Source organism: Bacillus sp. BB51/4, assembly GCF_008368845.1.
Classification (GTDB): domain Bacteria; phylum Bacillota; class Bacilli; order Bacillales; family Bacillaceae_G; genus Bacillus_A; species Bacillus_A wiedmannii.
In genome coordinates this window covers 230,687-287,688 of sequence record NZ_QOSC01000017.1, presented here as the reverse complement: position 1 = coordinate 287,688, position 57,002 = coordinate 230,687, and the positions used below count along the sequence as shown (strand labels likewise).

The following is a 57,002-nucleotide window of genomic DNA, read 5'->3' as shown; positions in this document are numbered from 1 at the left end:
AAGAAACCTGCAGATTATTTATAAAAAAACGTAACCAAAGTAATTGACATCGTAATTAGAATAGTTGTAAACTAAAAAACGTGATCAAGATTGTATTAATATGTTTCTGAAAAAACATTAGTACAGATTGTTAGGTACACAAAATTATTCTCAACCGACAGATAAATTTGTTGGTTTACATTGTTGCGTTTTCAGTCTAGCTAATAGATAGTGAAAGCGTTTCAGAATATGGTTCAAGAGAGGAAGAGGTGAACGGAATGGGTACTAAAACAAAAAAGACCCTATTTAATGTTGATGAGCAAATGAAAGCTATCGCAGCTCAATTTGAGACATTACAAATTTTAAATGAAAAAGGCGAAGTTGTGAATGAAGCAGCTATGCCTGAATTATCTGATGATCAATTAAAAGAATTAATGCGCCGTATGGTGTATACTCGCGTACTAGATCAACGTTCTATTTCTTTAAACCGTCAAGGACGTTTAGGTTTCTACGCACCAACAGCTGGACAAGAGGCTTCTCAATTAGCAAGTCATTTCGCACTTGAAGCAGAAGATTTCATCTTACCAGGATATCGTGATGTGCCACAATTAGTATGGCACGGTTTACCATTATACCAAGCATTCTTATTCTCTCGTGGACATTTCATGGGTAACCAAATGCCTGAGAATGTAAATGCACTTGCTCCACAAATCATTATCGGTGCGCAAATCATCCAAACTGCTGGTGTTGCGTTAGGTATGAAACTACGTGGTAAAAAATCTGTTGCAATTACTTACACTGGTGACGGTGGTGCTTCACAAGGTGACTTCTACGAAGGTATGAACTTTGCGGGTGCATTCAAAGCTCCAGCAATCTTCGTTGTACAAAACAACCGTTATGCAATCTCTACTCCAGTAGAAAAGCAATCTGCAGCTAAAACTGTAGCACAAAAAGCAGTAGCAGCAGGTATTTACGGAATTCAAGTAGACGGTATGGATCCATTAGCTGTATACGCAGCAACTGCTTTCGCTCGTGAGCGTGCAGTAAACGGCGAAGGCCCTACTTTAATCGAGACTTTAACATTCCGTTACGGTCCACATACAATGGCTGGTGATGACCCAACTCGTTACCGTACAAAAGATATCGAGAACGAATGGGAACAAAAAGATCCAATCGTACGCTTCCGTGCATTCTTAGAAAACAAAGGCCTATGGTCTCAAGAAGTTGAAGAGAAAGTAATCGAAGAAGCAAAAGAAGATATCAAACAAGCAATTGCTAAGGCTGACCAAGCTCCAAAACAAAAAGTTACTGATTTAATGGAAATCATGTACGAAAAAATGCCTTACAACTTAGCTGAACAATATGAAATTTACAAAGAAAAGGAGTCGAAGTAAGCCATGGCTCAAATGACAATGATTCAAGCAATCACTGATGCTTTACGCGTTGAAATGAAAAATGACCCTAACGTACTTGTGTTTGGTGAAGACGTTGGTGTAAACGGCGGTGTATTCCGTGCTACTGAAGGTTTACAAGCTGAATTCGGTGAAGATCGTGTAATGGATACTCCACTTGCAGAGTCTGGTATTGGTGGACTTGCAGTTGGACTTGCATTAGAAGGCTTCCGTCCAGTTCCAGAAATCCAATTCTTCGGTTTCATTTATGAAGTAATGGATTCAGTTTCTGGTCAATTAGCTCGTATGCGTTACCGTTCTGGTGGACGTTGGACTGCTCCAGTAACAATTCGTTCTCCATTCGGTGGCGGTGTTCATACTCCTGAACTACATGCTGATAGCTTAGAAGGATTAGTGGCTCAACAACCTGGTCTAAAAGTTGTTATTCCATCTACTCCATACGATGCAAAAGGTCTTTTAATCTCTGCGATTCGTGACAACGATCCAGTTATCTACTTAGAGCATATGAAATTGTACCGTTCATTCCGTCAAGATGTACCAGAAGGCGATTACACAATTGATTTAGGTAAAGCTGATATTAAACGTGAAGGTACAGATGTATCTGTTATCGCTTACGGTGCTATGGTTCATGCTGCATTAAAAGCTGCTGAAGAACTTGAAAAAGAAGGTATCTCTTTAGAGGTAGTTGACTTACGTACAGTTCAACCATTAGATATCGAAACAATCATCGCTTCTGTTGAAAAAACAGGCCGCGTAGTTGTAGTTCAAGAAGCACAAAAACAAGCTGGTATTGCAGCTAACGTTGTAGCGGAAATTAACGACCGTGCAATCTTAAACTTAGAAGCTCCAGTTGTACGTGTTGCAGCTGCTGATACAGTATTCCCATTCTCTCAAGCTGAGAGCGTATGGTTACCAAACCATAAAGATATTGTTGAAGCTGTTAACAAAGTAATGAACTTCTAATTTTTAGCTTTTCATGTGCAAAAGAAATCAGCACATGCTGGTTTCTTTTGTACATATTCCATAATAATGAAATGAATCAGGGGGCTGAATTCCGTGGCATTTGAATTTAAACTACCAGATATCGGTGAAGGTATCCACGAAGGTGAAATCGTAAAATGGTTTATTAAACCAGGCGATGAAGTAAACGAAGACGATGTACTTCTTGAAGTACAAAATGATAAAGCAGTAGTAGAAATCCCTTCTCCTGTTAAAGGTAAAGTACTTGAAGTACTTGTAGAAGAAGGAACAGTTGCAATTGTAGGAGATACATTAATTAAATTTGATGCTCCTGGATACGAAAACCTTAAATTTAAAGGTGACGATCATGATGCAGCTCCAAAAGCTGAAGAAGCAGCAGTAGAAGCTCCAGCAGCGGAAGCTACTCCAGCAGCAACTGCAGAAGTAGTAAATGAGCGCGTAATCGCTATGCCATCTGTTCGTAAATATGCTCGTGAAAACGGCGTAGACATTCATAAAGTAGCTGGTTCTGGTAAGAACGGCCGTATCGTAAAAGCTGACATCGATGCATTTGCAAATGGTGGACAAGCAGTAGCAGCAACTGAGGCTCCAGCAGCAGTAGAAGCTACTCCAGCAGCAGCGAAAGAAGAAGCACCAAAAGCACAACCAATCCCAGCTGGTGAATATCCAGAAACTCGTGAGAAAATGAGTGGTATCCGTAAAGCGATTGCTAAAGCAATGGTTAACTCTAAGCATACAGCTCCTCACGTAACATTAATGGATGAAGTAGATGTAACAGAACTTGTTGCTCACCGTAAGAAGTTCAAAGCTGTTGCAGCTGACAAAGGTATTAAATTAACTTACCTTCCATACGTTGTTAAAGCTTTAACATCTGCATTACGTGAATACCCAATGTTAAACACTTCTTTAGATGATGCTTCTCAAGAAGTAGTTCATAAACATTACTTCAACATCGGTATCGCAGCTGATACAGACAAAGGTCTATTAGTACCAGTTGTTAAAGATACAGATCGCAAGTCTATCTTCACTATTTCTAACGAGATCAATGATCTTGCTGGTAAAGCACGTGACGGTCGTTTAGCTCCGGCTGAAATGAAAGGTGCTTCTTGCACAATTACAAACATTGGTTCTGCAGGTGGACAATGGTTCACTCCAGTTATCAATCACCCAGAAGTAGCAATCCTTGGTATCGGCCGTATCGCTGAGAAGCCAGTTGTGAAAAACGGTGAAATCGTTGCAGCTCCAGTATTAGCATTATCTCTAAGCTTTGACCATCGTTTAATTGACGGCGCAACTGCTCAAAAAGCATTAAACCAAATTAAACGTCTATTGAATGACCCACAATTATTAGTAATGGAGGCGTAATAACAATGGTAGTAGGAGATTTCCCAATTGAATTAGATACAGTCGTTGTTGGTGCAGGTCCTGGTGGATACGTTGCGGCAATTCGTGCAGCACAATTAGGTCAAAAGGTAGCAATTATCGAAAAAGCTAACCTTGGTGGCGTATGCTTAAACGTTGGATGTATTCCTTCAAAAGCGTTAATCAATGCAGGTCATCGTTATGAGAATGCAATGCATTCTGATGACATGGGTATCACTGCAGAGAACGTAAAAGTTGACTTTACAAAAGTTCAAGAATGGAAAAACGGCGTAGTTAAGAAATTAACTGGCGGTGTTGAAGGCCTTCTTAAAGGTAACAAAGTTGAAATCATTCGCGGTGAAGCTTACTTCGTAGATGCTAATACATTACGCGTAATGACTGAAGATGCAGCACAAACGTATACGTTTAAAAATGCTGTTCTTGCAACTGGTTCTACACCAATCGAAATTCCAGGATTCAAATACTCTAAACGTGTTATCAACTCTACAGGTGCTTTAAGCTTACCTGAAATTCCTAAAAAACTTGTTGTAATCGGCGGCGGTTACATCGGTATGGAATTAGGAACTGCATATGCTAACTTCGGTACAGAAGTTACTGTAGTAGAAGCTGGCGACGAAATCTTAGCTGGTTTCGAAAAAGCTATGAGCTCTGTTGTTAAACGTGCTCTTCAAAAGAAAGGTAACGTAAATATCCATACAAAAGCTATGGCTAAAGGCGTTGAAGAAACAGAAACTGGCGTAAAAGTTAGCTTTGAAGTTAAAGGTGAAATCCAAACTGTAGAAGCAGATTACGTATTAGTAACTGTAGGTCGTCGTCCAAACACTCAAGAAATTGGTCTTGAGCAAGTTGGAGTTAAAATGACTGACCGCGGCATCATCGAAATCGATGAGCAATGTCGTACAAACGTATCAAACATCTATGCAATCGGTGATATCGTTCCTGGACCACCATTAGCTCACAAAGCTTCTTACGAAGGTAAAGTAGCTGTTGAAGCAATTAGTGGCCATGCATCAGCAATCGATTACATCGGAATTCCTGCAGTATGCTTCACTGATCCTGAATTAGCATCTGTTGGTTACACTAAGAAACAAGCTGAAGAAGCAGGAATGACAGTAGCTGTATCTAAGTTCCCATTCGCTGCTAACGGTCGTGCATTATCATTAAACAGCACTGACGGTTTCCTACAACTTGTAACACGTAAAGAAGATGGTCTTCTTGTAGGTGCTCAAGTTGCAGGTGCAGGCGCTTCTGATATTATCTCTGAGATTGGTTTAGCTATCGAAGCTGGAATGACAGCAGAAGATATCGCTCAAACAATCCACGCTCACCCAACATTAGGTGAGATCACAATGGAAGCAGCTGAAGTTGCTCTTGGAATGCCAATTCACATTGTAAAATAATTTAAGTAATGAAAATAACCCCTCTCTTATTTAAAGAGAGGGGTTATTTTTATTTTAATAAAATGGCTTGCAAGGTCTTTATGTGTACTTGTCGAATGAATATATAATACTTTAAATGAATCGTTAGAACATATGTTAATTCAAAAGTAGTATATATGCTTTCGTATAATATGTAATTGATTCAAACTTAATCCCATATATTAATAAAATAGAGCATGTCAAAGGAGAAGGTTCCATGAGAATATTACATGTTATATTTTATCATTTTTTATTATGGAGTGGTTTTTCCGTAGTATTATCATTGTCAAATGGTGATAAGTTGCATTACAAAGTAATGCTATTCTTTGTATTTCTTTATTTAGCATATGTGATCGCATATTTTGTATTGCACATCAGAAAGCAGGCATTATTCCTTACGTGTTCAAATTGCATACTTTTTTTAATTGTATATTCTATTTTTTAAATTAACGTTTATAGAAATACATTGTTCTTCCATTAAATAATTGTAATTCTCCTTCTAATTTCTTCGCTAGAAAACGGCAAAATTCATTTGCTTTTCCTTTATCACCAAATGTTGCATTAGGTGGTAAAGAAATCTGAATAAAAGATTGTTCCTTTTCTATACCAACACCAACATATATGGAGTCATATCGATCGTGAGTAGCTTGTAGTTTTAATGTTGTTGCTGATGTATCTAAAATTTCATAAGGAAAAGCGGTATTTGTATAAGCGTAATTAATTTGAACACCAGTTTTGGAAGTAACTGTTTTATAGCACTGAAAAAGTTGTTTTATATCATCTGTTGAAACAGTTTGTTGATTGGATTTAGGTACAAGCGTAATAAAGGCATGTTGCATATAAGTTCCTCCTAACTTAGTAGAATACTATCATTCTACATCCTACTGAATTTTTTGACAATTAAAAGGAGTATTCCTTTTTTTGTTTAATATACTAATGAAAGGTGATGTAGAAAGGTGGAAACCGATGTTTGAAAAATTGTATGATGAGCATGAAAGTGTGAAGGTACGATTTTTGGGGTTTATGACACATGATACTCGTTATGATTTTGGTGTTATTTATACAAATATGTTTTTTGGAAAGCCGCTCATTGTTTGTATGCAAACAGGAAGGTCTACTTTACTTGGAAGAGATGATGTAGAGAATGTGCAACATATACAGGAAGTTTTTAAATTAGGGTCAGAAGAGGAAGCAGCAGAGTTAGCTCAGTTTTTTAAATTTTTAGTCCCATCTACTTCTTTGCATGCGGAATATGAAGAATAATTAATGTAAAACAGTCGTACGTATAAATATGGCTGTTTTTTTGTTTGAATATCGCATACTAATTTAAATTAAAAATATTTAATGTGTTATACTAAAAACCTATTGACGTAAAAAGTATAACATATTAAAATAAAGACAGAAAGTTAAGCGGTTACAAAAGTTTTTGGGATTATAAACTTAGGAGGAAATGAAAAATGGGAACGATCGTATGTCAAGATTGTGAAGGTACAATTGCACACTTCGAGGATGAGAAAGTAACGGTACTTTACGGGAAATGTGGATCTTGCGGATGTGATCACACAGAGCATACAAAAGCCCAATAATTGATAGGAAATGGACAGCTAAAAGTTTTTAGGACCATAAACTTAGGGGGAAATGAAAAATGGGAACAATCGTATGCCAAGTATGTGAAGGAACAATCGGACATTTTGAAGATGAAAAAACGACAGTGCTTTACGGAAAATGTGGTACAAATTGTGACTGTGCTAATAGAGACAAGGCGAAAGCTTAATTATAAATAAGTAGATTATTATTAAAACTCAGGGGGAAATGAAAAATGGGAACAATCGTATGCCAAGTATGTGAAGGAACAATCGGACATTTTGAAGATGAAAAATCAACAGTACTATACGGAAAATGTGGATCTCATTGCGAATGTGACCATAAAGAACATACAAAAGCTTAAATAAGAAGAAGCGCCTACATATATATGTAGGCGCTTTTTTAATAAATTGTAGTTGTATGGCCAACTGTTGCAACGATTGCATCATCTCTAATCGGAATAAATCCTATCGATGTCTGTGGAGTGCTAGGAGAGGCGTAGTGGCTCATGAGACGGCTATCAATACGGGTAATAGTATCGGTCAAGAAAGCTGAAATAAAAGCGTAAGGGACTCGTCGTTCATTTAATGAGTATATAATTTCCTCTTTTGTTTTTACACCTACGCCATGTCCGTAAAAAAAGAAATTTCCTAGATAGATTGTATTTTCTCCTTGCCACTCGATCGTAGCTGGATTCACTTGTGGATTTTTAAAATAAACGAGATCACCTGGAACAAGATCGCCACCCGTTTTTGTTATGAGCTTTAAATCTTGATCGTAGTCCCACGTATAAAGTAAAAGGTTTGCAAAGAGACGGTTGAAAGTTTCTTCCTCATATAATGATAGTAAAGCTTTGTAAAAAATAATGATCATAGCGGTGGCGCATTCAGTTCCATATAGTTTTCCGTTTTTGAAAATATCTTGTATGGCAATGGAAGGGGGTATGTTTGGTAGTAGCTCGAACCCTCCAAGTGGTGTTCTTTTCCAATACTGGGGGTTGCAAAAGGATTGTTGAAATGTGCGAAACTGAAATCCACTTTGAAAAAGTTCTAATGCAGAAGTAATAATATTCACTCGCAAATTTAGATCAAAGCTGAGTTCATCAGATGTTCGGAAGGAATAAATTTCTTGATTTCCTGCCATTATCGATAAAATTTGTTGTTTCTCAGCTGCAAATGGCTCATATTCATTTGTGATATAAGGATGTACAATAGAACGGCCTATTACAATCATAATAGTATCCCCACCTATACGTTACATTACTTAATATCGTATGGGAAAAGAGAAAAAGGGTGAAAGAAAAGCCTATCAACTGATAGGCTTGTACTCTTTAATCACACGTAATGTTTGTAATGTCATATCTTCAGGACCTTGTACAGGTAAACCTGCTTCTAAGTTTTTACGAATATACTCTAAGTTATCTTGTGTAATAATTTCCCCCGGAGTAAAGATTGGAATCCCTGGCGGATAAACCATAACGAAATCAGCTATAATACGACCTGCTGCATTTTCAAACGGAATGACTTCTGTTTCCGAATAAAAAGCATCTCGAGGAGAAAGTGCTAGCACTGGAATTTCTGGAATTTCTACTTGTATTTGAACACCTTTATCGGCTTTATTTCTAAATGTTGCTGCTAAATCTTGTAATGCTGCAATAAGTGTATTTGTCTCACTTTCTGTATCCCCAAAAGTGACAAGACATAGTATGTTGTATAAATCTGAGAGTTCTACTTCAATGTTATATTGCTCTCTAAGCCATACTTCAGCCTGATGGCCTGTAATACCTAAATCTTTTACAGATACAATTATCTTTGTAGGATCGTAGTTAAAAGTAGCATCCGTACCTAGCATTTCTTTCCCAGGACAGTAAAGATCCTCAATAGCATTAATAGCATCACGAACTTGTTCCGCTAATTGTATTGTTTGTTCTATGAGTGCTGTTCCTTCTGTAGCAAGACGTTTTCTAGCAACATCTAGGGATGCTAACAAGATGTAAGAAGTTGATGTCGTCGTAAGCATGCTAATAATAGATTGAACATGTTTAACGTTCACAAGGCCTTCCTTCACGTTAAGAATAGAACTTTGCGTTAAAGATCCTCCTAATTTGTGAACACTTGTTGCTGCCATATCTGCACCGGCTTGCATCGCTGACATCGGCAATTCATCGTGAAAATGAATATGAACTCCATGAGCCTCATCAACTAGTACAGGGATATCATAAGAATGCGCTAATTGGACGATCTGTTCTAAGTCCGCAGCAAAGCCAAAGTATGTTGGATTAATAACAAGTAAGCCTTTCGCATCTGAATGCTCTTCAAGTGCCTTTTTGACAGATTGAATTGTGATTCCGTGTGAAATACCAAGTGTTGGATCGATTTCAGGATGCATGAAAATCGGTTTTGCACCTGAGAAAATAATAGCTGACATTACTGATTTATGCACGTTTCGTGGCACTAGGATTTTGTCACCAGGACCGCACACGCTCATCACCATTGTCATTATTGCACCACTTGTACCTTGAATAGAAAAGAAAGTATGATCTGCACCAAATGCAGCGGCTGCTAAATCTTGTGCTTCTTTAATCATACCTTTCGGATGATGTAAATCATCGAGCGGCGCAATATTAATTAAATCAATTGCTAATGCATTATGCCCAATAAATTCGCGAAATGTAGGATCCATGCCCTGTCCTTTTTTGTGACCAGGAATATGGAATTGAATTGGATTTCGCTTACTGTGCTCAACTAAAGCGGTAAACAATGGTGTTTCGTATTGGGACAATCTATACACCCCTTCTTTTTCATAATATTTATTAGAGTTTGTTTTATATAATCTTGTTCTAAAAAAGTTAAGTGCTTTTTAGAATGAGACTTGTTTTTCTGCCAATCACAAAAGCATTTTTGAGATGGTAGGTTCACTTTATTTTCTATAAAACAAAAGCATTATATCACCAATAATTATAGATGTATAGAAAAAAATATTTTTACAGTGAGTATGTTAAATAGTTATTTCCAATTAACTTATAGAGGAAGACAATTCCATCACAATGAATAAATAGTGTATAATGCAAAGTGGCTATAGTGAAGAAGAAAAAATCCCTTTAAGATAGCATATCGAAATAAGAAGAAATGATAAATGAGGTGCGAAATGGAATATCAATATCCGTTAGATTATGATTGGTCAAATGAGGAAATGGTTGTAATTGTGAAGTTTTATGAAGCAATTGAGAAAGCATACGAAAAAGGAATTATAAGAGAAGAATTAATGGGATTATATCGTCGTTTTAAAGAGATTGTTCCATCTAAAGCAGAAGAGAAGAAAATTGATAAAGAGTTTCAAGAAGTAAGTGGATATTCTATATACCGTGCGATTCAAAGGGCGAAAGAAACGGAAGAACAAAAGCTCGTTAAAATGTAAAAATATTTTGAAAAATGAAAACTGAAGTGATATAATGTGATAACAACTAAAAACGGACAATATAAATTGTCCGTTTTCTACTATCGATTACAAAGTGCATATAAAGGAAGGAGTGATTGCATCGTAGATTCAATCTTAGCAAGGAATTGTTCGTTGGTCATTGCTGAAAACTCCTCTGGTGATATATGAATACCAACTAATAATTCTGCTTTTTTCACAGTAGCTAGACGTTCAATCATCTTTTGTAAGTCTTCTGTTTCAAGTGTTTTATGTAATTTTACACTTGGTTTAGTATGGTCAATGGACCAAACGAAGTCATTTGGAATATTTGTTTTTAAATCATTTAAATGTTCTAAGAAGGCGTGAGCCGTCTCCACTTTTTGTGGACACTCATAGATTAAACCAAAGTATATGAAGGCATGAGTACCCCATAATCCAATTTGGAAATGTGGTAGCATTTTATATCCGCGTTTATTTGTTGAAAAAGCAACCCAAGTATCGTTTGGTGGATTGACTTTGCGACGTGCATGTTTTGCTACATGATAAAAAAAGTTCTCATCAGTTTGTTTGGATAAATACGTTGCAAACTGTTCCCCTAAAGCTTCCAGCTTAGGATGAATGTTCGTTTTAATTGCACTCATTCGTTCTTCGAGACCATCAACTGTAAAGACCTCAAAATCAGTTGACTTGAATGTTTGTAGTGTCATGATTGTTCCTCCAACTCCTATTTTGCTTTTATTTTAGCATAGCTTGTACTATTCATAAAAAAAACAGCACAAAAAAAATTTAAATAAAAAAATATAATTTTGTTGCATAGATGATTTATCCAACATAGTATAGTATAAAACAAAAAATCAGAAAATTGAATCAATTCTAGTCCGAGGGCAGACGAATATTGGGAGGAGGCAAATAATATGAGACAGGTGATTAATGCGTTAAAGAGAACAGATGCTGAAAAGAGAATACCGGTGCTACGTTTGGAGCTAGATTATGAATTAGCAACTTTATATGATGCGATGATGGAAAATGATAAACTGAAAAAAGAAGAGTGTGTACAAAAGTTAGAAGTGTTAAGACTTGAAATGATTCGTTTAGAAGCGTAATAATAGTATATGTATAAAAAATTAGTTGGTGCGAACCTTATAAAGGGTTCGTTTTTTCTGTGAACAGTATAGATCGGAGTGTTTAAACATGCAAGAAGTATGGAAAGACATCGATGCACACGCCAAACAGTGGATTCGAGATGCAGGAGAGTTTTTAATGGCATCAATGGAAAAAGCACTTATTATAGAAACGAAATCCAATGCAGCTGATTTAGTAACAAATATGGACCGAGAAATAGAACAGTTTTTAATTGGGAAAATTAAAGAAACATTCCCGAACCATAATATTTTAGGAGAAGAAGGTTATGGAGATGAGGTAACTTCTTCTGAAGGGGTTGTTTGGTTAATTGATCCAATTGATGGCACGATGAACTTTGTTCATCAAAAAAGAAATTTCGCAATTTCAATTGGAATTTATGAGAACGGTATCGGAAAGGTTGGACTCATTTATGATCCAGTTCATGATGAATTATACCATGCGGTAAAGGGAGCTGGAGCATTTTGTAATGAAGTACCAATACCTTTATTGGAAAAAGGAACTGTAGAGCAAGGTATTGTAGCTGTAAATGCGATATGGCTTACCGACAATCCAATGCTTAATAAGGAAAGTATGATGGCACTGGTTAAGAAAGCAAGAGGCACGAGATCATATGGCTGTGCAGCGTTAGAGATGGTATACGTTGCAACAGGAAGAATAGATGCATATGTAACGCCGAGATTATCACCATGGGATTTTGGTGGGGGACAGATAATTGTAGAGGAAGTTGGAGGCAAGGTGACAACTTTTTCTGGATCCCCGCTTTCTATCGTAGAGAAGAGCAGCGTATTAGTTGCAAAACCAGGAGTGTATGAAGAGTTGTTACGATTTATAGCGGAGTAACAAAAAAAGTAAGAGGCTGTATAAGCGCTTCTTACTTTTTGACGTTATTTCGATTTACGCATTTTTCTTTTTGTTACAAAACCGTATCCAACTGTAACAAATGTGCCGATAATGCAAATAATAATACCGATGGGACTATTTTCAGCAACCATAATGCCGATACCAATTAAGAAAATAACACCGATAATTGCAGTTAATAAAAAGCGATATTGAATGTGTTCCATTTCTTCACCCTCCAATCTCATTTTACTTTCACAAAAGTAAGAATACAACTATATTTTCATTCTTGATTTTATTTTGATTGCCATTGTATCCCCTTCGCTCTTATAATAGAGAAGGATTAAAAAGACATTAGGAGTTGGACATGTTGAAAAAACGACAAGATTTACGAAATATAGCAATTATTGCCCACGTTGACCATGGTAAAACAACACTTGTTGACCAGTTATTACGTCAAGCGGGGACGTTCCGTGCGAATGAACATATTGAAGAACGCGCAATGGACTCAAACGATCTAGAAAGAGAACGTGGTATTACAATTTTAGCGAAGAATACTGCGATTCACTATGAAGATAAAAGAATTAACATTTTAGATACACCTGGTCACGCTGACTTCGGTGGAGAAGTAGAGCGTATCATGAAAATGGTTGATGGTGTTCTACTTGTTGTTGATGCATATGAAGGTTGTATGCCACAAACACGATTTGTTTTAAAGAAAGCTCTTGAGCAAAACTTAACTCCAATCGTTGTTGTAAACAAAATTGACCGTGACTTCGCTCGCCCTGATGAAGTAGTTGATGAAGTAGTTGACTTATTCATCGAACTTGGTGCAAACGAAGATCAATTAGAGTTCCCAGTTGTATTTGCATCAGCAATGAACGGAACAGCAAGCTTAGATTCAAATCCAGCAAATCAAGAAGAGAATATGAAATCATTGTTTGACACAATTATTGAACATATTCCAGCACCAGTTGATAACAGCGAAGAGCCACTTCAATTCCAAGTAGCACTTCTTGATTACAATGACTATGTTGGTCGTATCGGAGTTGGACGCGTATTCCGTGGTACAATGAAAGTAGGACAACAAGTTGCATTAATGAAAGTTGATGGAACTGTAAAACAATTCCGTGTAACGAAATTATTTGGTTACATTGGATTAAAACGTCAAGAAATTGAAGAAGCAAAAGCTGGAGATTTAGTAGCTGTTTCAGGTATGGAAGACATTAACGTAGGTGAAACGGTATGTCCGGTTGAGCATGAAGAGGCTTTACCATTATTACGTATTGATGAGCCAACACTACAAATGACATTCCTTGTAAATAACAGCCCATTTGCAGGTCGTGAAGGTAAATTCATTACATCTCGTAAAATTGAAGAGCGTCTTCGTTCACAATTAGAAACAGATGTAAGTTTACGTGTAGATAATACAGATTCTCCTGATGCGTGGATCGTATCTGGACGCGGGGAATTACATTTATCTATCCTAATTGAAAACATGCGTCGTGAAGGTTATGAACTACAAGTATCTAAGCCTGAAGTAATTATTAAAGAAGTTGATGGCGTAAGATGTGAGCCTGTAGAGCGCGTGCAAATCGATGTACCTGAAGAATACACTGGTTCTATTATGGAATCTATGGGTGCACGTAAAGGTGAAATGTTAGATATGGTGAATAACGGAAACGGTCAAGTTCGCCTTACTTTCATGGTTCCAGCACGTGGTTTAATTGGTTACACAACAGAATTCTTAACATTAACTCGTGGTTACGGTATTTTAAACCATACATTCGATTGCTACCAACCAGTACACGCTGGACAAGTTGGTGGACGTCGCCAAGGTGTTCTAGTTTCACTTGAAACAGGAAAAGCATCACAATACGGTATTATGCAAGTTGAAGACCGTGGTGTAATCTTCGTTGAACCAGGTACAGAAGTATATGCTGGTATGATTGTTGGAGAACACACTCGTGAGAATGACTTAACAGTTAACGTTGTAAAAATGAAACAACAAACTAATATTCGTTCTGCGACGAAAGATCAAACTTCAACAATGAAAAAACCACGCTTAATGACTTTAGAAGAGTCATTAGAGTATTTAAACGATGACGAGTTCTGTGAAGTAACTCCAGAATCAATTCGTCTACGTAAAAAGATTCTTGATAAGAGCGAGCGCGAAAGAGCTGCTAAGAAAAAGAAATCTGTAGAAGCGTAAAATAATAGAACAGCTACCTTTGAGGGGTAGCTGTTTTTTTATTGTATTTATTTTTGGAATATTTACTCTTTTTTGTGGACAGTATTTTTTTTGCGGGTTACTCTTGTATTAAGTACATAAATAAAATTTGTTTCTTGTGAGAAAGGGGGATGAATGATGTTAGAAAGAATGTCGTTTTTTGCGAAATTATGTAAAGTTGATGAAAATCCAGAACTAGGGATGTGGTTGCTATATGGCATCATTATTATATTAAGTGCACTTGTGTATAATTTAGGTTTTGCAAGAAAACTATCAATAATAAAAAATATAGTGATATATATATCGTTAGCGATTGGGTGTACAGTTTTAACTTTCTTTGCAGTTTTTTTACCTGTTGGAGAGGGCCTTGTTGTAGCGGCAATTGTACTTGGGATTTATAGGTTGCGTTTACGTCAAGCGAGACAACAAAAAGCAGGATGAGGGGGGGAGTTTTATGCGTTCAGTACAAGATGCATTATATAATTGGTTAACAATTAAAACAGTTGCCGAAGCACGTCCAGATGATCGTGCTGCAAAAGAAACGTATTTGTTATTTCAAAATATGATATATGAGGAACATAAATTAAAGAATGTGGAAGTTAAAAAGAATGAAGAAATGTATTTGATTACATATGAAATGAATGGAGAAAGAAAATCTGCGAGGTTTCCGTTAGAAGCTATTGATTGCTTTTTGGATCAAATGAATCGTGAACCTGAAAAATATAAATAAGTCCTTATCTATATGATTAAGGACTTATTTACATTTTACCAATCGTCTTCGACTTTTTTATCACGATATAATCGGAAATTACCACTTGCATGACGTTCCATCGTACGTTCTGCAATTCGTTCCGAACATTCCATGCACATATATGTATGAATAGGGCGGTTACGTAGTTTTTTTGCCATAGGATTTTCATCATCTAACATATCTTTTTTATCACAAATCATACATTTGACTCTCATTTCGTCACCTCAATACGAATTCTATCAGTATAAGTATATCATGGAAGTGTAATATTTTTGAATAATAGCGGGAAAAAATAATATTTTCGCAATTTGAAAAATAAGTTATGATAAGGATATACTAATTATATTTGGAGGTGGAAATATGGCGAATGTAGTAGATCCTACATTAACAGATGATTTAGTACAAACGTTACGTAAAGAATGTATTGTTATGGTAGCAACAACAGACTTCGAAAAACAAGTTCCTAACGTAAGTGCTATTTCTTGGGTGTATGCAGTGAGTAAAACTAGTATTCGATTTGCAGTAGATCAACGTTCACGTATTGTGGAAAATATACGGCATAGTACTGGGCTAGTATTGACTATAATGGCGAATGAATCCGTATTTTCCATAAGTGGTGCAGGTGAAATTTTGACTGATAGAATGGAAGGCATTCCTCTAAAATTAACTGTAATAGAAGTAAATGTACAAGAAGTACGTGATGTTATGTTTTATGGAGCGAAGCTTGCAACTGAGCCAACCTATGAAAAAACATATGATATTCGCGCAGCGAAAAAGCTGGATAACCAAGTGTTAGTAGGAATAAAAGAATTATAAATGTGATAAATAAGAAAATAAGTTATTAACTTTTGTAATCAGTTATTGTGATTTTATGTTAATAATTATAATTAAAAGTAATATATTGAATAGAAATGAATAAAAAATAAATAAAAGGTTTCATGGCTATGAATTTCGATTCTACCTCGTTTATACGGTACATATAATTATAACAATGGTTCGTCCATATTTTATGGATGAAACCCTTGTTCTACAAATTTAAAAGTGGAGTCAGGGGGTAACAGGTTGGATAAAATTTATGTGTTAGATACGAATGTACTTTTGCAGGATCCTTTATCTATTTTTTCATTTGAAACAAATGAAGTAGTGATTCCAGCAGTTGTATTAGAAGAGGTTGATTCGAAAAAACGTTATATGGATGAAGTAGGACGAAACGCTCGTTATGTATCTAAGCTAATAGACAAATTTCGTGAAATAGGAAAGCTGCATGAAAGTATTCCGTTAGAAAACGGCGGTACATTTCGTATTGAATTAAATCATCGTTCATTTGTTCAACTACAAGATATTTTTGTAGAAAAAACGAATGATAATCGAATTTTAGCTGTAGCAAAAAATCTATCTTTAGAAGAACAAGAAAAAGAGGACGGGAAGTCTGTTATTTTAGTAAGTAAAGACGTGCTCGTAAGGGTAAAAGCTGATGCAATTGGTTTGAAGGCGGAAGATTATTTAAGTGATCGTGTAATTGAAGTAGATAATATATATTCAGGATTTTTAGAAGGGTATATATCAAAAGAGCAATTAGATTATTTTTATGAAAAAGGTGAATTGCCTTTATCCGAAATTGCAAATCACCCTTTTTATCCAAATCAGTTTGTAGTAATGAAAGATGCATTAGGGGGATCTAGTTCAGCACTTGGCATTGTGGATCATTTAGGTAAGAAGGTAAAGAAACTTATTTTTCACAATGAACAAGTATGGGGGATACGACCACGAAATGTGCAACAAATTATGGGATTAGAATTGTTGCTTCGTGAAGATATTCCGCTAGTAACGTTAACGGGGAAAGCTGGTACAGGAAAAACATTACTCGCGTTGGCTTCAGGACTCATGCAAACGGAAGATTTAGGACTATATAAAAAACTACTCGTTGCAAGGCCAATTGTTCCGGTCGGAAAAGATATCGGTTATTTACCAGGAGAAAAAGAAGAAAAGTTAAGACCATGGATGCAACCGATTTTTGATAATCTAGAGTATTTATTTAATACGAAAAAGCCAGGAGAGTTAGATGCTATTTTAGCTGGAATGGGTTCGATTGAAGTAGAGGCCCTTACCTATATACGTGGGAGAAGTATTCCAGATCAGTTCATTATAATTGATGAAGCACAAAATTTAACGAAGCATGAAGTGAAAACGATATTAACAAGGGTAGGAGAAAAAAGTAAAATTGTATTAATGGGAGATCCTCAGCAAATTGATCACCCGTATTTGGATGAATATAATAATGGTTTAACATATGTTGTAGAGAAGTTTAAAGAGCAACGTATTAGTGGTCATGTAAAGTTTGTTAAAGGGGAGCGGTCTAATTTAGCTCAACTTGCAGCAGATTTATTATAAAAGGAGTGAGCTGAGGCTCACTCCTTTTTCTTCCAAGTATACACTTTAAATAATTGTAAATTTACGGATGTTACGGATTGGATTTTGTCTATTAGATCCATCATTGTAATATAGATGAACAGGTCCATCCTCTTTTAATGGCTTTCCTTCTTTTGAAAAACCAAGAATAGCATTTGCTACAGTTTCTAATGGAAGTATTATTGTTTGATCTACTGTTTCAATTTCGACTTGCGTAGCGTCCTCTGAAGTTTCGGCGTTAGCAAGAAATGGATGAAATGGTATACCGAACGTTCCGGTAATTAGTTGTTCTTTTTTATATTTCTTTACACTTTGTTGTATCGGTGGAAACGCAGCACCATCACGGATTTCGCGATCCCAATGCTCTGAAGTGTTTTTTAAATAAGCTTCTAGTTCTGAAGTGTTTTCTCTTGTTTCATCAAAGTAAGTTGTCAAATCTACTTTTCGATCATCAAAGATCCAAACAGTTGGATCGATAGTGATTGGAAAACGAACTTTTCCATTAATAAATAAAATTTCGCTCATTGTTGTTCCCCCATTTGTGTTATACTCCCACTTTTCAGTATAATAGCATTAGACACGGTTGTCACAAAAAATGTTTCTATTGCAATTTACTAAAACTATCGCTAATATTAATAGATAGGAGAGAGTAGGACGGAAACGGAGGGAATCAATTTGGCGTCTGAGACAGTATCAAATCATCAGGAAAAGGCACTAGCCCTTCTACAAGCGGATGCGGAGAAGATTTTAAGACTTATTAAGGTGCAAATGGACAATCTTACAATGCCGCAATGTCCATTATATGAAGAAGTGTTAGACACACAAATGTTTGGACTATCCCGCGAGGTCGATTTTGCAGTTCGCCTTGGTCTTATTGCAGAAGAACAAGGGAAAGCAATGTTAGGAGAGCTTGAACGTGAGTTATCTGCACTTCATGAAGCATTTACGAACAAACAACAATAACGGGTTCAAATAGGGGGGCTCAAACTGAAATAGTTTGGGCTTTTTATTTGTATAATAAAGCAGGAAGAATCAATGTACATATGGAATACAACAATAATTAAATTGAAACAGAAAGAGGAAATGAAATGAAAAGAGTATGGAAATCAATGGATTATTCATTATTACTTCCTCTTGTTATCTTATGTGTGTTGGGAGTTATAATGGTATATAGTTCTAGTTCCATTGTCGCGATTTCGTCGAAATATAACTGGCCAGCAGATCACTTTTTTAAAAAACAATTAGTTGCTCTTGCTATTGGAACAGTAATACTAGTGATTGTCGCTGTAATTCCTTACAAATTTTGGAGGAAAAAAATAGTTCTTACAGCGATGGGGTTAGGGAGTCTGGGCTTACTAGCAGCAGCTTTTCTTTTCGGTAAGGTAATCAATGGTGCAAAAGGATGGATACTAGGTATACAACCAGCTGAGTTTGTAAAAATAGCAGTTATTATTACGCTAGCAAGTTTTTTTGCTAAGAAACAAGAGAGGCAAACCCCTTTTTTTCAAGGGATAATACCTCCTATATTTGTTGTCGGTGGATCGATGGTATTAATTTTATTACAAAATGACTTAGGGACCGACATATTAATAGGTGGAACAGTGTTAATTATGTTCTTCTGTTCAGGAGTTAATGTTAACTTGTGGATTAAAAGATTTTTATTAACATCTGTCGTGTGGATTCCGGCGTTGTATTTTATTGGAAACTATAAATTAAGTCTATACCAAAAAGCTCGATTTTCAGTTTTTCTTGATCCATTTAGTGATCCGCAAAATGATGGATTTCAACTAATAAATTCATTTATTGGAATTGCCTCAGGTGGATTAGGTGGTAGAGGATTAGGGAATAGTATACAAAAGTATGGCTACTTACCAGAGCCGCAAACGGATTTTATTATGGCAATTATATCTGAAGAACTAGGTTTTATAGGTGTAGCTATCATTTTAATCTGTTTACTACTTATTATCATTCGTTCGTTTAGAGTAGCACAAAAGTGTAAAGATCCATTTGGAAGTTTAATTGCAATCGGAATTGCAAGTTTAATTGGGATACAAACTTTTGTTAATGTTGGTGGTATGTCTGGATTAATACCACTTACAGGAGTACCTTTACCGTTTATTAGTTATGGTGGTAGTTCTTTATTGGCTAATCTAATCTCGATGGGTATATTATTAAATATTGCTAGTCATGTAAAACGACAAGAGAAACAACAAAATGAGATAATGAAAGAAAGAGAGCAAGATGGACCGCGTCTTGTTGTAGTAAAATAAAAAACACATTGTGCTTTAGAGCGTGATGTGTTTTTTTATGTTCAAGAAACATTGAATAGGATACATTAATTGATATATATATTAAAAAATATATCACATTTAATTAAATGTGATATACAATTAAGTTGTTAGAAAAGGAAGAGGTATGCTATACTATTTTTGTGAAACAAGTTGATCAGAAAACTTATCATTTGTTAAAAAATAAGGTATGATGGATAAAAATAAAGTGAAGCTTTCTAAGTATAATATAATGTAGAAAGTGAAGAACTTCACGCTCTTTATGGTGTGTATATATTTTATCTCTAGAGTGGTAGGAAAGTAGAGGGGGAAAATCATGACAAAGCTGCAACGTATTCAAAAAGTATTGGTAGCTAACCGTGGAGAGATTGCAATTCGTGTGTTTCGAGCTTGTTCGGAACTTGGATTAAAAACAGTTGCAATCTATTCTAAAGAGGATAGCGGTTCTTATCATCGTTATAAAGCCGATGAGTCCTATTTAGTTGGGGAAGGGAAAAAGCCAATTGATGCTTATCTAGATATTGAGGGCATTATTGAGATTGCGAAAAGTAATCATGTAGATGCAATCCACCCTGGATATGGTTTCTTGTCAGAAAATATTCAATTCGCAAAACGTTGTGAAGAAGAAGGGATTATCTTTATTGGTCCAAAGAGTAAGCATTTAGATATGTTTGGAGATAAAGTGAAAGCAAGAACACAAGCGCAGCTAGCACAAATTCCAGTTATTCCTGGTAGTGATGGGCCAGTAAATTCAATAGAAGAAGTCGAAGAATTTGCTGAAAAGTATGATTACCCGATTATTATTAAAGCTTCCCTTGGCGGTGGCGGTCGTGGTATGCGTATTGTACGTACTAGTGAAGAATTAAGAGAATCGTATAATCGAGCGAAGTCAGAAGCGAAAGCAGCCTTTGGTAATGATGAAGTATACGTTGAAAAATTCGTTGAAAAACCTAAACATATAGAAGTTCAAATTTTAGCAGATGAAGAGGGCAATGTTGTACATTTATATGAGCGTGATTGTTCTGTACAACGTCGTCATCAAAAAGTTGTAGAAATTGCACCAAGTGTGTCGCTTTCAGATGATTTACGTCATCGTATTTGTGATGCTGCTGTGAAATTAACGAAAAATGTAAACTATTTAAATGCAGGAACAGTAGAATTTCTTGTAAAAGGTGATGAGTTTTACTTTATTGAAGTAAATCCGCGTGTTCAAGTTGAACATACGATTACAGAGATGATTACAGGAGTCGATATCGTTCAATCGCAAATTTTAATAGCTGATGGACATGCATTACATAGTAAAATAGTAGGTGTTCCGAAGCAAGAGGAAGTAGTTGTGCATGGATTTGCAATCCAATCTCGTGTAACAACTGAGGATCCACTAAATAATTTTATGCCGGATACAGGAAAAATAATGGCGTACCGATCAGGCGGTGGTTTCGGTGTGCGTCTTGATACAGGAAATAGCTTCCAAGGTGCAGTTATTACACCGTACTACGATTCTTTACTTGTAAAAGTTACAACATGGGCGCTTACTTTTGAACAAGCTGCTGCAAAAATGGAACGTAACTTAAAAGAATTCCGTATTCGTGGTATTAAAACAAATATTCCATTCCTAGAGAATGTAGTAAAACATAAAAACTTCTTATCAGGAGAATATGATACTTCGTTTATTGATGTGTCACCTGAACTATTCTTGTTCCCGAAACGTAAAGACCGCGGAACGAAAATGTTAAATTACATTGGTTCAGTAACAGTAAATGGCTTCCCAGGAGTAGGGAAAAAAGAGAAACCAATCTTCCCGGATGCTCGTATACCGAATGTATTACATTCAGAGCCAATCCAAAATGGAACGAAACAAATTTTGGACGAGCGTGGAGCAGATGGATTAGTAAAATGGGTACAAGATCAAAACCGTGTACTTTTAACGGATACAACATTCCGTGATGCGCATCAGTCATTACTTGCAACTCGTATTCGTACAAAAGATTTACATCAAATTGCAGAGCCAACAGCGAGAATGTTACCGAACCTATTCTCAGCGGAAATGTGGGGTGGTGCAACGTTTGATGTTGCATATCGTTTCTTAAAGGAAGATCCATGGGAACGATTACTAGATCTTCGTGAAAAAATGCCAAACGTTTTATTCCAAATGTTACTTCGTTCTTCAAACGCAGTTGGTTACAAAAACTATCCGGATAATTTAATTCAAAAATTTGTGGAATGTTCTGCTCAAGCTGGAATTGATGTCTTCCGTATTTTTGATAGCTTAAACTGGGTAGAAGGTATGAGAGTTGCGATTGATGCTGTACGAGATACTGGTAAAATTGCAGAAGCAACAATGTGCTACACAGGAGATATTCATGATCCGTTACGTAGTAAATATGATTTGAATTATTATAAAAACTTAGCAAAAGAGTTAGAAGCATCAGGAGCACATATATTAGGAATTAAAGATATGGCAGGCTTATTAAAACCTAATGCGGCATATGATTTAGTTTCTGCATTAAAAGAGACGGTATCGATTCCGATTCACTTGCATACACACGATACGAGTGGAAATGGTATATTAACGTATACAAAGGCAATTGAAGCAGGTGTTGACATTGTCGATGTAGCAGTAAGTTCTATGGCTGGTCAAACGTCACAACCAAGTGCGAACACGCTATACTATGCATTAGGTGGAAACGAAAGACAGCCAGACGTTAATATAGATTCATTAGAAAAACTATCTCATTATTGGGAAGATGTACGTAAATACTACGCACCGTTTGAAAGTGGTATGAATGCACCTCATACAGAGGTATATATGCACGAAATGCCAGGCGGACAGTATAGTAATCTACAACAACAAGCGAAAGCGGTTGGTTTAGGAGATCGCTTCGATGAAGTGAAAGTAATGTACCGCCGTGTGAATGACATGTTTGGCGATATTGTTAAAGTAACACCATCATCTAAAGTTGTCGGTGATATGGCATTATTTATGGTTCAAAATCACTTAACAGAACAAGATGTTTTAGAGCGTGGGCATTCTATGGACTTCCCAGGATCTGTTGTTGAAATGTTCTCAGGAGATTTAGGACAACCGTATGGTGGTTTCCCGAAAAAGTTACAAGAAATTATTTTAAAAGGGAAAGAGCCATTAACAGTAAGACCGGGTGAATTATTAGAGCCAGTAGATTTCGACGCGTTAAAAGAAGAGCTATTCCATAAGCTTGGACGCGAAGTGACGATTTTTGATGTTGTTGCATATGCATTATATCCAAAAGTATTTATGGATTACGAAAAAGTTGCTGAGCTTTATGGAAGTGTGTCTGTGCTTGATACACCGACATTCTTCTATGGTATGAGACTTGGTGAAGAAATTAATGTGGAAATCGAACAAGGTAAAACATTGATGGTTAAACTAGTATCAATCGGAGAGCCTCAGCCAGATGGAAATCGTATTCTTTACTTGGAGTTTAACGGTCAACCACGTGAGATTGTTGTGAAAGACGAAAGTGTGAAAGCAACAGTGGCACAACGTGTGAAAGGAAACCGTGAAAATCCAAACCACATTAGTGCAACAATGCCGGGAACGGTTATTAAAGTAGTTGTAAAAGAAGGCGATGAAGTGAAAAAAGGCGATTCTATGGCAATTACAGAAGCGATGAAAATGGAAACGACAGTTCAAGCGCCGTTCAATGGTAAAGTGAAAAAAGTATATGTTAACGATGGAGATGCAATTCAAACGGGTGACTTACTCATTGAATTAGATCACTAAAAAAGAAAAAGAGCTGTGTAAATGCAGCTCTTTTTCTTTATCCCGCTATTCGCCGGACAGTAAGACACCCGCCTCAAAATTCAGCGAAAACAAAGAAGTTAGATGGGGGATCAACTGCCCATAAAAGCCTGATTGGTGCGGGCTAATAAGCAGTGGGGGATGAAGCCCCCACTGCTTAAAGTTTCACTTTATTGCAAAAAATACCTTGCCAATTCAGCAAGGTATTTTAATTTGAATTTATTTTGTTTGTTTAGAAGTTGATTCAGCTTCTTTTGCATTCACTTTACTTCGTGTACCTAACATAACTAAATAGCATAGTACAGCAAACAAGCAAGAAATGAATAGTGAATGTAATAATGCCATTACTAAATTAGCATTTGTAAATACGACTAAAATTCCTACGATAGCTTGAAGTGTAACAAGGATAAATGAAATGATCCATCCCCAGTATACGACAGGCTGCTGCTTGTAATGGCGAATAGCGAGAATCATCGCGTATAGTATCCAAGCGAAAATTAACATCGCTGCAACTCTATGTCCCATTTGAACCCATTCATGTAGTTGAGTTGGCATAGGTCTATTTTTGCTACATAAAGGAAAGTCTGGACAGGCTAAGCTAGCTCGTTCGTGACGTACTAAAGCACCTGTGTAGACGACAATATAACTGTAAATTGTTACACCATAAATATGAAATTTCATTTTTTTGTCCATAATAAGTGAACGTGCATCAAATTTCTGATCAATTTCAAAGATAAGACACGTTAATAAAATGACAGAAGCAAATGAAATTAAGGAAATACCGAAATGGATAGCAAGTACAGCTGGCATTTGTCCCCAAACAACTGCTGCCGCTCCCATTAATGCTTGCGCAACTAAAAATACGAAGGATAAAATTGCTAACGTTTTTGTTTCGCGCACATGTTTATAATATTTCCAGGACAAAATACAAAGGAGAGTGACAAGAATTCCTGCTGATCCTGATGTAAGGCGGTGACTTAGTTCAATAATAGTTTCCATTGATAAATTAGATGGAACAAATTCACCGTTACAAAGTGGCCATGATTTACCGCACCCTTGGCCAGAACCTGTTTTTGTAACTAAGGCGCCTCCTAGTAAAACTATTAATAAATCAAGACTCGTAATGACTGCTAACCATTTAATAAAGCGTTGCAATCTATTTCACCATCTTTCTGCTATGAAGTTATTGCGAAATATTTTCATTCCATTATGTATAGAATAAAAAGCGCTAGTTCCTATGATATATAAAAAATAATAAAATAGCAAAGAAATGGCGGGGGCAGACAGGGGAGAGAAAATGGGTGTGGAAATAGGATATATAAGGGAATTTTTAGGTGAAAAACAGGCTATTTTGAAAAGATATGGGGAGAATACGTGTTAAATATGACAAAAAAGTTTATTATAGAAGGTAACATCATGTTATGATAAGGACAAGTAAGAATTAAGTTTTTATATTCGACACAAAAAGTTCATGTTTTCTTCACAAAATGTTCGGGAAATATGATTTAATATATTGGAGTATGGGCGTAGATTAGTAGTAGAATGGATTAACAATATTTCTACTGTAATAATATTGCTATATAGAAGCGAAATATTTCATTCGAAATAGGCGCAAAAAGAAAGATGAAAGTTTTAAGAGGGGGTTAAAGTGATGAGCCATGCAACAAGTGAGCTGCATGATGAGTCAGCTGTTACAAGCGTACCGGAAACAACTCGGCTACAAGATTTATCAGCGCTCGTTAAAATGGGGATTGTAAACTCAAATACACTTACTGTATTTACAGGATTTTGGTTGGCATTACATTTTAATGGATTAAGTGTGATGGATAATCTGGATAAGTTATTCTTTACAATCGTTGGTTCTGGATTAATTATGGCAGGGGTATGTTGTTTAAATAACTACATTGATCGAGACATCGACCCGTTAATGGAAAGAACAAAAACCCGTCCAACAGTTACTGGGAAGTATAAACCGGGATTTGCACTTACATTTGGACTAGTTATATTACTTCTTGGATTTGTATTTTTATTATTAACAACACCAATGGCAGTATTAATGGGATTTATTGGTGCTTTCACATATGTTGTCTTATATACGTTATGGACAAAGAGAAAGTATACACTAAATACTGTTGTAGGTAGTATATCTGGAGCAGTTCCACCTTTAATTGGATGGGCAGCAATCGATCCATCTTTAGGCCATCCAATTGCTTGGATGTTATTTTTAATTATGTTTATTTGGCAAATCCCACATTTCCTCGCATTAGCGATGAAACGTGTTGATGAATATCGAAATGCAGGAATTCCAATGCTTCCTGTAGTTCATGGATTTGAAATTACGAAACGCCAAATTATGATTTGGACAGTATGTTTATTACCACTACCATTTTATATGAGTGGACTAGGGATAACATTTATGGTAATTGCAACATTGTTAAACATCGGATGGATCGTTTTAGGATTTTATGGCTTCCGTAAGCAAGATGACATCAAATGGTCCGTACAAATGTTTGTTTATTCCCTAAATTATTTAACAATCTTATTTGTATCAATGATTGTAGTTACATTCTTCTAAGACAACGACATAATTGGATTTCTTTACGTTGAGATTTACTTTACTTAACTATAAAGTACAATCTAATTCACAAGGAAAGTGGGGGTTGTTTGTATGAAGAAACAGTGGCGACTGCTTTCGTTCGTTTCACTGCTGGCTTTACTGTTAGGGGGATGCGGTAAAGCCTTTCAATCTACTTTAATTCCGCAAGGAGAAGTAGCAAAAATGCAATATGATTTGCTCTTACTAGCAACTGCGATTATGGTAGGAGTAGTACTAGTAGTTACTATTATTTTCTTATATGTAATTGTGCGTTTCCGACAAAAGAAAGGTCAGGAAGATTATATTCCAGAGCAAGTTGAAGGGAATCACAAACTAGAAATTATTTGGACAGTTATTCCGATTATTCTTTTGTTAATCTTAGCTGTTCCGACGGTTACATATACATTCAAACTTGCTGATGTAAGTGCGATGGAGAAAAAGAATATTGATAAAGATACTATCGTTGTTGATGTAACAGCGAATCTTTATTGGTGGGAATTTTCTTATAAATCAGAAAAAATAGTAACTTCTCAAGATTTAGTCATCCCCACAGGTAAGAAAGTGTATTTGAATTTGAAGGGTGCCGATATTAAACATTCGTTTTGGGTTCCATCTTTAGCTGGGAAAATGGATACAAATACAGACAATGTGAACAAAATGTGGTTAAAGGCAGATAAATCGGGCACTTATAATGGTTTTTGTACAGAATTTTGCGGCCCATCACATTCTTTAATGCAATTCAAAGTGAAAGCTTTAGATGAAAGCGAGTACAAAAAGTGGCTTGCTGATATGAAGAAGATTGATGGGAAGAAAGAAGTAGCTTCAACAAAGGCGCAAGAGGGCCAAGAAATATTTAATAAAAGCTGTATTGGTTGTCACGCAGTTGGATCTAATGATAGTAGACCACCTTCCGCTCGTATCGCACCAAACTTAGCAAACTTTGCGGATCGCGATATGGTTGCCGGTATTGCCGAAAACAATGAAGAAAACTTAAAAAAATGGCTGAAAGATCCTGAAAATATGAAACCAGGAAATAAAATGACTGGTAAATATGGCAACTTAACGGATGATCAAGTTGATGCATTAAATGCATACTTACAAACGTTAAAAGTTGAAAAGTAAAGAGGGATTATTCGCGAAGGGGAGGTTGAAAACGTGAGTTCTGTAGCAAAAAAACAGGGGATGGGTGCTGTCATATGGGATTATTTAACGACAGTAGACCATAAAAAGATTGCCATTCTCTATTTAATTGCAGGTGGATTGTTTTTTATAATAGGCGGAATAGAAGCTCTATTTATTCGCCTTCAATTAGCGATTCCTAACAACGCTTTTCTTGTTGGGGATGCTTATAATCAAGTATTAACGATGCACGGTACAACAATGATTTTCCTCGCAGCTATGCCACTCGTGTTTGCATTTATGAACGCCGCTGTACCACTTCAAATTGGTGCACGTGATGTAGCGTTCCCGTTTTTGAATTCACTCGGATTTTGGTTATTTTTCTTTGGTGGAGTATTTTTAAATTTAAGTTGGTTTTTAGGTGGAGCACCTGATGCAGGCTGGACATCTTATGCATCTTTAGCTTTAGCCTCTAAAGGCCATGGTGTTGATTTTTATGTACTCGGCTTGCAAATCTCCGGTATTGGTACATTAATTGGAGGTATTAACTTCCTTGTAACCATTATTAATATGCGTGCGCCAGGAATGACGTATATGCGTATGCCGATGTTTACATGGACGACATTTGTAACATCTTCTCTAATATTATTCGCTTTTCCGCCGTTAACTGTAGGATTAGGACTTTTAATGTTAGATCGTTTATTTGGAACAAGTTTCTTTAATCCAGCATTGGGCGGGAATACGATTATATGGGAGCATTTATTCTGGATTTTCGGTCATCCAGAAGTATACATTCTTATACTCCCAGCTTTCGGAATATTCTCAGAAATCTTCGCGACATTTTCGAAAAAACGATTATTTGGTTATTCGTCGATGGTGTTCGCGACAGTATTAATTGGATTCTTAGGATTTATGGTATGGGCGCATCATATGTTTACTGTTGGACTTGGTCCAGTTGCAAATGCTATTTTCTCAGTTGCAACAATGGCGATTGCAGTACCGACCGGTATTAAAATATTCAACTGGCTCTTTACGATGTGGGGAGGAAGTATTCGTTTTACGACACCGATGATGTGGGCAGTAGCTTTCATTCCATCATTCGTAATGGGTGGAGTTACAGGGGTTATGCTAGCATCTGCACCAGCGGATTATCAATTTCATGATAACTATTTCGTAGTAGCTCACTTTCATTATGTAATTGTCGGCGGTGTTGTATTTGGTCTACTTGCAGGAGCTCATTATTATTGGCCACTGATGTTTAATAAAGTATTGAATGAAACGTTAGGAAAGATAACATTTTGGCTATTCTTTACCGGTTTCCATTTAACGTTCTTCATACAGCATTTCCTTGGTTTAATTGGTATGCCACGTCGTTACTACACATATCTTGAAGGCCAAGGGTTGGAAATGGGGAATATGATTAGTTCTATTGGAGCGGTATTTATGGCTCTTGGAACGATTGTTCTTCTATTCAATGTAATTAAAACGACAGTTTCAAAAGAAAAGGCTGGTCGTGATCCATGGGATGCACGTACATTAGAATGGACGATGCCAGCACCAACACCAGAATATAACTTTAAACAATTACCATTTGTTCGCGGGTTAGATCCGTTTTGGATTGAAAAACGTGAAGGGAATAAAGAGATGACAGCGGCGGAACCAGTTGGTGATATTCATATGCCAAATCCATCATTTTCACCATTTATCATTTCTTTAGGATTGTTTATAGCGGCATTCGGTGCAATGTATATGCAGGGTGGAAAAGATAAGTTTTGGTTATTAGTAGCAATTATCGGTTTAATCATTACATTTGGCACAATGTTCCTACGTTCAGTAATTGATGATCATGGATATCATATTCATAAGGAAGATTTAGAAGATAAGGGGGGCAAGGCATAATGCATGTAGATGAAAAATTAACGAATGAAACATTTCCAGCAGAGCCTGAAAAAGCAACCCTTGAGGGGAAAAATAAGTTTGTCGGTTTTTGGTTATTTCTTGGAGGCGAAACAGTATTGTTCGCTTCCTTATTTGGCACATATTTGGCGTTAAAGAATTCTACAAATGGTGGACCAACATCTCAAGAGATGTTCCAAATGCCACTCGTTTTCATTATGACGATGCTTTTATTAACGAGTAGTTTAACGAGCGTTTATGCGATGTATCATATGAAAAACTTTAACTTTAAAAAAATGCAACTTTGGCTACTAGTAACAGTGTTGCTAGGTTTAGGGTTTTTAGCATTTGAGATATATGAGTTTTATCATTATACGCATGAATTTAAGCATACTATGAGAAGTAGTGCATTTGGTTCCGCGTTTTATGCTCTTGTTGGTACACATGGTCTCCACGTATTGTTTGGATTATGTTGGATTTTAACATTAATCTTTAGAAATGCGAAGAGAGGTCTAAATTTATACAATGCACCGAAGTTTTATGTTGCATCGATTTATTGGCACTTTATTGACGTAGTTTGGGTGTTTATTTTCACTGTAGTATATTTGATGGGAATGGTGGGATAAACAATGGCGATAAAGCAAACGAATAATCCTAAAGTTGATCTTGTTTATCGGAAGAGAAAAAGTGCGGAGGAAATGAAGCATCAAGTTATTACATTTGCATTAATGATTTTTTTAACATTAGTTGCATTTGCAGCAGTCGCATATCCGAAAACTTTTAGTCCGACTTTCTCAGTACCATTTATTTTACTATTAGCAGTGGTACAAGTAATTTTTCAATTGTATTATTTTATGCATATGAGTCATAAAGGACATGAAGCGGCAAGTTTCTTTCTTTATTCTGGTCTGTTGATCGGGTTAATTACAATTTTAGCTTTTATGACAATTGTGTGGATTTGAAAAGTGAAAAATAAGGGAGCTTGTGTTGGCACAGCTCCCTCTTCTTATTATGTGAAAGGATAACCTTAAGAAGGTAGGTGTAACAATGAGTAACTTGTGGATATTTGGTTTTCAAGCTCTATGGAGTCCAATCTTTTTATTATTTATGCTTTCGATTCTTATTGGGTACTTTTTAATTATTGGGCCATATAGAATGCGATTTGAAAATGCGAGGAAGGTAAGTAAGAAGCAAATTTTTTATTTTACGACCGGGATTGTTCTTTTGTATCTTGTAAAGGGAGGGCCTATTGATTTAATTGGTCATATTATATTTAGTGCACATATGTTTGAAATGGCAGTTATGTATATTGCAGTTCCACCGTTATTGTTGCTTGGTATACCAGATTGGTTATATCGTTATATTACTTCTTTTAAGTTCGTTCAAATTATATTAAAGATATTTGCTAAACCACTTATTGCATTGTTTGTATTTAATGGCCTGTTTTCTTTTTATCATTTACCAGTTGTTTTTGATACAGTAAAACAAAGTCAAATTGCTCATCCTATTTGTCTCGCTATATTGTTCTTTACGGCAATCATGATGTGGTGGCCGATGCTAAATCCATTACCAGAATATCAAACATTAAGTGATATAAAGAAACTTGGTTATATGTTTGCTAACGGTATATTATTAACGCCAGCTTGTGCGTTAATCATTTTTGCAACTGCACCGTTATTTGCAACCTATACGGATCCGGCTGCTTGGATGAAGGCGATGGAACTTTGTGTACCCGCGGGAACTTTATCAGATTTAAATATAACGGGACCAGAATTTTTACACTGGATGCCAGTCGTACAAGACCAACAAACAGGTGGCATCATTATGAAAATTGTCCAGGAAATAGTGTATGGCACAATTATAGGCTATGTATTCTTTCGATGGGCGCGTCGAGAGCGTGAAAAGGATAAAGAGCAGTTGCAACAATTGCCGCCGTATTTACAGACTAAGTAAAAAAGTGTATGGGTTTCCATACACTTTTTTAGTTTTAGTTTTAGTAAACTATAAAAAGATTGAATTTTCAATTTATTTATGTTAAGTTAGTGTAGGCATGTACTAAAAGTGGATATAAGATTTACTACTAGCTTTAATACGTAATGATTCCATGTGTAGTGCAAGTTTTTTAGAGAGTTACAAATTTATATTGTTATCTTTAATAAACAAGAACTATTTTAAGGGGGAATTTAAATGGGTAGTAGTGGAAGTATGGTAAAGCCAATTAGTGGTTTTTTAACAGCATTAATACAATATCCAGTACCGGTAGTAGAGTCACGTGCAGACATTGATAAACAAATTAAACAGATCATAAAAACAATTCATTCAACTAAATCAGGGTATCCTGGATTGGAATTGATAGTGTTTCCAGAATATAGTACACAAGGGCTTAATACAAAAAAATGGACTACAGAAGAGTTTTTATGTACAGTTCCTGGGCCAGAAACAGACTTGTTTGCTGAGGCATGTAAAGAGTCTGAGGTATATGGTGTTTTTTCTATAATGGAAAGAAACCCTGATGGTGGAGAACCGTATAATACAGCAATAATTATTGATCCACAAGGTGAAATGATTTTGAAGTATCGTAAGCTAAATCCTTGGGTGCCAGTCGAACCTTGGAAAGCTGGAGATTTAGGCTTACCTGTTTGTGATGGACCTGGAGGAAGTAAATTAGCTGTTTGTATTTGTCATGATGGTATGTTTCCTGAAGTAGCTCGTGAAGCAGCTTATAAAGGTGCAAATGTCTTGATTCGTATTTCTGGATATAGCACACAAGTTAGTGAACAATGGATGTTAACTAATCGTTCGAATGCATGGCAAAACTTAATGTATACATTGTCAGTGAACTTAGCGGGTTATGATGGGGTATTTTATTACTTTGGTGAAGGACAAGTATGTAATTTTGATGGGACTACTTTAGTGCAGGGACACCGAAATCCTTGGGAGATTGTTACTGCCGAAGTATATCCAGAGCTAGCAGATCAGGCTAGATTAGGATGGGGTCTCGAAAATAATATATATAATTTAGGTTCAAGGGGATATGTAGCGACTCCTGGAGGGGTGAAAGAAAACCCGTATACGTTTGTAAAAGATTTAGCTGAAGGTAAATATAAGGTTCCTTGGGAAGATGAGATTAAAGTAAAGGATGGAACTATTTATGGGTATCCAGTCAAAAAGACGATTCATTCTTAAGTAAGATAAATAGAAAAAGCGCATCACTATGATGCGCTTTTTCTATTTACTCAATGATTTGGAACTCTTTTAACTCTTTTTCGATATTTTGTAGGAGTTGTTCGCTTTTTTGAAGTACATTCGTTGGGAAAGTTTCACCATCACCATATTCAACGCCGTGAGGATAATAATGTTTTCCTAATAAGGGAGGAAGTAGCTTTATATCAGCGTGTCTGCTACCAACATCACCTTCAACAGCCAAACCTTGTACGCGCAAATAATAAATATCATTTAATATTTCAAATTTATAATCATATGTAACTCGTTCATAATCCCACTGTCCAGCAAGTACAAAATGGTTCTTTTCCATAATCTCTGTTAATAGTGTTAAATCAACGACTGCCCCATTAAATTTCGTATTTGTAAATTGCATATAATACCTCCTCTTTTCATGTTACATCATTATTTTTATAATAGTACGAATAATAAGAAAGCGCAATTCATATTGAGAGAAAAGGTAGAATCCAGACTTTTTTTGCGAAAATATGATATAGTGAAAAGAGTACGGTACACACAAAAAAGGAAAGAAAAGGATTTGTGTATATCTCAATTTTATGTTTTGTGCAGGAGGTATATCGATTGAAGAAATTATTGCGTATCGTAATGATTACATTTTTAATTTTAGCTGTTGATTTATACGGAAAATTACTCGTTTCACAATATATATTAACCCCATCTCAATCAAAGCAAGAAAATAAAATTGTGAAAAAGAAAAAACAAGTAAATGAAGACTCTTCCGATACTGTTTTAAATATGATTGGTGGGGACTCTGAAAATTTATTAGCAAAATGGGGCGAACCATCTCGAATAGAGCCATCTGCTTACGGATATGAATGGTGGGTATATAATCAAGATTTAACTAAGTATGTGCAATTTGGAGTTGCAGAACGAAAAGTTGTAACGGCGTATGTCGCTGGTGAGCAAGTTAAGGTGCCGCCTTATTATATAAATGAAAAGTATGAAGAAGTGTATAAAAAGAGTCCACTCTCGCATGAGATTTCGTTAAAAAGAGGGAAAAATAGTTATCAATTTGAGTTATCTGACACGGAAGTGATGGAACAACCATTAATACCTGTAGAAGATGGCTGGGCACAATTATATTTTGATCATTTTACACATGAGCTTGTTGGTGTTCGTTATATGGATGATGAAACGTTATTACGCCAAAGACCGTATCAGCTTGTTTATTCGGGTGAATTACTAGCTGAACAACCATTGACTCCAGATAAAATGAAACAAATAGAGAATGGGAATATGCAACAAATTTTTGATTTAACAAATATTATTCGAAGTCGCTATAAGTTACCGCTGCTAGCTTGGGATCAACAAACAGCAGAGGTGGCTATAGGGCATAGTAAAGATATGAAGGATAATAATTACTTTTCACACGATTCACCTACACTAGGTACGTTAGGAGATCGTTTACAGCGCGGGAAAGTAGGGTTTCAACTTGCTGGTGAGAACATAGCGGCGCAGCATAGTGATGGAATTGCGGCGGTGCAAGGTTGGCTAAATAGTGAAGGGCATAGAAAGAATGTATTAAATGAACAATTTACAGGATTAGGTGTTGGGGTATACGATAAGTTTTATACACAAAACTTTATTCGAAAATAAAGTGAAATTTTAAGTTGTGTAGGGGACACCTCACGTTTAAGTACTTCGTATTCACTGAAGTGTAGGTCGGAATCTTACCGTATGCAAATAGCAGGATAAAAAGGTGCATGAATCGTCTAAAAATAGGCGAACCATGTGCCTTTTTTTTCTTACTATATAGTAGATATACATGAAGAGGTGAGGATTATGCCAACAACAAAAGGGCCGTTACATCCATCGGTTCAACAGTTTAAAGAGTTTGTAAACCATCACCCTAAAATGGTTCATGAGGTTAGAAGTGGTCACAAAACTTGGCAACAGTTTTATGAAGAATGGTACTTACTTGGTGAAGAAGATCCGATATGGGCAACTTTTAGGCCTGATGGAGCGCCAGCTTTTTCTTCGGTAAAAGAAAATAAACAAGAAAAAGAAAAAGATAATCGAACTGAAGAGGAAAAAACTGCTGATGTGATGGGACAAATGCTTTCTTTCTTTAAAAAGCTAGATGTGGAACAGATGCAACACCATTTAGCTAATGTGACGAGTGCTATTGGTAGTGTACAACAAGTTTTTCAACAATTTCAAGGGAAGCCCGCGCGGCAAGAAGAAAGTACTTCCGAAAATAATCCATTTTTCTTTCAGAAGGATTAGGGGGAAAGCGGATGAGAGCAGAAATTATGGAGTTTATAAAGGCTGATGAGGATTTATCTCGCTATATTAGGGAGCAACCGTACTGGTATAGAAAACTAACGCGAAACCCTGAAGAAAAAGAGGCATTTGAGTTAGCGGCTATGCAGCATTTCAAAAAAACGATACCAGATAAAGTTGAGAAATTTCAAAACCAATTGGCAGTTGCCTCCATTATGATCGATATGTTTCAGTATATGAAGCAGCAAAATACAACATAATTGGAAGGGAAAACTATGTCCGTCATGCAGAACTTTTGATACAATAGAAGCGGATTATTTAAAAAGGAGTTGCAGCATGAGCATGACGGAAATTTGTTTAGTACGACATGGACAAACTGATTGGAATTTTCAAGAGATTATTCAGGGACGTGAAGATATTCCACTTAATGAAGTGGGAAAGAAGCAAGCAAGTCAAAGTGCAGTTGCTTTGCAAGCGGAAGCATGGGATGTAATTATAAGTAGCCCATTAATTAGAGCGCACGAAACAGCTAAGGAAATTGCAGGGGCTGCAGGATTGCAATCGATTTTATTAGATGAGCGATTTGTTGAACGTAATTTTGGTGAAGCTTCTGGGAAGCCGGTTGCGACTGTTAGGGAGCTAATTGCAGAAGGTAAAGTAGAAGGTATGGAGCAAGATGACGAGATTGTAACTCGTTGCTTTGCTGCTATAAAAGATGTTGCAGAAACTCATTCTGGCAAACGTATTATCATTGTAGCTCATTCACATGCGATAAAAGCAATTTTACATGCAATTGCACCGGAAGATATTTCGTTTAAGACACCATTAAAAAATGCATGTATTAGTTATGTGAAAGAAAATAGTGGGAAATGGGATGTTCTGAAATATAATATTGCGGAACATATTAATGTATAAGTATGTGCTGGGATTATACGGAAAATAGTTAGAGTGATATCTTTCTGTTTAGTGAGACACTTCAATTAGTAGTTCTATTCTAAATGTGGTATGATGAATACTCGGAGGTGTCTCTCATGATTGTAGCGACGCTGGAAAGCGTATTGATATTAGATAAGGCAGAGCAGCTTGCAAAAGCGATTATCTGTTCAGATATAGCAGAAGACTATCGTAAGTGTTATAAAGAATTGCATGAAGATATGGAAGTTCAGACGTTAATTCAGCAATTTACAGCGATGAAAGAACGATATGAAGAAGTGCAACGTTTCGGTAAATACCATCCTGATTATACTTTCGTTTCGACGAAAATGAGGGAGTTAAAGCGTTCTGTAGACTTACATGATAAGGTTGCAGCTTTTAAACGAGTAGAAACAGCTTTGCAAAAGTTGTTAGATGAAGTTAGTGTAGCAATCGGTTCTGAGGTGTCTTCTTCCATCAAAGTTCCAACAGGAAATCCATTTTTTGATGCTGGTGGCTGTGGTGGCGGTTGTGGTACCGGCGGAGGTTGTGGCTGTAAAACGGGGTAAATTACCCCGTTTTTTAGAAGATAGAAGAAAACGTATACAGAGTTTGTCCTGTAATGTCATAAATTTCTGATTGGTTTTCATAAAATATAAAATATATGTTTTTAAAAGGAGAAGATGGAGAAGATTATGTTCGGGCAACGACAAAGTATGATTGTTTATTTACATTCATTGAAACATGCCAAGATTTTAAGGAAATATGGTAACATACATTACATATCAAAACGCTTAAAATACGCAGTAGTATATTGTGATATGGAACAAATTGAGCATATGATGCAAAAGTTGAACAAACTTCCTTTTGTGAAGAAGATAGAACAGTCGTACCGCCCGTATTTAAAAACGGAATTTGAAAATTCACGTCCTGATCGGGCAAAAGAATACGATTATAGTTAATAGAAAAAATCCCCTGCTAATTTTAGTAGGGGATTTTTTTACTTGAAATAACACTTTATTTCATTGGAGGAATGAAATTATTCATTCGTAAAATACCAATTAAATGATTGAAAAACAGTTCTTTTTCTGGGAAAGTTGTGGATGGTTTTACCGTAAAGGTAGTCACTTTTCTTCCTAGTTGTTCTGCCGTTTCTTCAAATAAAATGACGCGTTTACTTTTTTTATTTTCAAGTACAGGAATGCCTTCACGACATATGTATAATGGTTGGAAATCACCAGTAGTAGTTGGTTTTAATATTACAACAAGTGAGCACACTTTTTTTTCATTTTTAATCGTTTCAAATTGTAACATATGTGTTATACGTTCTTGATTTGCTTTGGCAATTTCAAGTAATTCATATAAATCAGAGTAGCCTTCTCCGAGTTCTATAAAGCGTTGAATCATATTTTTTCCTCCTCTTTCTTTTATTTACTGTACCATCTCACTTTTTAAATGAAAAGTAGACAAAGAAAAAAAACCCTGCAAAGCAGGGCCCTTCTTATACTAGCATGTACTAGTAAGAAGGCAAAGGGAGAGGAGAAACCGGAGGAAGAACTTATGGGGAAACGTAAGTCTTCTCCGCGGTTGGCAACAACATCGAAGGTGATGTTGTTATAATTATTTATGTCCAATCTAAATGAAGATATACATCATGAAATTAAATTTTATGTTTGGCTTTTTATTTTTCTTTTTTTTATTTTATGATAGGATAAAAAAGATAAAGTGAAACGAATATACATAATGGGTTCGTGTTAGCGCATAGTGAGATGAATACATAAAAATGCAGAGCGGTTATTTTAAGCCAAAGTTCTCCTATTGTTCGTTGAGAAATGAATGGAAAATTTCATGGAATAGTATAGTTTGGTAGCGGTTACCGAATGGAGAAAGGTTTTCTATAATTGCTCGATAGATTGAAATAAAGGTAGTGACAACAGATGAGAGTAGTTTCAGGAAAATGTAAAGGGCATCCACTAAAAGCGGTGCCAGGTAATACAACACGTCCAACGACAGATAAAGTAAAAGAATCAATCTTTAATATGATAGGTCCTTATTTTGATGGTGGTATCGCTCTTGATTTATTTGGCGGTAGTGGTGGTCTTGGAATCGAGGCTATAAGTAGAGGGATTGATAAAGCAATTTTTGTTGATCGAGATAATAAAGCGATAAAAGTAATCCATCAAAATTTAGAAAGTTGTCGAATACAGGAACAAGCTGAAGTATATCGAAATGATGCAGAACGTGCGGTAAAGGCTCTTATAAAACGTGAAATATCATTCGATCTTATATTAATTGATCCTCCATATAAAGATCAAAAAATTGTATCTTTAATTAGTGTGATGGATCAACATGGATTGCTACATAGAGATGGATTAATTATGTCAGAGCATGGTAATGATGTAGTTTTACCTGATTCTATAGGGAGTCTTGTAAAAGTAAGAGCTGAAAATTATGGGATTACAGCAATATCGATTTATAAGTATGAAGGTGAGGGGACGGAATGACTAGTATAGCTATTTCTTCGGGAAGTTTTGATCCAATTACCCTTGGGCATCTGGATATTATTAAAAGGGGAGCAAAAGTATTTGATGAGGTATACGTAGTAGTTTTAAACAACTCGTCAAAAAAACCGTTCTTTTCAGTTGAAGAGCGCTTAGATTTAATTCGAGAAGCAACAAAGGATATCCCGAATGTAAAAGTAGATTCACATAGTGGACTACTAGTGGAGTATGCGAAAATGCGTAATGCAAACGCGATTTTGCGTGGGTTACGAGCGGTTTCTGATTTTGAATATGAGATGCAAATTACTTCTATGAATCGAAAATTAGATGAAAATATTGAAACCTTTTTTATTATGACAAATAACCAATATTCATTTTTAAGCTCGAGCATTGTAAAAGAAGTTGCGAGATATGGAGGAAGCGTAGTAGATCTTGTACCTCCTGTTGTAGAACGTGCTTTAAAAGAAAAGTTTCAAACCCCGTTAAAGTGAACGGGGTTTTTCTTTGTTGCTACGAAAAAATAATAAGATAACATATACATATAAACAAAATAAAGTAAAGATCGGTCCATAGTGTACAAAAGATGTCCAAATTTCTTGCAGTATAGAAGAATGATTCGATAAAAATACGGGGATATCTTTTTGCATAGGTGAAAAAGAGCTTACTTTTTCATAAAATGGTTTCCAAAATATAAAAGTAAAAATAGGAGCCAGAATACTTTGGATAATTCGTGCGAAAAAATAGGGCTTAAATCGGATGTCTGTTTCAGCTAATATGCTAGCAACTTGTGCCTGAATAGAAAGGCCGCTAAACGCTAAAATAAAGCTTGTTACCATAGCTTGCTGCAGGAGGGGTGTTTCATTTATTTGACTAATCATTTGGCTACCGAGTGTCATTTCAAAAATGCCTGATAAGATTGGAATACTAAATTCTGTAGTTAGTTGGAAGAATGATAAAATATGTTGCATAATAAAAGAAAGTGCTGCTGTAATATGAAATACAGTAATCATTTTATTTAAAACAGAGAATAAAATAATAAATCCACCAATCATAAGTAATGTTTGAATAGAAGAAACGATAGCGTCCCCAAGTAATTTTCCTAATGGTCTTTTTTCTTGCATGCGCGTCTCGTGTAGGACTGAAAAAGGGTTTTGAAAAGGACGTTTTTTAGTAGGATGTTGATCCTTCGTGGAAATATTGTTATTGCCGTAAAAACGCATCAATAACCCGACGGCAAAGTTACTTAAATAATGTGCAGCAGCTAATACGATTCCTAATTTTGGATTATTGAAAAAACCGATAGAAACAGCTCCAAAAATAAAAAGTGGATTAGATGAGTTTGTAAAAGATACGAGGCGTTCTGCTTCGATTTGTGTTAGCTGATTACTTTTACGTAGTCTAGCGCTTAATTTGGCGCCAGCAGGGAATCCAGAAGCCATTCCCATTGCCCAAACAAATCCGCCTATCCCTGGAACGCGAAAAAGTGGTCGCATGAGTGGTTCTAATATAACACCTATAAATTTTACAACACCAATACTAATTAGAAGTTCCGCAATGATGAAAAACGGTAAAAGTGAAGGGAATACAACTTCCCACCATATATTTAACCCTCGAATGGAAGCTTGCAAAGCAGCTTGGGGGTGAAGTACAAGAGAAAAGGTTAAAAACAGTGTTGATATGGTAAGAAAAGCCGTTTTCCATTTTTCATACATGTAAGTAAATCCCCCTTTGTCCCAAAAAACGTTCATTTCAGTATACGTGGATACGTAGTGCATTTAGACCATAAGTATGAAAAAGGAATGAAAAAAATTAAAGGGTGAGAAAAATGAAAGAACCGAAAATTGGTTTAGCTCTTGGATCTGGGGGCGCAAAAGGGTTTGCGCATATTGGTGTTATAAAAGTTTTAAGAGAAAATGGTATACCGATTCATATGATTGCAGGAAGTAGTATGGGGGCTTTAGTAGGTACGTTTTATGCAGCTAGCTCAAACGTTGAAAGGTTGTATAAACTGGCAAATGTTTTTAAGAGGAAATATTATTTAGATTTTACAGTTCCGAAAATGGGATTTATTGCTGGAAAACGTGTCAAAGATATGATTAAAATGTTTACATATAATAAAAATTTAGAAGAGTTAGATATCCCGACGGCTGTTGTGGCTACTGACATCTTGAAGGGGGAAAAAGTAGTTTTTACAAGTGGTCCTGTTGCAGAGGCTGTGAGAGCTAGCATATCTGTACCTGGAGTGTTTGTACCAGAAAAAATAGATGGACGATTATTGGTGGATGGCGGAGTGATTGATCGCATTCCAGTATCGGTTGTGAAAGAGTTAGGTGCCGATATTGTTATTGCTGTTGATGTATCGCCGATTAAAGTGAATGGAGAGGTTACGTCTATTTATGATGTAATTATGCAGAGTATTGAAATTATGCAACATGAGCTGGTGATGAATCGACAAATTGCATCGGATTTAATGATGCGACCAGCTGTAGAACAATTTAGTTCACGTGCTTTTACAAACATTGAAGACATTATTCGAGTTGGAGAAGTAGAGGCGGAAAAACATGTTGCAAATATTTATTTATTAATTGAGCAGTGGAAGGAGAAACATAATGTTTAAGCGTTTTCGGTTTATATATGCAATTTTAATAGGGGTTATATTGGCGATGTTACTTGTTTACGTACGTTTACCGTATTATGTAACAAAACCAGGAATGGCGGCCAAATTAGAGCCTTACGTTCAAGTTGAGGGTGGAACGAAAGAATCCGGTGATTTTATGCTTGTTACGGTTTCAATGGGACCAGCAAATGTGGTGAATTTAATAGCGGCACAGTTTAATAAATATACACATATTTCGAAAGCGGAAGAAATATTGCAAAAAGGTGAGAGTGATGAAGAATATCAATTCCGCCAAAATTATGCGATGAAAGATTCGCAAAATGCAGCAATCTATAATGCGTATAAACGTGCAAACCGTACTGTTTCTTTTGAAAATAAAGGTGTATTGGTTGCAGGAGTAGCGAAAGGGATGCCGTCAGAAGGAAAGCTTAAGCTTGGAGATGTCATCATAGCTGTCGACGGAAAAACATTTGAAAAGACGGAGCAATTTATTGAATATATGACAGGGAAAAAAGAAGGGGAAGCAGTAAATATTGAGTACAAGAGAAATGGAAAACAGTTAAAAGAAAATTTAAATGTAAAGGCCATTCCGAATGGAAATGGGCGTGTTGGTATAGGGGTTTCTATCGTTACTGAAAGAGAATTAGTGGTAGATCCGAAAGTGAAAATTGATTCTCATGAAATAGGCGGACCATCGGCAGGCCTAATGTTTACATTAGAAATATATAATCAACTTGTGGAAGATGATTTAACAAGAGGGCATGAAATAGCTGGAACAGGGACGATAAATGAAAAGGGAGAAATTGGCCCGATTGGTGGTATTCAGCAAAAAGTGGTTGCTGCAAGTGATGCTGGTGCTGAAGTGTTCTTTGCGCCAAATGAAAAAGGTGCGGAGAAATCGAATTATAAAGATGCGCTTGAGGCTGCGAAAGATATTAAAACAAAAATGAAAGTTGTACCAGTTGATACGCTGGATGATGCATTGCTGTATTTGGAAAAAATGGGCGAGAAAAAATAAACCTCTCTGAAAAAGAGAGGTTTATTTATAGAAATTTTGCAGTTGTTTCATCATAACGAATTGGATGGTGTGTTGCATCTTGTTTTAGTAGTTGTGTTCGTAATGGTTCTTGCATGATGGAGAAATATACAGAATTGGCTTTTCGCTCTATATGTAAAGTAGGATGGTCAAATGTTTTTGTATGGGTAAGGATGGGAAGTTCTATTTTTTTCTTGTTTTTTGAAAGGTAAGTTTGTCCTTTTTGTGACATGCCTAGTAGACGAATGTACGGTGCATGCTGCTCTATATTTGCGCTATGTATTTCTTCTTTTGTTGTATTTGTTAAAATGTGTGTACAAGCTCTTTGTAATCTAGTCCATGTATAACGCTTCGTTTTTAATGCTTCCATGAATGAATGGAAGGAGGAACTGTTTTGTATTTTTGATAAAATACGATGCTCTAAACCTTCTTCTATTTCATATATATGTCGTAAGTCTTCTGGAGACATCGTCATGAGTTTGTATTTAAAAAATGAAAAGTATTGTTCCCAATTATGTAATATCCCGTAGTTTTGTTTGTAACTTGCTAAAAGAGAAGCAGTCGCTTTTGGGATAAAAGGCTCAATTTCTGTAAAAGAACTATTTTCGCTAAAAAGTTGTTTACGAATACTAGTTGCGCTTGCAATATGTTGGTCGCTAAATGTTTCATCATGATAATGAGATGCGAATCTTTTTATCGTTTGTGCTTGCATAGAACTATTTTGTAAGAAAATTGATTTCATGTATTGGAATCCTAATATGTTATTCGGTTGTGACATGTCTATGTTTTTTTCGGATGGTAAAATGTGTAGGAAGGCTTCAGATGTAGCTTTTGCGTAACTGTTACCTGCATTCATAAATTGCTTTACAAGATGATTAAAAGTATCTTCTTCATTTTTTTGCACAGAGATGGTGTTATGAAAATTTTCAATCTGCCCATCTTCACTACCGAAACAAATTTCAGAAACACGCAGGGCGTTTAAAATAGAAATAGCGCCATTTGCAAAGGTTTCAGCCTTTTGTGTTGAGAAGGCGTATGGAAGCTCTACAACAAGGTCTACACCGCATGATAAGGCCATTTTGGTACGATACCATTTGGATATGAGTGCTGGCTCACCACGCTGTAAAAAAGGGCCACTCATAACAGCGATTGTAATATCGGCGTGTGTTAACTTTTTTGTTTGTTGCACATGATAATCATGACCGTTATGAAAAGGGTTATATTCAACAACAATGCCACTGGCTTTTATGGTAATCTCTCCTTTCGATGTAGCATCTTTTTCAAAAACGTGATACTCTATATATTATTTACTATGATGACTTCATTATAGTGTAAAGAAAAAACATTGACAAATATAAAATGGCTAGCTATAATTTTGTTTGTTGCCTTGAGGTGATATGATATGAAATGGTCCATCCATCAATTGAATAAATTGAGAAATAAAGGATTGACATTGGATGAGATGGTAGATGTAAGTGAGCTGCAAGAGGTCGAGAAAGATATTCGTGAAATTAATCCTGCTCATGTAACAGGAAGAGTTGATTTTGGCTCCGGTAAGTTTACGTTCCATCTACATATAACTGGAAGCATGGTTTTACCATGTTCTCGCTCTTTAGTAGATGTGACATTACCATTTGACATTAAAACAACTGAGGTGTTCCAAACTTCACAAGAAGAATTTGAAACTGAAGCTGAAATTCATTGTTTAGAAGGAGAAGTACTTGACTTACTGCCCGTAATCAAGGAAAATATACTTTTGGAGATTCCAATGCAAATTTTCAGTGATGATGTTTCTGGTGGAGCACCGATGCAAGGTCAAGACTGGCAAGTGATTTCGGAAGAAAACAAAGAAAAGACTGTTGATCCACGATTAGCAGGACTTGCAAAGTTTTTTGACAAATAATCGGAAGACTGGTTTAGGCCTTCATATGAAAATAACTATTTCTTTTAAGGAGGTGGGAAGAATGGCTGTACCTTTTAGAAGAACTTCTAAAACAGTAAAAAGAAAGCGTCGTACGCATTTCAAATTATCAGTACCTGGTATGGTAGAGTGCCCAAGCTGTGGTGAAGCGAAATTAGCTCACCGTGTATGTAAAGCATGCGGTACTTACAAAGGTAAAGAAGTAATCAGCAAGTAATTGCGGGAAAATAAACGTAGAAGATATCTTCTGCGTTTATTTTTTTTTGTCTTATTCTTTATTTGTTGTATTCTATCTTTTCTAGTAACTGCATATGCTTAATAAAAAATGCATAGGGAGGACTAGAGAGATGGCGACAACAAGACAAGATGCTTGGACTGATGATGAAGATTTGCTTCTGGCAGAAGTAGTACTCCGGCATATTCGAGAAGGTGGAACGCAATTATCTGCCTTTAAAGAAGTGGGAAGACATTTATCTCGTACACCAGCAGCATGTGGCTTTAGATGGAATTCTTACGTTAGAAAGCAATACAAAGAACGTATTGAAGAAGCGAAGCAACTACGTAAAGTAGAAAATTATGAAGTAAAAGAGACAAAGGTAGTAGAGCCTACGTCAATTACATTGAATGATGTTATTGATTTCTTGCAAAATTATAAAGATGAAAACTCTTTAATGGTGTTGCAACAGCAAATTGAATCGTTACAAACAGAGAGAGAGAGTCTTTTGGAGCGATTATCAGTATATGAGGAAGAGTATAGAACATTGCTTGATTATATCGATCAAAAAAGAAGTGTAATGGTAGCGGAAAGAAATAGCGCTCGTTCGAATGGGAAATTAGAAAAGTTAAAGAAATAAAAAAACAGCTGCTATGTAGCTGTTTTTTTATTTCTTATGCAGACTCTTCGTTTGTAACCGTATTCAAATTTGTTTCTGGGTTCCAAACATAAAAATCACCATCAGGTACTGATACAGGCTGGAAATTTAATTTATCCCAAAAACCAGCTGAATGGATACGTGCGATCGTTTTAATTGGGAACTGTAGCCCCTTCGCATAATTTACAAGCATTTCTCCGAATCCTTGTTTTTGGAAAGTCGGTAACACTTCAAGTTTATAGAGTTCTAGGTAAGTACCTGTAATTTCGAATGGTTCTCCGCCGTTCCTTTTCATATATAGACTCATGCGTGCAATTAGTGATCCGCCATAATAAATACCGTAAAATGGAGATTCACTATCGTTTTCAATAATGTTTGCCTGTAATTCTTCTAACATGGATAGTTCTTGAGCTCCGCAACCTTTAAATTTTTTAAATTCGTCTAATGTTTTATAATTGATGAGCAAGCGCTCAACTTTTGGGAATCCCATAACATCACATCCTTTTCTTGTCTCGTTGAATGCAGAAAAGTAAAAATATTTATAAAAATATTATAACTCATTTTTTTATTTTTATGAAGAAGATAGTATATTTCTTTTATTATTTTTTTGAGGATTTGCTAAACTAAGAGTAGAAGCATATTAATAGGTAGTATATACATATTGAAAGTAGAGGTTGCATTTGTTTGTTAAAGAGCAATGAAATTGTAAACTATGTTCATGGAATTGAGAAAGGTAAAGTGAAACTGTAATCGGTGGGATTTGTTCACCTTTAGTTAATTATGATTCCGCACCAATCAGGCGTTTGCGGGATAAAAAGGGGGAGGGAAAGGGACTTGTGTAACGTATTTATATGAGTTCCTTGTGTGAAAATGAAAATCGGAGTTGTGGGACCAGGAGCTATCGGTCTGTTATATGCATTTTATTTACAAAAAAGTAATCAAGATGTTACGTTGTTTACAAGGACAGCTAAACAGGCTGAGGAATTGAATAGAACGGGTGTAACTTGTATGAGGGAGGAAAAACGTGAAACCGTATTCCCACCTGTTTTACCAATAGAAAGTATGCTAGACCAGAAGCTAGACTATATATTTATTGCTGTTAAGCAATATCATATAACTGACATACTACCTTTTGTGCGAGGGGAATCCTCATTAATCTTTTTGCAAAACGGAATGTCGCACCTTCATGCTATGCAGCAAATAAGGAATAAAAATATTGCGGTTGGGATTGTAGAGCATGGTGCAAAAAAAGAAGAAAGACATATCGTTTATCATACGGGAATAGGTGTAACGAAGTTTGGAATCGTGCACGGCCAGTCTATACATTTTGAAAAAATATTTAATTGCTTTCCATTTCCTCATTTTCCGATTCAAATAGAAGATGATTGGAAGGATGTCATGCACAAAAAATTAGTAGTTAATGTATGTATCAATCCATTGACAGCATTATTACAAGTCCAGAACGGAGAGTTGATTACGAACCCGTTTTTTTATCGATTGATGGAGCAAGTTTTTCAGGAAGTCGTTTTTCTTGTTAAAGAAGAAAAAGAAATGGTATGGAAAATGGTACATCGCGTATGTGAAAGAACGTCTCGTAATACATCATCTATGCTGGCAGATGTAAGGGCAAATAGACAAACGGAAATCGGTGCGATTGTTGGATATGTATTAGAAGAAGCTAAGAAACAGCAACGATCTGTTCCGACACTGCAATTTTTGTTCGATGCAATAAAAGGATTAGAAGTAAAAGAATAAGTGTAATTCTTTGCTTTTACGTGCAACATTGACTACAATGTGGATTGGTGAGAGAACAGGATACGAAAGGAAGAATTATATGGAGATAAAAGAAATCTCTGTTCCGCAACAAGGTGTTGTAGCGGACTATATGAACGGTAAAAAAGAGATACAGTCGTGTTTTGACTATATGTTAACAGAAGATGCTTTTAAACAGCGTGTACATGATTTGTGTGAGAGGGAGTTTTTCCGCCAAGACTTAGTAGCGCATTTATTAGAATATAATACAAAATTACAAGCGGGAGAAGCTACGATTCAAAATGTAAAAGCGCTTGGAGATGAAAATACATATGTTGTTATAGCTGGACAACAAGCTGGGTTATTAACTGGACCACTTTATACAATTCATAAAATTATTTCAGTTTTACAGCTTGCGAGGGAAAAGGAAGAAAGTTTAGGTGTTAAAGTCGTTCCTGTTTTCTGGATTGCTGGTGAAGACCATGATATGGATGAAATTAATCATACTTTTGTAACGAAGAATAAAAAAATAAAAAAGACTATTTTTCATGACCGTAATCCGAAAGTGGCGAGTGCTTCAGAGTCCGAGCTTTCTTTGGAAGACTGTAGAAAGTGGATTGAAGAAATTTTCAAAACATACCCTGAAACGAATTTTACAAAGGATGTACTGCAATTTATTGATGATTCTTTGGGGAAATCGAATACGTATGTAGATTTCTTTGCCCATCTTATTATGAAAATGTTCGTTAATTCTGGTTTAATTCTTGTTGATTCGCATCATCCTGAATTAAGAAAATTAGAAGTGCCGTTTTTCAAGCGAATTATAGGTAAGTATAAAGAAGTGCAAGAGGGGCTTCATAACCAACAGGAAGTAATTAAAGAATTAGGATATAAACCAATTATTGAAACAAAGTATAATGCAGTACATATATTCATGGAAATTGATAATGAGCGAGTATTACTTGAAGACGATCAAGGGAAGTTTGTAGGGAAGGATGGAGCGTATTCCTTTTCATATGAGGAATTGATGGAAGAGATGGAAAGAAGTCCGGAACGCTTTAGTAATAATGTTGTAACGCGCCCTCTTATGCAAGAGTATCTATTTCCTACGCTTGCGTTTATTGGAGGACCAGGGGAATTAGCTTACTGGAGTGAATTGCAACAAGTTTTCCATACGATTGGTTTCCAAATGCCGCCTGTCGTTCCGCGTATTACAATCACTTATGTAGAGAGGGATATAGCGACAGATTTATACGATTTGCAATTGCAAGACAGTGATCCGTTTTTAAATAACGTAGATAAGTTGCGTGAAAACTGGTTATCTAATCAAATAGAGGAACCGATAGATGATCGATTTGTAGAGGCGAAAAAAGAAATAATTGATATCCATACGTCATTACAACAGTTTGTGAAGAAAATAGATCCTGGATTAAGTGCGTTTGCAGGGAAAAATGAATTCAAAATTAATGAACAAATTGAACTGTTGGAAAGAATGTTGAAAAGAAATGTTGAGAAAAAACATGAAGTACAGCTAAATAAATTCCGTCGCATACAATTTGCACTTCGTCCATTAGGGGCGCCGCAAGAGCGTGTGTGGAATGTATGTTACTATTTAAATCAGTTCGGTTTGGATTTCGTTGATCGTGTAATGGAAAAACCGTTTTCTTGGGACGGAAAACATCATGTTATAAAACTATAGAATCTTGCTCTTAGGAGCAGGATTTTATTTTTGTCCTGTTGAATTTACTGTGAAGTGAAATTTTTCTGAATTATTAATTTTAAAAAAGTGAATATCGTAATTATGCAGGATACTTAAATATATGACAAAATAGCACAAAATGTAAACGTATTATCATCTTTTTCGACAGTTTTTTATTTAAATTCCCGCAAAAAATGATAAAATTTAGTATATAATAAAAGAAAATAGCGATTTGTATAGTATGCTGCCTTTGTAGGCAAGTTAAATGAGTCGTTCTTTCATAGTATTTCGTTCTCTAATCGTGAAATATGCGTTTGGGGGAGGAGATGCATTCAACATAATTAATTGGAAAAAGAGTAGGTGCAACAATGTTTAAACATGTAACAGTGCTTTTGAAGGAAACAGTAGACGGCTTAGATATAAAGCCAGATGGTACATATGTAGATTGTACACTGGGGGGAGGAGGACATAGTTCTTATTTATTATCCCAATTAACTGAAGGTGGAAGATTAATCGCGTTTGATCAAGATGAGATAGCGATTCAAAATGCGAAAGAAAAATTCTCTTCATACGGTGAGCAGTTCATAACAGTAAAGAGTAATTTCCGTTATTTATCTGAAAAACTACAGGAATTAGGTATAACAGAAGTAGACGGTATTTTATTTGATTTAGGTGTTTCATCCCCACAATTAGATACACCAGAGCGTGGCTTTAGTTATCATCATGATGCACCGTTAGATATGCGGATGGATCAAGATGCCCCATTAACAGCATATGATGTTGTAAATAGCTGGTCATATGAACAACTTGTAAGAATTTTCTTCCAGTATGGTGAAGAGAAATTTTCAAAACAAATAGTAAGGAAAATTGAGGCGTATCGTGAGAATAAAGCTATTGAAACGACAGGAGAATTAGTAGAACTAATTAAAGAGGGTATTCCAGCTCCTGCTCGTAGAACGGGTGGACATCCTGCGAAGCGAGTGTTCCAAGCAATCCGTATTGCTGTAAATGATGAATTGAAAGTATTTGAAGAAGCGTTGGAATCTGCAATTGACATGGTCAAGCCAGGTGGAAGAGTTAGTGTTATAACATTCCATTCTTTAGAAGACCGTATTTGTAAAACGACGTTTAAGCGAAATAGTACAACGCCACAATTGCCACCAGGATTACCGATTATTCCTGATGAATTTAAGCCGAAATTAAAACTTATTACAAGAAAACCGATTTTACCTTCTGATATAGAGTTAGAAGAAAATAATCGAGCGCGTTCTGCGAAATTGAGAATCGCTGAAAAACGATAAAAAGGGGAGAGAGGTATGAGTAACTTAGCTGTAAAGTACAAACAACAAGCGCAAGAAGAGATACAGATTCAAACGCCCCCACAGCAGATGGTTCAGCCAAAAGCTAAAGCGAAGATTACAAGAATCGAAAAACTGTTGTATGTAGCATTTATTGGCTTTTTATTGTATGCCTGTGTAGCGTTTATTGGAAATAAAGCAGGCCTTTATCAAGTCAATGTAGAAGCAGCGACGATAGAACAAAAAATTGTACAGCAGCAAAAAGAAAATCAAGAGTTACAGGCTGAAGTAGAGAAGTTAAGTCGCTATGAACGAATCGCTGAAGTTGCAAAAAAACACGGGCTAGAAATTAATGCGAATAATGTGAAGGGCCTCAAATAAGGCAATAGGTGTGAAGGGAAAATGAAAAGAAATATGACTAAATTTCATACCAATAAGGGAGCAGGGTATTTTATGATTTTATTCCTCCTGCTCTTTTTGCTATTGTTAGCCCGATTTTTTTACATACAAGCAACAGGAACTGTTCATAATCAAGATTTGGATAAACTTGCTCAGCAAAAACATAGTAAAAAAGGAGTTCTAGAAGCAAATCGCGGGACGATTTATGATCAAAACGGTCATGTACTAGCGCAAGATGCAAACTCTTATAAACTTGTAGCGGAATTAAAAGGTGCGAATCATGTTGAAAATAAAGAGGATACTGCAAAGAAAATTGCGGGAGTACTCGGAAAAGATGAAGAGAAGATTTTAGCCACGTTAAATAAAAAAGATAAAAGTCAAGTCGAATTTGGAACACTAGGTAAAGATTTGACGAAAGAACAGAAGGAACAAATAGAAGCATTGAAATTGCCAGGCATATCTTTTATTACTGAAAATGCAAGAGTGTATCCGAACGGTGATTTTGCATCTTACGTTATAGGTCATGCTAAACCGAATGAAGAGGGGACTTCGGTAGGGCAATTTGGTTTAGAAAAAAGTTTAGATAAATATTTAAGTGCTTCTAACGGCAAAGTAGCTTATACAGGCGATCGTAAAGGAGTGTCTCTTGACGGTGGAAAAGTGAACGTAGAGGCACCTAAAAACGGAGATAACGCGTATTTAACGATAGATCAACGTATTCAAAGTTATTTAGAAGATGCGATGAAAGCTGCAAGTAAGCATTACGACCCAGAAAGTTTAATAGGGATTGTTGCGGATCCAAAAACAGGGAAAATATTAGCGATGTCTAGTAAACCTAGTTATGATCCAAATGATCGTCAAATTAAATATTTCTTCAATGATGCAATTGCAAATGCATTTGAACCTGGATCAACAATGAAAATTTTCACGTTAGCAGCAGCTATTAATGAAGGTGTGTATAAAGGACAAGATTATTATCAGTCTGGTACATATCAAGTCGGGAACCGAAAAATAAAAGATCATAACGGTGGCGCTGGATGGGGATCTATCACATTTGATGAAGGGGTAGAGCGTTCTTCCAACGTAGCGTTTGCAATTTTAGGGGATCAAAAACTTGGCCCCGAACGTTTCCGAAAGTATATTCATAGTTTTGGATTAGATGAAAAAACGAACATTGATTTACCTGGTGAAGGTTCAAATGCAATTGTATTTGAGCAACAAATACAGCAAGTAACAACAGCTTTTGGACAAGGTTCTACTGTAACGCCAATTCAGCTTGTGCAAGCTGCAACTGCTATTGCAAATGATGGAAAAATGATGAAGCCTTATACAATTGATAAAATTGTAGATCCAATAACAGCCGAAGTAAAATTAGAACATAAGCCAGAGGAAGTGGGAAAACCTGTTACGAAAGAAACAGCAGCGCAAGTAAGACAGTTATTAGAACGTGTTGTTACATCGCCGAAAGGAACAGGAACTGCTTATAAAGTTGATGGGTATTCAGTTGGTGGTAAAACAGGGACAGCGCAAATTCCGGATGGAAAAGGTGGCTATATGACGGGAAGAGAGAATTATATATTCTCATTCTTAGGGATGGCACCTATGGACGATCCACAACTTGTTGTGTATGTAGCTGTAAAACAGCCGAAATTGAAAGATGATGAGAATGGCGCACAGCCTTTAGCTGATATTTTTAAATATGTAACTAAAAATAGTTTAGAGTATTTAAAGATTAAGCCAAATGAAATAAAAGACCCGAAAAAATATGTGAAAGAACAACAAACTGTCGTTCCGGATGTAACAGGGAAAACGATGGAAGAAGCGAAAAAAGCAATTGATAAAGCAAAACTTCGTCCAATCGTATTAGGTGAAGGGAAAGTGCAGCAGCAAGTGCCAAAAGCAACTGAGCAAACATTAAAAGGTGACCGAGTCTTCTTAGTAGGAGATAAACCTACAATGCCAAATATACAAGGCTGGGCACTGCGTGATGTTATGAATTTAGCGAAAACATTAAAGCTTAACCTAAAACCTACTGGTACCGGATATGTAACTGAACAAAGTGTGGCAGAAGGAACATTGTTACAACCTGGTACAGAGTTAGGTGTAACACTTGTACCGCCACTTGAACCACAACAAGAAGCAGAAAAACAGTAATGGTAAAAGAGAAGAAGTTCTAATTAAATAAGTACAAGCATATATTGGAACAAGCTAGGCGTAAGGGAGGCTTGTTCCAATATGCGTGTATCAAATGTAACAGTTAGAAAAAGACTTATTTTTATACTCATATCAGGTATACTTATTTTCACTATCATCGATATTCGTCTTGGATATGTGCAATTTTTTCTTGGGAATATGTTAACGGATCGTGCGAAAGATTCATGGAGTCGTAATATTACTTTTGAACCTGAACGTGGGAAGATTTTAGACCGGAATGGTGTGGAACTTGCTACGAATAAAAGTGCCCCAACTGTCTTTGTTGTACCGAGGCAAATTGAAAAACCAGCAGAGACTGCAGAGAAGTTAGCTGCAGTATTAGGTGTGGAAAAAGATGAGGTTTATAAGCGGATTACAAAAAAAGAATCGATTGTAAGGTTAGATAAAGGTGGAAGAAAAATATCACATGATAAAGCGAAAGAGGTACGAGGATTAAGTTTGAAAGGTGTTTATATCGCAGAGGACTCTATCCGGTACTATCCATTTGGCAACTTTTTATCACACGTATTAGGGTTTGCAGGTAGTGATAACCAAGGTCTTATGGGACTGGAAAAATATTATGATAAAGAGCTAAATGGTGATGAAGGTCATGTGCGTTTTTTTGCAGATGCAAAAGGCCAAAGGATGCCTAATGTTGGCGATGATTTCAAAAAACCAGAAGCTGGTTTGAATTTAGGTTTAACAATTGATGCACGTATTAATAGAATTATGGAAAGAGAAATGAATATTGCAGAGTCGACATATAATCCAGATGGTATGATTGCGATTGCAATGAATCCGAAAAATGGTGAAATTTTAGGTATGTCGAGTCGGCCGAGTTTTGATCCAGCAGATTTTCAAAGTGTTTCTCCAGAAGTGTATAATAGAAATTTACCAGTATGGAGTACGTATGAGCCTGGTTCAACATTTAAGATCATTACGTTAGCAGCAGCCTTGAATGAAAATTTAGTAGACTTAGAGAAAGATACGTTTTATGATGATGGAGCAGCTGAAGTGGGTGGAGCTAGATTGAAATGCTGGAAAGCGGGAGGCCATGGTAGCCAAACGTTTTTAGAAGTAGTTCAAAACTCATGTAACCCAGGATTTATTGAACTTGGTGATCGTCTTGGTAAAGACCGATTGTTTAAATACATTCGTAATTTCGGCTTTGGACAGAAAACCGGAATTGATTTGCAAGGTGAAGGTAGTGGGATTTTATTTAATTTAGATAAAGTCGGTCCAGTTGAGCAAGCAACTACTTCATTTGGTCAAGGAGTTTCTGTAACACCAATTCAACAAGTAGCAGCAGTAGCAGCGGCTGTAAATGGTGGGACATTGTATCAACCGTATATAGCTAAGGAATTTATTGATCCGAAAAATAATCAAGTTGTAAGTAAAAAGACACCTGTGGAAAAAAGAAAAGTTATTTCCAAGGAAACTTCAGAAAAAGTTCGGTATGCATTAGAGAATGTTGTAGCAAAGGGATCTGGTAAAGGTGCTTTCATTGATGGGTATCGTGTAGGTGGAAAAACAGGTACGGCTCAAAAGGTGAAAGATGGTAAATATTTAGAGAATAATTATATAGTATCTTTTATCGGTTTTGCTCCAGCAGATGATCCGGAAATTGTTGTCTATGTTGCTGTTGATAATCCGAAAGGTGTAACGCAATTTGGTGGAGTAGTAGCAGCTCCAATTGTTGGGAATATTCTTCGGGATGCACTTCCTGTTATGGGAGTGAAACCGAGAAAAGAACAAGTTGAGAGAGAATATAAATGGGGCGATACACCAACTGTGGAAGTTCCGAATTTAATTGGTATGAAAAAGAAAGACTTACAGACACAACTCGTCGATTTGAAGCTTGATATAAGTGGAGACGGAGAGAAAGTAATTAAACAATCCCCAGAAGCAGGAGCTAAAGTGAAAGAAGGCTCAAAAATTAGAATTTACTTCGGGAATTAAAGGTAACCTAGTACGTTTTATGGTACAATTGGTGGAAGTGAGTTCTTTATAGAAGAGTTACTTAAATTGAGGCTGTAAGAGCCCCAATTATAAATAAGTCTATTTATTAGACACAGTAGCACTTACCTCCTATTTTACATATTTAGGAGGTAACGTGTTGCTTATTAAAAAAGAGATAAATACACAATGTAGAGAGGGTTTAGTGAAATGAAGTTGCATACACTTTTATCATGTTTGCATGATTTTCCAGTTGTTCCAAAAGAAAATCCAGAAATCACATCTATAGAAGCTGATTCACGTAAAGTGAAAGAGGGAAGCTTATTTGTATGTATGAAAGGATATACGGTTGATAGCCATGATTTTGCTAAGCAAGCAGCGGCACAAGGAGCGGCTGCTATTGTTGCGGAAAGACCAATTGATGTTGACGTTCCAGTTGTACTTGTGAAAAACACTTTTCGTTCGTTAGCGGTTTTAGCTGATTATTTTTATGGTCAACCAACACACAAGTTACATTTAATCGGAATTACAGGTACAAATGGAAAGACAACAACATCGCATATTATGGATGAGATTATGCGCGCACATGGTCATAAAACGGGGCTAATTGGAACGATTAATATGAAAATCGGTGATGAAACATTTGAGGTGAAAAATACAACACCAGATGCACTAACACTTCAACAGACATTTTTAAAAATGGTTGAGCACGGTGTAGATAGTACAGTAATGGAAGTTTCGTCACATGCTTTAGATCTTGGTCGTGTACACGGATGTGATTACGATGTAGCAGTGTTTACAAATTTAACACAAGATCATTTAGACTATCATAAAACGATGGAAGAATATAAACATGCAAAAGGGTTGCTATTTGCACAACTTGGCAATAGTTATAACCATGATCGTGAAAAGTACGCGGTACTGAATAACGATGATGCTGTAACTGCGGAATATATGAGAAGTACTGCGGCAACTGTTGTAACGTATGGAATTGATACAACAAGTGATATTATGGCCAAAGATATCGTTATGACGAGTGGTGGAACTACATTTACGCTTGTAACACCGTATGAAAGTGTAAATGTTACGATGAAATTGATTGGGAAATTTAATGTATATAACGTACTAGCGGCAACAGCGGCAGGACTTGTTTCTGGTGTAAGTTTAGAAACGGTTATTGATGTAATAAAGCAACTAGCTGGAGTTCCAGGACGTTTTGAAGTAGTTGATGGTGGACAAAATTATACAGTTATTGTTGATTATGCACATACACCAGATAGCTTAGAGAATGTATTAAAAACAGCAAAACAGTTTGCAAAAGGCGATGTATATTGCATCGTCGGTTGTGGTGGAGATAGAGATCGAACAAAGAGACCAATTATGGCAAATGTTGCAACAAAATATGCAACTCATGCAATTTACACTTCAGATAATCCAAGAAGTGAAGAGCCAGGGGCTATTTTAGATGATATGGTGCAGGGTGCAAATGGGAATAATTATGAAGTAATTATTGATAGAAAAGAAGCGATATACCATGCAATTGCTAACGCGAAAGCTGAAGATATCATCATTATTGCTGGTAAGGGTCATGAAACGTATCAAATTATTGGTAAAGACGTTCATCATTTTGACGATCGTGAAGTCGCTAAAGAAGCAATTACAGAGCGTTTAAACAACGAAGAGTAACAACGTGAGAGGAGGACTACATGTGCTTGAGCAAGGTTTATTAGTAACGGCTGGGGTAGCATTCTTAATTTCTGTTGCCCTTTCGCCATTGTTTATTCCATTTTTAAGGAAATTAAAGTTCGGACAGAGTATTCGTGATGAGGGACCAAAGTCACATCAAAAAAAATCAGGGACACCTACAATGGGTGGTATTGTCATATATGTATCTATGATGGTAACTTCACTTATTATGGCGATTAAGTTTAATCATTTAGGTGCAGAGGTTTCGTTATTATTATTAGTGACATTTGGCTACGGATTAATTGGATTTTTAGATGACTACATAAAGGTAGTTAAGAAGAGAAATCTTGGTTTAACATCAAAACAAAAATTAGTAGGTCAGCTTGTTATTGCTATTGCGTTCTTTTTAATTGGAAAAGGGCAAGCGTTCCACACATACATCATGATTCCGGGAACAGATGTTAAGTTTGAACTAGGTTGGGCGTATTTTGTACTTGTATTATTTATGCTTATTGGTGGATCAAATGCAGTTAACTTAACTGACGGTTTAGATGGTTTATTATCAGGAACAGCTGCTATTGCATTTGGAGCGTTTAGTATTATTGCAGTAGCGCAAGAGCAATTTGGAGTAGCGATATTCTGTATGGCAGTTGTAGGAGCTGTACTTGGATTTTTAGTATTCAATGCAAATCCAGCGAAAGTGTTTATGGGAGATACAGGTTCCTTAGCTTTAGGTGGAGCCATTGCAGCTGTAGCGATTTTATTAAAACAAGAATTACTACTTGTAATCATTGGTGGAGTATTCGTAATGGAAACTTTATCTGTTATTATTCAGGTCATTTCTTTTAAAACAACAGGAAAACGTGTCTTTAAAATGAGTCCATTACACCATCATTATGAATTATGTGGTTGGTCAGAGTGGCGTGTTGTTGTGACATTTTGGTCTGTAGGCTTTTTATTAGCTGTGTTAGGAATTTATATCGGGGTGTGGATGTAATTGAAAACTGTAACTGAATTTCAAAATAAAAATATTCTTGTATTAGGCATTGCAAAAAGTGGTTATGCAGCAGCTACGCTGTTACAAAAATTAGGGGCAAATGTAATTGTAAATGACGGAAAGCCTTTAGCGGATAATGTACTTGCTGCAGAATTACAAGCAAAAGGAATGGACGTTGTATGCGGTGGTCATCCTTTAGAATTGTTAGAGAGAAATATTTCTCTTGTAGTAAAAAATCCAGGAATCCCGTATTCTAATCCAATATTAGTTGCTGCGAAAGAGAAGCAAATTCCAATTGTTACGGAAGTTGAATTAGCATATCGTATTTCAGAAGCGCCATTTGTTGGGATTACGGGGTCTAACGGTAAAACGACGACGACAATGCTTGCATTTGAAATGCTAAAAGAAGGACAAAAGCATCCTGTAATTGCAGGGAACATAGGAACTGTAGCGTGTGAAGTAGCACGGGATGC

Annotated in this window: 62 protein-coding genes (1 of these 62 cut by a window edge); 49 read left to right on the top strand and 13 right to left on the bottom strand. The window is 36.1% G+C overall.

The features are described 5' to 3' along the window. The first annotated feature begins 257 nt into the window (after positions 1-257). From pdhA to DN392_RS24330, 5 genes are all read left to right on the top strand, one after another. Entirely contained in the window at positions 258-1,373 is a 1,116-nt protein-coding gene (gene pdhA / locus DN392_RS24350; protein ID WP_000536893.1) for a pyruvate dehydrogenase E1 component subunit alpha, read from the top strand. 3 nt (positions 1,374-1,376) lie between these two features. Beyond that, positions 1,377-2,354 carry a pyruvate dehydrogenase complex E1 component subunit beta gene (gene pdhB, locus DN392_RS24345; RefSeq protein ID WP_000068162.1) on the top strand — a complete coding sequence of 326 codons (978 nt, stop codon included), beginning with the start codon at positions 1,377-1,379 and terminating at the stop codon, positions 2,352-2,354. Between the two features lie 93 nt (positions 2,355-2,447). After that, positions 2,448-3,737, top strand: coding sequence for a pyruvate dehydrogenase complex dihydrolipoyllysine-residue acetyltransferase (pdhC, locus tag DN392_RS24340; protein WP_000863412.1), 1,290 nt, complete (start codon positions 2,448-2,450; stop codon positions 3,735-3,737). 5 nt (positions 3,738-3,742) lie between these two features. Further along, positions 3,743-5,155: a dihydrolipoyl dehydrogenase gene (lpdA, locus tag DN392_RS24335; protein ID WP_000260106.1), complete on the top strand. Its 1,413-nt coding sequence runs from the start codon at positions 3,743-3,745 to the stop codon at positions 5,153-5,155. Between the two features lie 235 nt (positions 5,156-5,390). Further along, a complete protein-coding gene (locus DN392_RS24330; protein ID WP_001221352.1) occupies positions 5,391-5,618 on the top strand; it encodes a hypothetical protein in 228 nt (75 codons plus the stop codon). A gap of 1 nt (position 5,619) precedes the next feature. Here DN392_RS24330 and DN392_RS24325 read toward each other — a convergent pair whose 3' ends face one another. Continuing rightward, positions 5,620-6,012: a DUF1885 family protein gene (locus DN392_RS24325; RefSeq protein ID WP_001163317.1), complete on the bottom strand. Its 393-nt coding sequence runs from the start codon at positions 6,010-6,012 to the stop codon at positions 5,620-5,622. Between the two features lie 127 nt (positions 6,013-6,139). On the opposite strand from DN392_RS24325, the gene DN392_RS24320 reads away from it, so the two are divergent. From DN392_RS24320 to DN392_RS24305, 4 genes are all read left to right on the top strand, one after another. After that, the gene (locus tag DN392_RS24320) at positions 6,140-6,436 is read left to right on the top strand and encodes a DUF3055 domain-containing protein (RefSeq protein ID WP_033656384.1); all 297 of its coding nucleotides are present in this window, start codon (positions 6,140-6,142) and stop codon (positions 6,434-6,436) included. 194 nt (positions 6,437-6,630) lie between these two features. Beyond that, complete coding sequence (locus DN392_RS24315; RefSeq protein WP_000536778.1) at positions 6,631-6,759, top strand: GapA-binding peptide SR1P; 129 nt, start codon at positions 6,631-6,633, stop codon at positions 6,757-6,759. A gap of 59 nt (positions 6,760-6,818) precedes the next feature. Next, positions 6,819-6,947 (top strand): GapA-binding peptide SR1P, encoded by a 129-nt coding sequence (locus DN392_RS24310; RefSeq protein ID WP_000536801.1) that lies wholly within the window; start codon positions 6,819-6,821, stop codon positions 6,945-6,947. 45 nt (positions 6,948-6,992) lie between these two features. Beyond that, positions 6,993-7,121 carry a GapA-binding peptide SR1P gene (locus tag DN392_RS24305; protein ID WP_000536796.1) on the top strand — a complete coding sequence of 43 codons (129 nt, stop codon included), beginning with the start codon at positions 6,993-6,995 and terminating at the stop codon, positions 7,119-7,121. 38 nt (positions 7,122-7,159) lie between these two features. Here the strand turns inward: DN392_RS24305 and DN392_RS24300 are convergent, their stop codons facing one another. After that, positions 7,160-7,990, bottom strand: a complete 831-nt coding sequence (locus tag DN392_RS24300) for a protein-glutamine gamma-glutamyltransferase (protein ID WP_000635322.1) — start codon at positions 7,988-7,990, stop codon at positions 7,160-7,162. A gap of 75 nt (positions 7,991-8,065) precedes the next feature. Beyond that, positions 8,066-9,538: an arginine decarboxylase gene (speA, locus tag DN392_RS24295; RefSeq protein WP_000084906.1), complete on the bottom strand. Its 1,473-nt coding sequence runs from the start codon at positions 9,536-9,538 to the stop codon at positions 8,066-8,068. Between the two features lie 366 nt (positions 9,539-9,904). On the opposite strand from speA, the gene DN392_RS24290 reads away from it, so the two are divergent. Continuing rightward, positions 9,905-10,174 carry a UPF0223 family protein gene (locus DN392_RS24290; RefSeq protein WP_000456565.1) on the top strand — a complete coding sequence of 90 codons (270 nt, stop codon included), beginning with the start codon at positions 9,905-9,907 and terminating at the stop codon, positions 10,172-10,174. A gap of 80 nt (positions 10,175-10,254) precedes the next feature. Here the strand turns inward: DN392_RS24290 and DN392_RS24285 are convergent, their stop codons facing one another. Beyond that, the gene (locus tag DN392_RS24285; protein ID WP_000175087.1) at positions 10,255-10,881 is read right to left on the bottom strand and encodes a YktB family protein; all 627 of its coding nucleotides are present in this window, start codon (positions 10,879-10,881) and stop codon (positions 10,255-10,257) included. A gap of 207 nt (positions 10,882-11,088) precedes the next feature. Between DN392_RS24285 and DN392_RS24280 the strand changes: the two genes are divergently transcribed. Then, a complete protein-coding gene (locus tag DN392_RS24280; RefSeq protein ID WP_001250166.1) occupies positions 11,089-11,277 on the top strand; it encodes a hypothetical protein in 189 nt (62 codons plus the stop codon). 88 nt (positions 11,278-11,365) lie between these two features. Further along, a complete protein-coding gene (locus DN392_RS24275; RefSeq protein WP_048565660.1) occupies positions 11,366-12,157 on the top strand; it encodes an inositol monophosphatase family protein in 792 nt (263 codons plus the stop codon). Positions 12,158-12,201: 44 nt separating this feature from the next. Here the strand turns inward: DN392_RS24275 and DN392_RS24270 are convergent, their stop codons facing one another. Then, a complete protein-coding gene (locus tag DN392_RS24270; RefSeq protein WP_000400128.1) occupies positions 12,202-12,381 on the bottom strand; it encodes a DUF5325 family protein in 180 nt (59 codons plus the stop codon). A gap of 140 nt (positions 12,382-12,521) precedes the next feature. Between DN392_RS24270 and typA the strand changes: the two genes are divergently transcribed. From typA to DN392_RS24255, 3 genes are all read left to right on the top strand, one after another. Continuing rightward, positions 12,522-14,366, top strand: coding sequence for a translational GTPase TypA (gene typA, locus DN392_RS24265; protein ID WP_000914755.1), 1,845 nt, complete (start codon positions 12,522-12,524; stop codon positions 14,364-14,366). Positions 14,367-14,522: 156 nt separating this feature from the next. Next, the gene (locus tag DN392_RS24260; RefSeq protein WP_000893656.1) at positions 14,523-14,825 is read left to right on the top strand and encodes a YlaH-like family protein; all 303 of its coding nucleotides are present in this window, start codon (positions 14,523-14,525) and stop codon (positions 14,823-14,825) included. 13 nt (positions 14,826-14,838) lie between these two features. Then, positions 14,839-15,114: a hypothetical protein gene (locus tag DN392_RS24255; RefSeq protein ID WP_001258133.1), complete on the top strand. Its 276-nt coding sequence runs from the start codon at positions 14,839-14,841 to the stop codon at positions 15,112-15,114. Between the two features lie 35 nt (positions 15,115-15,149). On the opposite strand, the gene DN392_RS24250 is transcribed toward DN392_RS24255, so the two are convergent. Continuing rightward, entirely contained in the window at positions 15,150-15,350 is a 201-nt protein-coding gene (locus tag DN392_RS24250) for a YlaI family protein (RefSeq protein WP_001995040.1), read from the bottom strand. Between the two features lie 145 nt (positions 15,351-15,495). Between DN392_RS24250 and DN392_RS24245 the strand changes: the two genes are divergently transcribed. Beyond that, positions 15,496-15,951, top strand: coding sequence for a PNPOx family protein (locus DN392_RS24245; protein WP_000024571.1), 456 nt, complete (start codon positions 15,496-15,498; stop codon positions 15,949-15,951). A 246-nt stretch (positions 15,952-16,197) separates the two neighbouring features. Further along, the gene (locus DN392_RS24240) at positions 16,198-17,526 is read left to right on the top strand and encodes a PhoH family protein (protein WP_000358079.1); all 1,329 of its coding nucleotides are present in this window, start codon (positions 16,198-16,200) and stop codon (positions 17,524-17,526) included. 45 nt (positions 17,527-17,571) lie between these two features. Here the strand turns inward: DN392_RS24240 and DN392_RS24235 are convergent, their stop codons facing one another. Next, a complete protein-coding gene (locus DN392_RS24235) occupies positions 17,572-18,069 on the bottom strand; it encodes a hypothetical protein (RefSeq protein ID WP_001289802.1) in 498 nt (165 codons plus the stop codon). A 150-nt stretch (positions 18,070-18,219) separates the two neighbouring features. Between DN392_RS24235 and DN392_RS24230 the strand changes: the two genes are divergently transcribed. The 3 genes from DN392_RS24230 (at position 18,220) to pyc (ending at position 23,595) form a co-directional block, all read left to right on the top strand. Then, on the top strand, positions 18,220-18,507 hold the full coding sequence (locus DN392_RS24230) for an Fpa/YlaN family protein (protein ID WP_000135698.1): 288 nt from the start codon (positions 18,220-18,222) through the stop codon (positions 18,505-18,507). A gap of 125 nt (positions 18,508-18,632) precedes the next feature. Beyond that, positions 18,633-19,814: an FtsW/RodA/SpoVE family cell cycle protein gene (locus DN392_RS24225; protein ID WP_000832770.1), complete on the top strand. Its 1,182-nt coding sequence runs from the start codon at positions 18,633-18,635 to the stop codon at positions 19,812-19,814. Between the two features lie 334 nt (positions 19,815-20,148). Next, a complete protein-coding gene (gene pyc / locus DN392_RS24215; protein WP_000164083.1) occupies positions 20,149-23,595 on the top strand; it encodes a pyruvate carboxylase in 3,447 nt (1,148 codons plus the stop codon). A 237-nt stretch (positions 23,596-23,832) separates the two neighbouring features. Here pyc and ctaA read toward each other — a convergent pair whose 3' ends face one another. Continuing rightward, positions 23,833-24,768, bottom strand: a complete 936-nt coding sequence (ctaA, locus tag DN392_RS24210) for a heme A synthase (protein WP_001188735.1) — start codon at positions 24,766-24,768, stop codon at positions 23,833-23,835. 496 nt (positions 24,769-25,264) lie between these two features. On the opposite strand from ctaA, the gene ctaB reads away from it, so the two are divergent. The 7 genes from ctaB to DN392_RS24175 all read left to right on the top strand — a co-directional run bounded on the left by ctaB (position 25,265) and on the right by DN392_RS24175 (position 32,410). Next, positions 25,265-26,188: a protoheme IX farnesyltransferase gene (gene ctaB, locus DN392_RS24205; RefSeq protein ID WP_000017546.1), complete on the top strand. Its 924-nt coding sequence runs from the start codon at positions 25,265-25,267 to the stop codon at positions 26,186-26,188. 93 nt (positions 26,189-26,281) lie between these two features. Next, positions 26,282-27,331, top strand: a complete 1,050-nt coding sequence (gene coxB, locus DN392_RS24200) for a cytochrome c oxidase subunit II (RefSeq protein ID WP_000745279.1) — start codon at positions 26,282-26,284, stop codon at positions 27,329-27,331. A gap of 60 nt (positions 27,332-27,391) precedes the next feature. Next, positions 27,392-29,227: a cytochrome c oxidase subunit I gene (ctaD, locus tag DN392_RS24195; RefSeq protein WP_179209976.1), complete on the top strand. Its 1,836-nt coding sequence runs from the start codon at positions 27,392-27,394 to the stop codon at positions 29,225-29,227. Then, positions 29,227-29,850 carry a cytochrome c oxidase subunit III gene (gene ctaE / locus DN392_RS24190; protein ID WP_000557858.1) on the top strand — a complete coding sequence of 208 codons (624 nt, stop codon included), beginning with the start codon at positions 29,227-29,229 and terminating at the stop codon, positions 29,848-29,850. Before ctaD ends, ctaE begins: the two co-directional genes overlap by 1 nt. A gap of 3 nt (positions 29,851-29,853) precedes the next feature. Then, positions 29,854-30,186: a cytochrome c oxidase subunit IVB gene (gene ctaF / locus DN392_RS24185; RefSeq protein ID WP_000985699.1), complete on the top strand. Its 333-nt coding sequence runs from the start codon at positions 29,854-29,856 to the stop codon at positions 30,184-30,186. An 85-nt stretch (positions 30,187-30,271) separates the two neighbouring features. Continuing rightward, the gene (ctaG, locus tag DN392_RS24180; RefSeq protein ID WP_000069020.1) at positions 30,272-31,177 is read left to right on the top strand and encodes a cytochrome c oxidase assembly factor CtaG; all 906 of its coding nucleotides are present in this window, start codon (positions 30,272-30,274) and stop codon (positions 31,175-31,177) included. Positions 31,178-31,411: 234 nt separating this feature from the next. Further along, positions 31,412-32,410 (top strand): formamidase, encoded by a 999-nt coding sequence (locus DN392_RS24175; RefSeq protein ID WP_000535797.1) that lies wholly within the window; start codon positions 31,412-31,414, stop codon positions 32,408-32,410. Positions 32,411-32,456: 46 nt separating this feature from the next. On the opposite strand, the gene DN392_RS24170 is transcribed toward DN392_RS24175, so the two are convergent. After that, positions 32,457-32,822, bottom strand: coding sequence for a YugN family protein (locus tag DN392_RS24170; protein WP_001160937.1), 366 nt, complete (start codon positions 32,820-32,822; stop codon positions 32,457-32,459). A gap of 206 nt (positions 32,823-33,028) precedes the next feature. On the opposite strand from DN392_RS24170, the gene DN392_RS24165 reads away from it, so the two are divergent. The 6 genes from DN392_RS24165 (at position 33,029) to DN392_RS24140 (ending at position 36,564) form a co-directional block, all read left to right on the top strand. Further along, on the top strand, positions 33,029-34,063 hold the full coding sequence (locus DN392_RS24165; protein ID WP_000735385.1) for a CAP domain-containing protein: 1,035 nt from the start codon (positions 33,029-33,031) through the stop codon (positions 34,061-34,063). Between the two features lie 186 nt (positions 34,064-34,249). Beyond that, positions 34,250-34,693 carry a YlbD family protein gene (gene ylbD, locus DN392_RS24160; RefSeq protein ID WP_001143336.1) on the top strand — a complete coding sequence of 148 codons (444 nt, stop codon included), beginning with the start codon at positions 34,250-34,252 and terminating at the stop codon, positions 34,691-34,693. 11 nt (positions 34,694-34,704) lie between these two features. Next, entirely contained in the window at positions 34,705-34,950 is a 246-nt protein-coding gene (locus DN392_RS24155) for a YlbE-like family protein (RefSeq protein ID WP_001200991.1), read from the top strand. A gap of 82 nt (positions 34,951-35,032) precedes the next feature. After that, positions 35,033-35,605 carry a histidine phosphatase family protein gene (locus tag DN392_RS24150; protein ID WP_002008391.1) on the top strand — a complete coding sequence of 191 codons (573 nt, stop codon included), beginning with the start codon at positions 35,033-35,035 and terminating at the stop codon, positions 35,603-35,605. Between the two features lie 116 nt (positions 35,606-35,721). After that, positions 35,722-36,171: a YlbF/YmcA family competence regulator gene (locus DN392_RS24145; RefSeq protein ID WP_000634355.1), complete on the top strand. Its 450-nt coding sequence runs from the start codon at positions 35,722-35,724 to the stop codon at positions 36,169-36,171. A 126-nt stretch (positions 36,172-36,297) separates the two neighbouring features. Beyond that, positions 36,298-36,564 carry a YlbG family protein gene (locus DN392_RS24140; protein WP_002080814.1) on the top strand — a complete coding sequence of 89 codons (267 nt, stop codon included), beginning with the start codon at positions 36,298-36,300 and terminating at the stop codon, positions 36,562-36,564. 55 nt (positions 36,565-36,619) lie between these two features. Here the strand turns inward: DN392_RS24140 and DN392_RS24135 are convergent, their stop codons facing one another. Continuing rightward, on the bottom strand, positions 36,620-37,009 hold the full coding sequence (locus tag DN392_RS24135; RefSeq protein ID WP_000616012.1) for a DUF7147 family protein: 390 nt from the start codon (positions 37,007-37,009) through the stop codon (positions 36,620-36,622). Positions 37,010-37,539: 530 nt separating this feature from the next. Between DN392_RS24135 and rsmD the strand changes: the two genes are divergently transcribed. Both rsmD and coaD read left to right on the top strand, forming a co-directional pair. Next, positions 37,540-38,106 (top strand): 16S rRNA (guanine(966)-N(2))-methyltransferase RsmD, encoded by a 567-nt coding sequence (rsmD, locus tag DN392_RS24130; protein WP_001266975.1) that lies wholly within the window; start codon positions 37,540-37,542, stop codon positions 38,104-38,106. Continuing rightward, entirely contained in the window at positions 38,103-38,594 is a 492-nt protein-coding gene (gene coaD, locus DN392_RS24125; protein WP_000200598.1) for a pantetheine-phosphate adenylyltransferase, read from the top strand. The genes rsmD and coaD overlap by 4 nt, the downstream gene beginning before the upstream one ends. Here the strand turns inward: coaD and ylbJ are convergent. After that, a complete protein-coding gene (ylbJ, locus tag DN392_RS24120) occupies positions 38,586-39,815 on the bottom strand; it encodes a sporulation integral membrane protein YlbJ (RefSeq protein ID WP_000273093.1) in 1,230 nt (409 codons plus the stop codon). The two genes, coaD and ylbJ, sit on opposite strands and share 9 nt — an antisense overlap. A gap of 113 nt (positions 39,816-39,928) precedes the next feature. On the opposite strand from ylbJ, the gene DN392_RS24115 reads away from it, so the two are divergent. After that, positions 39,929-40,720, top strand: a complete 792-nt coding sequence (locus DN392_RS24115) for a patatin-like phospholipase family protein (RefSeq protein WP_000662602.1) — start codon at positions 39,929-39,931, stop codon at positions 40,718-40,720. After that, entirely contained in the window at positions 40,713-41,738 is a 1,026-nt protein-coding gene (locus DN392_RS24110) for a SepM family pheromone-processing serine protease (protein WP_000476310.1), read from the top strand. Before DN392_RS24115 ends, DN392_RS24110 begins: the two co-directional genes overlap by 8 nt. Positions 41,739-41,763: 25 nt before the next feature. Here the strand turns inward: DN392_RS24110 and DN392_RS24105 are convergent, their stop codons facing one another. Further along, positions 41,764-43,005: a nucleotidyltransferase gene (locus DN392_RS24105; protein ID WP_164085692.1), complete on the bottom strand. Its 1,242-nt coding sequence runs from the start codon at positions 43,003-43,005 to the stop codon at positions 41,764-41,766. A gap of 153 nt (positions 43,006-43,158) precedes the next feature. On the opposite strand from DN392_RS24105, the gene DN392_RS24100 reads away from it, so the two are divergent. The 3 genes from DN392_RS24100 to DN392_RS24090 all read left to right on the top strand — a co-directional run bounded on the left by DN392_RS24100 (position 43,159) and on the right by DN392_RS24090 (position 44,531). Continuing rightward, a complete protein-coding gene (locus DN392_RS24100; RefSeq protein WP_000872150.1) occupies positions 43,159-43,659 on the top strand; it encodes a YceD family protein in 501 nt (166 codons plus the stop codon). A 61-nt stretch (positions 43,660-43,720) separates the two neighbouring features. Further along, a complete protein-coding gene (gene rpmF, locus DN392_RS24095) occupies positions 43,721-43,894 on the top strand; it encodes a 50S ribosomal protein L32 (RefSeq protein ID WP_001984764.1) in 174 nt (57 codons plus the stop codon). 130 nt (positions 43,895-44,024) lie between these two features. Continuing rightward, on the top strand, positions 44,025-44,531 hold the full coding sequence (locus tag DN392_RS24090) for an RsfA family transcriptional regulator (protein ID WP_000246481.1): 507 nt from the start codon (positions 44,025-44,027) through the stop codon (positions 44,529-44,531). A 34-nt stretch (positions 44,532-44,565) separates the two neighbouring features. On the opposite strand, the gene DN392_RS24085 is transcribed toward DN392_RS24090, so the two are convergent. Further along, positions 44,566-45,039, bottom strand: a complete 474-nt coding sequence (locus DN392_RS24085) for an N-acetyltransferase (protein ID WP_000506704.1) — start codon at positions 45,037-45,039, stop codon at positions 44,566-44,568. A gap of 374 nt (positions 45,040-45,413) precedes the next feature. Between DN392_RS24085 and panE the strand changes: the two genes are divergently transcribed. The 9 genes from panE to murD all read left to right on the top strand — a co-directional run. Next, the gene (gene panE, locus DN392_RS24080; RefSeq protein WP_074651370.1) at positions 45,414-46,304 is read left to right on the top strand and encodes a 2-dehydropantoate 2-reductase; all 891 of its coding nucleotides are present in this window, start codon (positions 45,414-45,416) and stop codon (positions 46,302-46,304) included. Positions 46,305-46,383: 79 nt separating this feature from the next. Next, positions 46,384-48,000: a bacillithiol biosynthesis cysteine-adding enzyme BshC gene (bshC, locus tag DN392_RS24075; RefSeq protein ID WP_000403047.1), complete on the top strand. Its 1,617-nt coding sequence runs from the start codon at positions 46,384-46,386 to the stop codon at positions 47,998-48,000. A 368-nt stretch (positions 48,001-48,368) separates the two neighbouring features. Beyond that, positions 48,369-49,301 carry a 16S rRNA (cytosine(1402)-N(4))-methyltransferase RsmH gene (gene rsmH / locus DN392_RS24070; protein ID WP_000472509.1) on the top strand — a complete coding sequence of 311 codons (933 nt, stop codon included), beginning with the start codon at positions 48,369-48,371 and terminating at the stop codon, positions 49,299-49,301. 15 nt (positions 49,302-49,316) lie between these two features. Then, the gene (gene ftsL, locus DN392_RS24065) at positions 49,317-49,679 is read left to right on the top strand and encodes a cell division protein FtsL (RefSeq protein WP_000067079.1); all 363 of its coding nucleotides are present in this window, start codon (positions 49,317-49,319) and stop codon (positions 49,677-49,679) included. Between the two features lie 21 nt (positions 49,680-49,700). Further along, positions 49,701-51,851: a penicillin-binding protein gene (locus DN392_RS24060; RefSeq protein WP_081257501.1), complete on the top strand. Its 2,151-nt coding sequence runs from the start codon at positions 49,701-49,703 to the stop codon at positions 51,849-51,851. A gap of 81 nt (positions 51,852-51,932) precedes the next feature. Further along, positions 51,933-53,849 (top strand): stage V sporulation protein D, encoded by a 1,917-nt coding sequence (locus tag DN392_RS24055; RefSeq protein ID WP_001266244.1) that lies wholly within the window; start codon positions 51,933-51,935, stop codon positions 53,847-53,849. Positions 53,850-54,056: 207 nt separating this feature from the next. Continuing rightward, positions 54,057-55,532: a UDP-N-acetylmuramoyl-L-alanyl-D-glutamate--2,6-diaminopimelate ligase gene (murE, locus tag DN392_RS24050; RefSeq protein WP_048565658.1), complete on the top strand. Its 1,476-nt coding sequence runs from the start codon at positions 54,057-54,059 to the stop codon at positions 55,530-55,532. A 22-nt stretch (positions 55,533-55,554) separates the two neighbouring features. After that, positions 55,555-56,529 carry a phospho-N-acetylmuramoyl-pentapeptide-transferase gene (gene mraY, locus DN392_RS24045; RefSeq protein ID WP_000893058.1) on the top strand — a complete coding sequence of 325 codons (975 nt, stop codon included), beginning with the start codon at positions 55,555-55,557 and terminating at the stop codon, positions 56,527-56,529. Beyond that, positions 56,530-57,002, top strand: partial view of a UDP-N-acetylmuramoyl-L-alanine--D-glutamate ligase gene (gene murD, locus DN392_RS24040; protein WP_064056442.1) — the beginning only. 880 nt of this gene lie beyond the right edge of the window; the window shows 473 of its 1,353 coding nt (coding positions 1-473); the start codon lies at positions 56,530-56,532; its stop codon lies off the right edge, out of view.

Bases quoted from the DNA above. Each gene is read 5' to 3' on its own strand.
- DN392_RS24100 (WP_000872150.1), top strand. From the start codon at position 43,159: ATGAAATGGTCCATCCATCAATTGAATAAATTGAGAAATAAAGGATTG.
- DN392_RS24170 (WP_001160937.1), bottom strand. From the start codon at position 32,822: ATGCAATTTACAAATACGAAATTTAATGGGGCAGTCGTTGATTTAACA.
- DN392_RS24060 (WP_081257501.1), top strand. From the start codon at position 49,701: ATGAAAAGAAATATGACTAAATTTCATACCAATAAGGGAGCAGGGTAT.
- ctaB (WP_000017546.1), top strand. From the start codon at position 25,265: ATGAGCCATGCAACAAGTGAGCTGCATGATGAGTCAGCTGTTACAAGC.
- pdhB (WP_000068162.1), top strand. From the start codon at position 1,377: ATGGCTCAAATGACAATGATTCAAGCAATCACTGATGCTTTACGCGTT.
- DN392_RS24275 (WP_048565660.1), top strand. From the start codon at position 11,366: ATGCAAGAAGTATGGAAAGACATCGATGCACACGCCAAACAGTGGATT.
- rpmF (WP_001984764.1), top strand. From the start codon at position 43,721: ATGGCTGTACCTTTTAGAAGAACTTCTAAAACAGTAAAAAGAAAGCGT.
- DN392_RS24115 (WP_000662602.1), top strand. From the start codon at position 39,929: ATGAAAGAACCGAAAATTGGTTTAGCTCTTGGATCTGGGGGCGCAAAA.
- lpdA (WP_000260106.1), top strand. From the start codon at position 3,743: ATGGTAGTAGGAGATTTCCCAATTGAATTAGATACAGTCGTTGTTGGT.
- DN392_RS24225 (WP_000832770.1), top strand. From the start codon at position 18,633: ATGAAAAGAGTATGGAAATCAATGGATTATTCATTATTACTTCCTCTT.
- ctaG (WP_000069020.1), top strand. From the start codon at position 30,272: ATGAGTAACTTGTGGATATTTGGTTTTCAAGCTCTATGGAGTCCAATC.
- pyc (WP_000164083.1), top strand. From the start codon at position 20,149: ATGACAAAGCTGCAACGTATTCAAAAAGTATTGGTAGCTAACCGTGGA.
- DN392_RS24255 (WP_001258133.1), top strand. From the start codon at position 14,839: ATGCGTTCAGTACAAGATGCATTATATAATTGGTTAACAATTAAAACA.
- ctaF (WP_000985699.1), top strand. From the start codon at position 29,854: ATGGCGATAAAGCAAACGAATAATCCTAAAGTTGATCTTGTTTATCGG.
- DN392_RS24285 (WP_000175087.1), bottom strand. From the start codon at position 10,881: ATGACACTACAAACATTCAAGTCAACTGATTTTGAGGTCTTTACAGTT.
- typA (WP_000914755.1), top strand. From the start codon at position 12,522: ATGTTGAAAAAACGACAAGATTTACGAAATATAGCAATTATTGCCCAC.
- bshC (WP_000403047.1), top strand. From the start codon at position 46,384: ATGGAGATAAAAGAAATCTCTGTTCCGCAACAAGGTGTTGTAGCGGAC.
- DN392_RS24290 (WP_000456565.1), top strand. From the start codon at position 9,905: ATGGAATATCAATATCCGTTAGATTATGATTGGTCAAATGAGGAAATG.
- DN392_RS24300 (WP_000635322.1), bottom strand. From the start codon at position 7,990: ATGATTGTAATAGGCCGTTCTATTGTACATCCTTATATCACAAATGAA.
- DN392_RS24235 (WP_001289802.1), bottom strand. From the start codon at position 18,069: ATGAGCGAAATTTTATTTATTAATGGAAAAGTTCGTTTTCCAATCACT.
- DN392_RS24175 (WP_000535797.1), top strand. From the start codon at position 31,412: ATGGGTAGTAGTGGAAGTATGGTAAAGCCAATTAGTGGTTTTTTAACA.
- DN392_RS24145 (WP_000634355.1), top strand. From the start codon at position 35,722: ATGATTGTAGCGACGCTGGAAAGCGTATTGATATTAGATAAGGCAGAG.
- DN392_RS24245 (WP_000024571.1), top strand. From the start codon at position 15,496: ATGGCGAATGTAGTAGATCCTACATTAACAGATGATTTAGTACAAACG.
- pdhA (WP_000536893.1), top strand. From the start codon at position 258: ATGGGTACTAAAACAAAAAAGACCCTATTTAATGTTGATGAGCAAATG.
- ylbD (WP_001143336.1), top strand. From the start codon at position 34,250: ATGCCAACAACAAAAGGGCCGTTACATCCATCGGTTCAACAGTTTAAA.
- DN392_RS24055 (WP_001266244.1), top strand. From the start codon at position 51,933: ATGCGTGTATCAAATGTAACAGTTAGAAAAAGACTTATTTTTATACTC.
- DN392_RS24320 (WP_033656384.1), top strand. From the start codon at position 6,140: ATGTTTGAAAAATTGTATGATGAGCATGAAAGTGTGAAGGTACGATTT.
- DN392_RS24315 (WP_000536778.1), top strand. From the start codon at position 6,631: ATGGGAACGATCGTATGTCAAGATTGTGAAGGTACAATTGCACACTTC.
- ctaE (WP_000557858.1), top strand. From the start codon at position 29,227: ATGCATGTAGATGAAAAATTAACGAATGAAACATTTCCAGCAGAGCCT.
- ctaD (WP_179209976.1), top strand. From the start codon at position 27,392: ATGGGTGCTGTCATATGGGATTATTTAACGACAGTAGACCATAAAAAG.
- coaD (WP_000200598.1), top strand. From the start codon at position 38,103: ATGACTAGTATAGCTATTTCTTCGGGAAGTTTTGATCCAATTACCCTT.
- DN392_RS24330 (WP_001221352.1), top strand. From the start codon at position 5,391: ATGAGAATATTACATGTTATATTTTATCATTTTTTATTATGGAGTGGT.
- DN392_RS24140 (WP_002080814.1), top strand. From the start codon at position 36,298: ATGTTCGGGCAACGACAAAGTATGATTGTTTATTTACATTCATTGAAA.
- DN392_RS24085 (WP_000506704.1), bottom strand. From the start codon at position 45,039: ATGGGATTCCCAAAAGTTGAGCGCTTGCTCATCAATTATAAAACATTA.
- ftsL (WP_000067079.1), top strand. From the start codon at position 49,317: ATGAGTAACTTAGCTGTAAAGTACAAACAACAAGCGCAAGAAGAGATA.
- DN392_RS24155 (WP_001200991.1), top strand. From the start codon at position 34,705: ATGAGAGCAGAAATTATGGAGTTTATAAAGGCTGATGAGGATTTATCT.
- rsmH (WP_000472509.1), top strand. From the start codon at position 48,369: ATGTTTAAACATGTAACAGTGCTTTTGAAGGAAACAGTAGACGGCTTA.
- rsmD (WP_001266975.1), top strand. From the start codon at position 37,540: ATGAGAGTAGTTTCAGGAAAATGTAAAGGGCATCCACTAAAAGCGGTG.
- DN392_RS24110 (WP_000476310.1), top strand. From the start codon at position 40,713: ATGTTTAAGCGTTTTCGGTTTATATATGCAATTTTAATAGGGGTTATA.
- DN392_RS24260 (WP_000893656.1), top strand. From the start codon at position 14,523: ATGTTAGAAAGAATGTCGTTTTTTGCGAAATTATGTAAAGTTGATGAA.
- DN392_RS24135 (WP_000616012.1), bottom strand. From the start codon at position 37,009: ATGATTCAACGCTTTATAGAACTCGGAGAAGGCTACTCTGATTTATAT.
- DN392_RS24250 (WP_001995040.1), bottom strand. From the start codon at position 15,350: ATGAGAGTCAAATGTATGATTTGTGATAAAAAAGATATGTTAGATGAT.
- murE (WP_048565658.1), top strand. From the start codon at position 54,057: ATGAAGTTGCATACACTTTTATCATGTTTGCATGATTTTCCAGTTGTT.
- DN392_RS24305 (WP_000536796.1), top strand. From the start codon at position 6,993: ATGGGAACAATCGTATGCCAAGTATGTGAAGGAACAATCGGACATTTT.
- DN392_RS24150 (WP_002008391.1), top strand. From the start codon at position 35,033: ATGACGGAAATTTGTTTAGTACGACATGGACAAACTGATTGGAATTTT.
- DN392_RS24325 (WP_001163317.1), bottom strand. From the start codon at position 6,012: ATGCAACATGCCTTTATTACGCTTGTACCTAAATCCAATCAACAAACT.
- DN392_RS24280 (WP_001250166.1), top strand. From the start codon at position 11,089: ATGAGACAGGTGATTAATGCGTTAAAGAGAACAGATGCTGAAAAGAGA.
- ylbJ (WP_000273093.1), bottom strand. From the start codon at position 39,815: ATGTATGAAAAATGGAAAACGGCTTTTCTTACCATATCAACACTGTTT.
- DN392_RS24310 (WP_000536801.1), top strand. From the start codon at position 6,819: ATGGGAACAATCGTATGCCAAGTATGTGAAGGAACAATCGGACATTTT.
- DN392_RS24090 (WP_000246481.1), top strand. From the start codon at position 44,025: ATGGCGACAACAAGACAAGATGCTTGGACTGATGATGAAGATTTGCTT.
- DN392_RS24270 (WP_000400128.1), bottom strand. From the start codon at position 12,381: ATGGAACACATTCAATATCGCTTTTTATTAACTGCAATTATCGGTGTT.
- coxB (WP_000745279.1), top strand. From the start codon at position 26,282: ATGAAGAAACAGTGGCGACTGCTTTCGTTCGTTTCACTGCTGGCTTTA.